The following is a 57671-nucleotide window of genomic DNA, read 5'->3' on the forward strand; positions in this document are numbered from 1 at the left end:
ACTAATCAGAGCTTATTCCAAAGAAGAGCGCACAGAATTGCTTGGCGGCAATAGCATTGTGGACCCACCTGACTCCATACCGAACTCAGAAGTGAAACGCAATAGCGCCGATGGTAGTGTGGGGTCTCCCCATGCGAGAGTAGGACACTGCCAGGCACCAAATAATGTTGTAAATATGCATATTTGCATAGCGCTGTAAAAGCACAATGTATCAAAATTGGAGCGGTAGTTCAGTTGGTTAGAATACCTGCCTGTCACGCAGGGGGTCGCGGGTTCGAGTCCCGTCCGTTCCGCCACTATTTTAGGGGCGTAGTTCAATTGGTAGAGCACCGGTCTCCAAAACCGGGAGTTGTGAGTTCGAGTCTCTCCGCCCCTGCCATAAAAAACAGACAACTGCTAGAGAAATCTAGCAGTTTTTTTTTGTCTGTTTATCTGAAAATGAATGAAACTTAATTATTTTCCCTCACTTTTTTGCGTAAGCCCACGGTTATTAAAGAATCTATTTGTAATTTTATATCCAATAAACTGAGTATAATTCCAACTCAACAATGATAGCGCGCTGATTGATGCGGCTGTTCTAAGAACACAAAATTAGCTGCTGGTGAAAACTGTATTGCAATACTTTTTGATTAAGTTCCTAATAGTCAACATCGAGAGCACGTGCAAAATAACGTTTAAATTAACTCTTTTAATTATACAATAAACATACAGTCATTAAATAAAAAACAATAATATTAATCGGTTGATTTGGCGTTGATTTAGAGTTTAATATCATGATATTTTTAGGTAGGTAGCTAACTAATGGCCTTCACTCATATTATTAATAAATTAGTCTCTTATTGTGAAAGTAATACAAAAAAATATGATGCCGTATTTCAAGAAAATAATAAACAAGGGGCGCAATTTTATACTCAACTAAAATCAGAATTAGAGTCGAAGGTTATCAATTGGAAATGGGCTAAAGGTAAGATGTTTAGTCCCGAACCTTTTTCATTTCAAGAAAAAGGGTACAAACAAGGTGAATGGTTAGATAATCAACCTGAAGATATTACAGGTTTTTATTGCTATGGGCTCGATATTAATAATCGAATTATAATTGAACGTAGTGGATTCTATTACATTGGTGATAAAACTAAAAAGCTTGTCTATTATGAAACTTTTTATCATTATAATCTGTTAAATCAAGTCATTCAAAGTCTCTGTTTTTCATTTGATGTTGAAAAATACCTGATTAATCAATATTTCTTTGAATATGAGAATGACAAATTAAGATATGTTTATAGGGTATATAATCAAAATCAACATGAAATTAGCACGTTAGATTATTATTCTGTTGAAAATAAACAATATCTAGCCAAATATAAATTTGATATAGCTAAAAAATCGTTGGTCAATTCAAATTACATTGCTTATCGATATACACAAAACAAACAACTAGATACTATCGAACGTGTTTATGACAATACGACAAAACTTCTTTATAAAAGACCTAGAAATGAAATTGATGTCAATGCAGTAAAGGCTTGGCTTATAAATTATATACAGACACTCGTAGAGAAAAATAAACCTACAGATAAGATCTATAGCTTTTTTCTAGAGTATGAGTATTGGGATAAACTCCCTCCTTATCTTTGTTATGGCTATCAATTTTATAGGGATGAAATGAGTAGTCAGGATGGTTTTGATTTTTATTGTCTGTGGAATCCTTCTGAATTTCCGGCTGGATGCGATTTACCTTATCCCTCTGATGTTAGTATTCCTTTAAATGTTTTTTTATTTCAACAGGAATTCCAATATGAAGATCAGAATAAACTACTTTGTGAAGTCGCTATAGAGATAAAAATCTGGCTAGAACAAAATTATGGGTATCTATTGACTGATGATTTTAGTGTAATGCTGTTGCATTTTAACTTAGATACATTCAATCAATTTTTTAAACTAATCAACCCAGAAATATACGAAAAACTCAAATTTAAATTTGAAAATTTCTAATAACTCAAATTTGACATGTGGATATATTGATATCTCATTTTGGGTGAGTTCATAACAACTTGTATGATCTTCATTTCAGGTGACGTTTATGAAGATGGCTATTCTTCAAGTGTGAGGCGCTTGAGATACGCTGCTCAATGCAGTACTAACCTAAGCATATCGATTAACCACTAAGTGATAAAATTAAAGAGACCTATTATAATTTAAGCTTGTAAGTGACTTAAGTCAGTCGATTTATAAAAGTAAACGCTGGGGCTCTTTTATTTTCCCTTAGTCAAAATTCTATGGCTAAATAATAATCAAGTGCAGTGAGTTCAGCTTGTCTTTTTAGCATTCATCCTTATTAGCGTAAATATCCCTCTATAGACGGCACACTAAATGTATTTATATGCTGATGAATTTTTGAAAATTATATGGGGTAATAAGCACTTTATTGACTACAGTTTTCCATGTGAATGCCCCTGGTTATTGTGTTAAGTATATTTCATAATAGTGTTTGTCATTTTACCAATAATCATTACTAACATGAATCAACTAATAATCATGTTATACTTTACTCACTAAAATGGATATTTAATTTAATACTTGCAAGGATTAAGCAATATAATTGTTTTAGGTGTATATTTTAATATACGCCTAGCAAATAGAGATACCACTTGATTATTAAGTGAATGCTTATTTTTTTGATAAAAAGGCTTGCAATATATGAATTTAAAAAAAGTAATGGCATTATATCGTCTAATTTTGATTGTCTTGGGATTATGCTTATTCTCAAGCAAATTAGTTGCCGATGTTCCAAAATCCTATAGTTATTTAAAATTAACAGTAAGCGATATCTATCATCCATTTTTATCAGAGATCAATCAAAAAGAGTGGCGTAGCGCATTACTCGATACACTCGTACTTAAAGATGTAGAATATACTGATCGTAGACAAAATCAATTAGAGACCGAGTCATTCCCTATTGTTTTTAGAGATGAAACGACCGTCATATTTCAAATCCCAGTCGATAAAACAGAAATTGATGGACCACCTCTTAGAGCAGCCATATTAAATTATTCAAAAGACAATTTTAAATCGTTTTACTCCTTACCTATGTTTACTGAGCATGTTGTATCTTGCAGTGATGTTTCGCGAACTGTTGTTCTATATATGGGGAGTTCATCTATGGGAATCCCAATAGTTGATGGGTGTACTGTGACTCCTGTCATGTATTTGTTTCAATATGAGATTAATGATGATATTAAACAATTAGTTAAAAAACAGGATATTCAGATTTTTTCTAATGAAAATAAATATAAAATGACATCCGATGCATACGAAAGGTTGTTTACTCTGTTTTACCCTGGTTATGGGTATCCTAAACGTATCACGATAGATGAAAACACTAAAGGTTGGTCTAAACTTATTTATATTCCAGACAGTTTTTATGCAAATTATCTTAAAGACGAAATTGAAAATTTAAGTAAAAATAATGTAATTTTATCTGAAAAGTTTAGCATTGCAGGATTTACATTGCACTCACTGAATGGATCAGCTACTGGTTCTGAAGCTCAAAGAGCACACATGGTTAGCTTATTGAATTCAAATAATAAATTTCAATCTATTGGTAATAATATTGAATTAGCATTCCAATACGGTGCCTTTATTACTTACCAAGAGAATGTTATTGGATTTGAGATTAGAACTGAATGCGGTAGGCGTTTACGTGGTGTTAAACTCGATATCACTGACACAAGTACCTGGAAAATTACTGATGATATTGAAAACGCTGGCGCTGCAAATATGAATAAAAATGCATGTAAACGTATTTTTGATAATATGGACTTTTATACTAAGTTAACGCCAAAAGTGCTTGATCAACATCTGAACGAGCTTGTTACATCAATTGAAATTATGCGCAGTGAAAGACCTATAATGCCTGAATATCAATGGGGAAATGATGTAGTTATAGGGGATTAAAGTTTAAATAATTATTCGAGTACTTAGAAAAAAATATAATGCAGAACTAAAAAAAACTCGGAGTGGTATTTTGTGGTCGCCTTCTTATCTTGTAGAAGGTTATGGTGGATTACCTACTGCTGTGGTAGGTCAGTATAATGAACAGCAACGTACGCCTCACTAATGACTAATGGGGCTGCGAGGCAGTCCGTTCTTACATCTCTGTCCTAAAGGGCAAATATGTAAGCATTTTTGATAAAATTGATGGACGCTATCATATTTGACAATCATTAACTCTCGAATGACTGCTTACTTCTGTTAAGGCTGAATGAATGCATTGAATTGTAATCGTTAATTAATTCACGAAATTGCTGCAATTTAATCCTATCGTGAATTGATTTGAGTACAAGATGGGTTCGCCTCACCAAGTAGTTGATTTTAATTAATGATTTTTAAGGTTTGATCTGTAGTGGTAAGACAGTTTTTTTCGAAGAGGTGTAGGTACAATGAAAGAAGCACCTTATTTATTTAAGTAAGGTGCTTCTTGTTATATTGTTTATGCCATTAGAAGAGTATTCATGCGTTTAATGAATTGATTTGGGTCTTCTAATGTCCCTTTTTCAGCAAATAGAGCCTGATCTAATAATAACTCAACCCATTGGCCGAATTGCTCTTCGTCTTGTTCGTTTCCAAGACGTTTAACAAGTGCATGTTCTGGGTTTAGTGAGAAAATATATTTTACTTCTGGTGCTGCTTGCCCTGCTGCTGCAAAAAGCTTAGCCATTTGTGTCGACATTTCATCTGAGTCAGTTGTGACAATCGCTGGAGTATCGGTTAAACGGTGTGTTAATTTCACTTCTTTAACACGATCGCCTAAGTATGTTTTGACTCTATCTACCACTGGCTCTAGTGCTTTTTCTGCTTCTTTTTGCTCTTCGGTTTGATCAGCTAGATTATCTAATGATTCATCAGCTTTACTGATTGATTGGAATGATTTTTCCTCAAATTCAGTTAAGTAACTCATCATCCATTCGTCAATTCTGTCAGAGAGTAATAATACTTCGATACCTTTTTTCTTGAATAATTCAAGATGCGGGCTGCTTTTAGCTGCTGCATAACTATCAGCTGTAATATAATAGATTTTATCTTGCCCCTCTTTCATACGGCTAATGTAATCTTCTAGACTAACAGTTTGCTCTGAAGAGTCAGTATGAGTTGAAGCAAATCTTAGTAGCTTACCAATTAGGGCTTGGTTTGCATTATCTTCTGCTGGCCCTTCTTTTAGTACTAAACCAAATTCTTTCCAGAATGATTGATATTTTTCAGCATCATCTTTAGCTAATTTTTCAAGCATTTGCAGTGAACGTTTTGTCAGTGCGCCACGTAAAGATTGAGTTACTTTATTATCTTGTAATATTTCACGCGATACATTAAGTGGTAAATCATTTGAATCAATCAAGCCTCTCATGAACCGTAAATAGTTAGGCATAAACTGTTCAGCATCATCCATAATAAAGACACGTTGTACATAAAGTTTTAAGCCACGTTTATGCTCACGGTTAAAGAGATCCCAAGGGGCTTTTGAAGGCACAAAAAGTAAGCTTGTGTATTCTTGCTTACCTTCTACACGGTTATGGCTCCAAGTAATAGGATCTGCGTAGTCATGAGAGATATGCTTATAAAATTCGGTATACTCTTCGTCTTTAATCTCACCTTTGTTACGAGTCCAAAGTGCTTGTGCTTTATTTATTTTTTCAAAGCTGATGGTTGTTGTTGGCTCTTCATTCTCATTTTCAGGCTCTTCAGTTTTCTCTACTTGTAACTCAACAGGTAGGGCAATATGGTCTGAATATTTACTGATAATAGAACGCAGACGCCATTCACTTAACAATTCATCTTCTTCAGGGCGTAAGTGCAAGGTAATTTCTGTTCCTCTAGACGCTTTTTCTAGATTCGCTATTGTGTACTCGCCTTCACCTTGAGATTCCCAAAATACCCCTTCGGTTGCAGGTAGCCCAGCTGCACGAGTTTTAACCGTCACTTTATCAGCAACGATGAATGCAGAGTAAAAGCCAACACCAAATTGACCAATAAGTTGGCTATCTTTAGCCTGATCAGATCCCATTGATTCTAAAAATGCTTTTGTACCTGATTTAGCGATAGTACCAAGATTTTCAATCACTTCATCTCGGCTCATCCCAATACCATTATCCTCTAATGTCAGTGTACGTGCTTCTTTGTTAAAAGAGATGCGCACTCGTAGCTCGCCATCCCCTTCATAAAGATCAGGTGTAGATAATGCTTTAAAACGGAGTTTGTCCGCAGCATCAGAGGCATTTGAAATTAATTCACGAAGAAATATTTCTTTATTTGAATAAAGAGAGTGAATCATTAAATGTAATAATTGTTTAACTTCAGATTGAAACCCACGGGTTTCTTGGCCTTGCATTGACATGAATTTCTCCTAAATAATTAAGATAGATAATTTATAACATTAAAAAGACGTAAATTAATTTACGCATAATATAAAACAGGTTGACTGAATCAATTTAAACTGTAAGGGCTGCTTGTGCAGCGTTGCATAAGTTTATTTTTTGTTTAAATAGCACTAAGTCCTAAAATACTCTTTATAAGTACTATTCATAAACACTATCGATTCTTAAGTTTATTAGACACAAGAGGTTATTAAACTTAATTCGATTAACAATCTTCTGTTAATCTTTTTGCATATCCTATTTGTGGGGGCAAATTAGTGAATTTCAAGTCATAGACTTGGGGCGATTACTCAAATTAGGCATATTTTGTCAAAGTATCTCAAACTTATTCTTTTGAAACATTACGCGGTTTCATCTTTAATATTCCTAGTTGAGGGTAAGCTGATTTTATTGGTAACTTGTGCATAAAAAAGGTATGATTTATTTATTATTGTGCTTAAGTGCACGCTTCATTATTTAGTCAATCCAATTGGAGTTAATATGTCGCTGTCTGAAACTACCCCCGTAAGTGAAAAAATTCTATTTATCGATCGTGATGGGACGCTCATCACTGAACCTCCTGTTGATTTTCAAGTTGATAGATTAGATAAACTTGCATTTGAAAAAAATGTTGTTCCTGCATTATTGAAACTACAAGCTGCTGGATTTAGATTAGTTATGGTCACGAACCAAGATGGATTAGGTACTGACAGTTTTCCTCAAAAGGATTTTGATGCGCCGCATCAATTAATGATGCAACTATTTACTTCCCAAGGTATTGAATTTGATTCTGTGTTAATTTGTCCTCATAAGCCAGAAGACAATTGTACGTGCCGCAAACCTAAAACTCTTTTAGTTGATGAATATATGGCAACCTTTATCGGTCATAATAAAGCTTGGGACAAACATAATTCGTATGTTATAGGTGATAGAGAAACAGATGTCCAACTGGCGAATAATCTCGGAATCACAGGGCTTAAATATGATCCTGTTAGTTTAAATTGGGATCATATCGAAGCGCAATTAACAGCTAAGAATAGATACGCACATGTTACAAGGGTCACCAAAGAAACATCGATTGATGTTAAAGTTTGGTTAGATAAAGAGGGTGAGAATCAGATTAAAACAGGAATCGGTTTTTTTGATCATATGCTTGATCAGATTTGTACGCATGGCGGATTTAGATTACACGTAAATGTGGCAGGTGATTTGCATATTGATGATCATCACACTGTTGAAGATACTGGGCTTGCACTTGGAGAAGCGCTATTAAAAGCACTTGGTGATAAGCGTGGTATTGCTCGTTTTGGTTTTGTCTTACCTATGGATGAATGTTTAGCCCGCTGCGCATTAGATATTTCAGGTAGACCACATTGTGAGTTTAAAGCTGAATTTAAGCACCAACGTGTAGGTGATTTAAGTACCGAAATGGTTGAACATTTTTTCCGTTCAATTTCTTATGCCATGATGAGTACCCTTCATTTAAAAACCAAAGGTAAAAATGATCATCATAGAGTGGAGAGCCTGTTCAAAGTATTTGGCCGGACACTACGTCAGGCAATTCGCGTGGAAGGAAATGTCTTACCGAGTTCAAAAGGGGTTTTATAATGCCAATTAAGCCTAATATTGTTATCTTAAATACAGGCTGTGCGAATTTAACTTCTGTTGAATTTGCGCTTAAGCGTTTAGGTTATACTCCCGTAATCAGTGACGAGCCGAGTGTTGTGAAGCGTGCTGATAAGGTCTTATTGCCTGGTGTGGGCACTGCAAAGGCAGCTATGGCTGAGTTAGCAGGCCGTAATTTAATAAGCTTAGTTCAATCATTAACCCAGCCTGTTTTAGGCATTTGTCTCGGTATGCAGCTTCTAACTTCATTTAGTGAAGAAACACAAGGTGTGGCATTATTAGATCTGATTCAGGCACAAACACAGTTGATGAAACCGAATGAATTACCGATACCACATTGTGGCTGGAATACACTTAGTGCGCATACCAATCATCCCTTGTTTGAGGGGATCTCAAAGGACGCTTATTTTTATTTTGTCCATAGTTATAGCGTGCCTGTTGGCGAATATACACTTGCGACTACAGAGTATGGTGGTGCTTTTAGTGCAGCTATTGCCCATGATAATTTTACCGGTGTCCAATTTCATCCTGAGCGTTCAGGGCAAGCTGGAGCAAAATTGCTGAAAAATTTTATTGAGATGTAGGATACTTGAATTAATTATGATAAAGCATCATGTAAAAAGCCTAATAGATGAGTCAAGTTTAAAAGAACGAGTGAATACATTAGGAAAATCGATTACGACACATTATGAATCTCTTATCCCAGCGGAAGCAGGCCAACAATTAGTGCTTGTAGGATTGCTTCGAGGTTCATTCGTATTTATGGCAGATCTTTCAAGAGTAATACAATGCCCTCACTCAATTGATTTTATGACCGCTTCAAGTTATGGCTCTGGAACAAAAAGTAGTGGTGATGTCAAAATTTTAAAAGATTTAGAAGATGACATTGAGGGTAAGCATGTTTTAGTCGTTGAGGATATCATTGATTCAGGTAATACACTCAGTACAGTTAAACAAATTTTAGCTTTGAGGAACCCTGCATCTTTAGCCATTTGTACTTTACTTGATAAACCTTCAAGGCGCGAGGTTCAAGTTGATGTGCAATGGGTAGGGTTTAGTATTGAAGATAGATTTGTAGTTGGATATGGTATTGACTATGCTGAACATTATCGGCATTTACCTTACATTGGTGAAGTCATTCCTGATTGATTTGCGCCGTGACCTTTCATACAAAAGGATTTGTTAGAATTTGCTGATATAGAAGGTACTGGTTCTATTTGATGATGTACATCACACAGATAATAATAGAGTTAAGGAGAGAATATGAATATTAATTTAAAATCAGCATGGATGGTGTTATTTGCCTGCGTAACCTTGTTTATTGTAGGTTGCCAAACACAGACGGTTGAACCTACGCCTGAAACACCTGTCACAGAAGCAGTTGTTCCTAAAGCGCCGATTGTTAATCCGTGTCCTGAATGTGGACAAAAGCAAGAGTTTAGAGGTGAGTTTGTCTATTTTGCTGACTCAGCGATACTTCAAGTTTGTGGTTCTGGTATGCCGCTTGCTGTGTTAGCTAATCCGAAGATGCAGCTTGCTTATGAGTTACACCGAAGTGCTCCTGAAGCACCACTCTATTTTGTTGCTACAGGCCAAGTTGAATTAAGACCTTCTATGGAAGAGGGATTAATGCAAAAAGTCTTAATTATTGATGGGGATAATTGGTACTTTGATGCGAGAGGGCGCTGCCAGTAATCTTAACGTTTTTGTCATCTTTTAGGATATATTATCCGTAATAACGAAAAAATGGCAGCGAGTATAATCATATGCTGCCATTTTTAATGTTAATTTTGCCCTGTATAACACTAATGATGCTTAAGCTCAATGTTTCGGTCTGATAGTTTGGAAGTTCGTAGAGTGTATGTGATTGATTGCAATCTTGATAAGTTAAGTTCGAGGGCTCTTACACTAATATGCTAACCATGTACGCATAACACTCTGAATTTCATCATTTACCGTTTCTATCGGCAAACTTGCGTCGATCGTTTTGATACTCTTATCGTTTTTAGCAAAACCTAAATATGCAGCTCTAACACGTTCAAAAAAAGACATTGCCTCTTGCTCAATTCTATCTAGTTGACCTCGGTTACGGGCTCGTGCTAAGCCAATTTCGGGGGGAATATCTAGATATAAGGTAAGATCAGGTTTAAAATCTTCTAAAACGAGTGTTTTTAACGTATTCATAAATGTTGTATCAAATCCTCTTCCCGCTCCTTGATAAGCTTGTGATGAAAGATCATGTCTATCTCCAATCACAAATGCGCCACGTGCTAAGGCAGGTTTGATAATGTTTTCTACTAACTGGATTCTGGCAGCATAAAGCACGAGTAATTCGGCTTTATGAGTTAACACTTCGCCGTTAAGCTCTGCTTTAAAAATAGCTCTCAGTTTTTCAGCAAGTGGGGTTCCGCCTGGTTCTCTCGTCTGTACAATCTCGATTTGTTGCCCTTTAATCAGGCTGAGTGCTTCTATAGCTTTGACGATTTGAGCTTGAGCGTTGCTTTTCCCTGCACCCTCTAACCCCTCTACTACGATAAATTTTCCTTGTGTCATAAGACCGCGCTTTCCTTTTTCTTTAGACTGTTAAAAGCCAAGATCTAGACTATACAAGATAATGGATTGTATTCTCTATAGTTTAGATCGTTAGATTGTTTAATCAATTTTATTTGTCTTTCAATCCTTTGATATATTTCTGTACGGCATTATTATGGCCTTTTAAATTTTCATTAAAAGTATGACCGCCTTTACCATCGGCAACAAAATATAAATAGTTAGTTTGAGCTGGATGGGCCGCTGCTTCAATGGAAGCTTTACCTACTAAGCTAATTGCTGAAGGCGGTAATCCGTCAATTGTATAGGTATTATATGCAGTTGGTGTTTGTAAGTCTTTTTTAGTGATATTACCATTATAAGCGCTTCCCATGCCGTAAATGACAGTTGGGTCAGTTTGTAGTCGCATATTTTTATTCAAGCGATTGACAAACACTGAAGAAACAGTTTCTCTTTCGCTGGCAATTGCTGTTTCTTTTTCAATAATAGAGGCCATAATCAGCATTTCTTCTTTTGATTTGTAGGGAAGATTTGGCGCTTTATTTGCCCAAGCACTATCAAGTGCAGCATTAAGGTTAGCATGTGACCGTTTTAAAATGTCAACATCCGAGGTATTAGCAGTATAGAGATAGGTATCTGGGTATATCCAACCTTCTGGAAAAGTAGATTCAGGTAGGTCTAGAACTTTGCGAATATTTTCATAAGAGTAGTCAGTCAATGTATGTTTAATATGAGGTGCTTTAGAAAGTGTTTCAAGCGCATCACTCAGACGAGTACCTTCTGTAAAACGGATTGAAAACTGAGCTTCTTTTCCTGCCACAAATTGTTCTAATAATGCTCTTGTTGTGAGATTAGGGGCAATACGATACGTCCCAGCTTTAGTTTTTGCTAGTTCTGGCTCTAATCTTAATAACCACTGAAACCATTTAGCTGATTCAGGTGCAATGATGTTTTGCTCGACGAGTAGAGATTCAAGCGCTTGACGACCTGTGCCAGGTTTGATTTCTAAAATTAGCTCTTCGGTAATTAAAATAGGTGCTTTGCCAAGGGCAATTACTTTTTGATAAGCCATATTTAGGCATGCAAGTAGCGCAAGTAGAGCAAAAAAACAAATAATCAGAAAACGTTTTACCATAGTTTTTGTTTGTTCCAAACTGAATGTCAATAATTAGCTCATCGCGTGGTGCAAATGAGCCATAGCAATACAAAGTCGAAATATACAGATATCACTATTTCCCAGCAAGCAATTGTGGGAAAAGGTAAGGCCAAGCTTCTCTTTTAAGGGGCGAATAAAACCATCTTTGCGTTGGTGAGACAACGACATGATTAATTGGAATTAATGGCATTAATGCATTGCTTAACATAACCTCATCAGCATTTTGTAATGTTTCAATAGGTTCCCGAACAATTTCTATCTGCGCAAAACCCGATTTATTGAGATGATCTATGACTCTTTGTCTCATCAAACCATTAATGCCGCATTGACTCACATCAGGAGTAAATATTTTATCCCCTTTGCGCCAGAAAATATTAGAAGCTGAGGCTTCAACGATACAACCCTCACTATCTAATACAATACAATCTTGAAATACTGATTTTTCTAATTCACGTTTAATCAAGACTTGATCTAGGCGATTTAAGTGTTTTATTCCTGCTGTATGGGGAGTATGTCCTAATCTAATCGGACTAATATTGACATCGATTCCCGTTTTTTGCCAACCTAAATAGTGTGAAGGAAAAGGTGTTAGAGAAACGATTCTATTGATATGATTACAGCCAAGTGGACTATAGCCTCGTTCGCCCTCTGCTCTTGTCAGTATGATTTTTAATACAGCTTCATTTGCAAGCGCAGTATTATTTTCAGCGCGCATTAAGGCAAATGCTTCCATCGCAATAAATTCGGCTAAGGTATCCCAATTTATGTCTGGAAAGTGAAGTCTTTCACAGTCATCATGCAAGCGTGCTATATGAAAATCAAAATAGAGCACATTTTGGTTAATAACATGTGCTGTTGTGAAACATCCATCACCGTACTGAAGCCCTCTATCTAATGCGCTGATATGTGTAGTTTGTATACCATTAATCATCATTGCCATAAAGAATTACTCTGTTTTATATTATTTGAATTATTATCTAAGTACTTATTTAACAAGAATTAATTGAGATGCTCAATGTATGTTCGATAATGTACTTGCTTATTTATTTGTTACTTACTATTTGTTTGATTATGTCATTTACTATGGAGTATTTAAAACCTTATATTTAAGGTTGAATCAAAATTAGTGCTTATCACAATTATAGCTAAGTAATGAAAGTGGGTATGTGATAAACTATTTAACAGCATAGTTAAAATAGTGTAGACAGATGAATATCTACTTAGGAGAACATGTTTAAACCCATGTAGTTGAATCTATCGATGCTTGCAAGATATTTATACAAGTTGATGCTAATCTAAAAGTTAAACATAAATAGGCGCTAGCTAATTTATGTGTTTTTTCAATAGTTATCACTTTGTGTATAAATGTATCTCTGTGACTATAATAACGTATTTTTAGGGTTATGATAACAAAAGATAGTTGTCTTACTTAAATAAAATTTAACTGAGTTTTATCTAACACCTGCAATGTGCATATTTATTCTTGATTTTCAGATGTATGTATTTAATGTAAAGAACAGGTTTTAATTTCAAATGAAATTAATTCAAGGATCTATAATCTTTTTTGGTGATTTTTTGCACTCTTATGCCAAATCATTTTTTAATAGGGGTTAAACATGCCACAGAAATTTGCACTAAAACAGTACTTACCAAATAGCAGCCGCTTAGTTTATGGGTGTATGGGATTAGGGGGGAATTGGCAACGATTACCGTTAACAGATGGGGATATTAAACAAGCACATGCTGTTGTTGAGACTGCATTAGAGGCAGGAATGACGTTATTTGACCATGCGGATATTTATACGCATGGTAATGCAGAAGAAACCTTCTCTCATCTATTTAAGCAAAATCCAGCTTTACGGTCAAAAATGGTTTTACAAACAAAATGCAGCATTCGATTTGCTGATGAACAACATGTAGGACGTTATGATCAATCTAAATCCTATATTTTAAAAGCGGTTGATGCTTCTTTAAAACGTTTAGGTACAGAGTATATTGATATTTTATTATTACATAGACCAGATGCATTAATGGAACCTGAGGAAGTGGCGCTAGCTTTTGAACAATTATTAAAAAGTGGGAAAGTTCGCCATTTTGGTGTTTCAAATATGCATTCTGGTCAAATTAAATTATTATCACGGGCGCTTGAGGTTCCATTAATTGTTAATCAGCTTGAGTTGAGTTTATTGAAACATGACTGGGTAGATGCAGGAACAACGTTTAATGATGATCAATCTAAAACTAACCGTGTATTAGGTGATACAATTGAACATTGCCGTTTAGAAAACATCCAACTTCAAGCTTGGGGCTCAATGGCAAATGGACTTTATACAGGTGCTAAGATTGATTCAAATCGATTCAATGACAAGCAAAATGCTGCGCTGTTAGCAACAAAAGAGCTCGTTACAAATTTAGCAAATTTGTATGGAGTTGGTAAAGAGGCGATTGTGCTGGCATGGCTACTTAGGCATCCTGCTAAAATACAACCTGTGATTGGAACAGTTAACCTTGATCGGATTAAAGCATGTGCACAAGCTTTAACGTTAGAGCTTACTCGTGAGCAATGGTACCAATTGTATGTGACAGCAAGAGGACAGGCACTTCCATAATGGTCGGTATATGTCATTATGTAATACTTTGGCGGTAAACTGTTTTACCGCTCTTTTATTTCTTTTTAAATTGATAGATGATTAAATGAATTCAACGCAAACCTCTTACAATATCCGCAGCATTGCTGCTAAAACGCTCACTGAAGTCCTTGAAAAAGGCGCCTCACTTTCTACAGTTCTTCCTCTTATGCAACAGCAAGTTGTGGGTAAAGATAAAGGGTTGTTACAAGAGATCTGTTTTGGGGTGTTAAGATCCCTGCCTGAACTAGATTGGTTTGCGTCTCAATTAATGGATAGACCACTTGATAAAAAACAAAAAAATATCCACTATTTAATTTTAGTCGGATTTTATCAGCTTCACTATATGAGAGTGCCGGCTCATGCTGCGATTTCAGAAACTGTTAATGCAGTTGTGGCACTTAAAAGACCACAGTTAAAAGGATTAATTAATGGTGTATTAAGGCAATTTCAACGCCAGCATCCTATATTACTTGAACGCTTGGCGAACTTAGATGTTCGGTTTTGGCACCCTACGTGGCTACTAACAAAACTGAAACAAGCCTATCCATCAGAATGGAAGGCAATAGTTGAGGCAAATAATCAAAAACCACCTATGTGGCTTAGGGTCAATCCCGCAGCTTATGAGACACAAGCGTATCAAGCAGTATTAGCGGAGCGAGAAATCGAATCGCACATGCAGACTAATTTACCACAAGCATTATTATTAAATGAACCGATTGCTGTAGATAGATTGCCAGAATTTAATGAAGGGGCGGTCACGGTCCAGGATCTTAATGCCCAATATGCGGTATCTCTTTTAGCACCACAAAATGATGAGCTTATTTTAGATTTATGTGCAGCGCCTGGTGGTAAGACAACCCATATTTTAGAGGTTGCCCCTAAAGCAAATGTCATTGCGGTTGAATTAGATGAGAAAAGGGCTCTAAGAATTAAAGAGAATCTAAAGCGTCTACATCGTCATGCTGAAGTGATTATTGCTGACGGTACAAAGCCTAGTACATGGGTTGCAGGTCGGCAATTTAATAAAATTTTACTGGATGCACCTTGCTCAGCAACAGGTGTCATTAGACGACACCCAGATATTAAATGGCTAAGGCGCTCAACTGATATTGCCGATTTGGTTACAACACAATATGAACTATTGAACGCAATTTGGCCATATTTAAAATCAGGCGGGACTTTAATTTATGTGACATGTTCAATCTTACCTGAAGAGAATGATCAGCAAATTAAATCCTTCTTAGCAAAGCATGCTGATGCAGAACATCATCCTCTTAATTTGCCTGTTGGCATGTTTGGTGCCGAACGCGCTTTAGGATTACAATTACTACCTAAAGCTAATATGGGAGATGGATTTTATTACGCAAAATTAGTAAAAAAATAAAAAACAGGTAAGGTTAAAAACGTGTGAATCTAACTCATCAGTTTTTTGAAGGGGAATTTTCCACGCTAAAACAATTTTCGAACAACCATTGTAATAAAAATAAAAAGTGGTAGTCTTACCGTATTGATATAAGGCTCTTAGTATTGTACCCGGTTTGATTTTTATTCTTTTAAACACAGATGAATCTGGAAGGTGAACAGTATGTATGAAAATTTAAAAAGTCTTGGAATTGAAGAACCCACTCAAATTGATAGATATAGTCTTCGACAAGAAGCGAGTAATGATATCTTAAAGATTTATTTTCATAAGCAAAAAGGCGAGTTATTTGCAAAAAGTGTTAAATTCAAGTACCCACGTATGAAACGCACTATTCGCATACATGAAGGCCAAAAAGAAGAGTTAAAAATAATTGATGAAATTCATCCAATTTTAAATCAAATTATTGAAGAATTAGATATTTTATGCATGCGTGAGCAGCAAGAAGTCGATCTTAAACGTAAAATTCTGCATGATTTAAGGCACTTGGAAAATGTTGTTGCGAGCAAAATAAACGAAATAGAAAGTGACTTAAATCGACTTTTAAATGATAAATAAACTAGTCTGGTTGTGTTTAGGTCATTTCTAAATGCAATTACTGATTAATATGCTCTATAAATAACACTAAAGAATTATTTATTAACAAAAACTCTCTTATAAATTGTTAATTAGGTATTTAGAATAAATTGTTTAGATTAAGAAATTGGTTGGGAATGTGTGCATATTTATTTTGAGCGATTAAAACAGCGAATTGATGCTGTCAATCAATTGCGAATTGAGCGTGCTCTTGAAGGCATGCCGGAGTCTTTTCGCCTCGTATATCAACTCATTCCTCTATTTATTCATTTTAATCATCCGGCAATGCCGGGTTATTTACAACATGGTGTACCCTCAGGCGTTGCTGGTTTTATGCCTAATGATGATGATATCACTAGGCTGTTAGAACATGTAGACTCCTTACTTAATGATCCTGAATTTTCACTTCAAACTTTTTGTGAATCTTCAGAGTACATTAATCTAGTTTCCTCTCGCGCAAGTGCTGATTTACAAGCCCCTATTATTGGTATCTATTCAATGGGGAGCACTTCATTTTTAGGTCAAAATAGTTTCTCTGATTTAGATATATGGATTTGTCATCAATCTTGGTTATCTGAACATGAAATTGAACAACTTGCACATAAATGTTCATTGCTTGAGTCATGGGCAAATACACTCAATATTAAACTAACACTTTTTTTGGTAGATGAAAATCGATTCAGACACAAACAAAGCGGCTCTCTTGATGAAGAGGATTGTGGTACCTCACAGCATTATTTATTGCTAGATGAGTTTTACCGCTCAGCAGTAAGACTCGCAGGTAAAAGGTTGCTTTGGTATTTGATTCCTACCGAAGAAGAAGAACACTATGATGAATATGTCACCTATCTTTATTCACAAGGAATATTAGCGCCTAATGAATGGCTTGATTTTGGGGGGATGGGAGCGCTCTCTGCTAAAGAATATTTTGGTGCCAGTTTATGGCAACTGTATAAAAGTATTGATTCACCTTATAAAGCTGTGATTAAAAGTTTATTATTAGAGGCTTATTTTGCTGATTATCCAAATACCACGTTGCTAGCCATGGAAATTAAAAGCCATCTTCATAAGGGGGAAATTATTTCTTCTGGATTAGATGCTTATGTGATTATGTTACGTAAAATTAGTCAGTATTTGGTCAGGCGAAACGATTATAAAAGGTTATCTTTAGTCAGGCGATGCTTCTATTTAAAAATTAATGAAATAGCTTCGTCAGAGGTGAGCTTAATAGAGCAAGGCAGCCCGAAAACAAGTTGGCGTAAACGACATATTATGCAACTAGTGCAAAGCTGGGGTTGGGGGGAAGAAGAGATTCTATTTTTAGATAACCGATCAAACTGGAAAATTGAACAAGTCAAAGAAGCGTACGATGAAATTTTGCATGCAGTAATGGAAAGCTTTAGGAACTTAATTCGTTTTGCAAGGCAACAAGATATTAGTGTCAGTGCCAGCCCTAAAGATATCAGTATATTAACTAGAAAGCTTTATGCAGCTTATGAACAATTACCTGGCAAAATAACGCTTATTAACCCTCAAATCTCTCCAAATTTAGCTGAAAGGCATTTAACGTTTATTCCAGTCTCAAAGGGTAAAGTTAACCGTACTGGTTGGTATCTTTTTAATAGAGCCCCTACACCTTTTCAAATGTTAGGAAGTCGAACGATTGAGTATAGCCTGTATATTAGTAAATTAGTGGTGTGGAGTTATTTTAATGGGCTTTGGGATGAGTCGACTCATATACATATTTTTAATGCTCCTAAAAGGCAGCGTCAAAAAATCACTCAATTTTATGAAGATATTAAGCGGACTTTATCAAAAAATATTGCACCCGCTTCTCCTTCTGCACTGTATGGGCCAGCGGAAATTAGAGAGATAATGATTTGTCTTAATCTTGAGGACGATCCTACACATTTGCTATCAGATGACCAGTTGTTAGAGTCTTACCCTAATAAGTCTCAACGCTCAATGCTTGCGTTTGATTATTACGGCAAACCTATTGCACTAGTTGGGAGTGTTGATGTTGTTTTTCGCAATAGTTGGGATGAAATTCGAACGCTAAATTTTACTGGAGAGAATTCTTTAATTGAGTCATTAGAATCAATCCTAGCAAAAATGCATCAATATGCGCTCACGCCTAGAGTATTAAAAGTATTTTGTTATAGTCAGCATTATGCGAGTGTAATTGCACAGGAAGTCGAGACGCTTTTTAATGAAGCAATTCATCTTCGATTAATCCATTCAATTAAAAAACACGCTACATCTATAAAAGCTTCTTCAATTGATACCACCCAAGGTTATGATAGTTTTAGTGGCCGGCCAATACTAAATTCACAGAGTGACATGAAAGCAGGGGTGAAATTAATTGTATGGGCAGAGCATACTTATGGGTTATTTTTTGAACGAAGAGGGGTTATGATTCGAAAATTAGAACGCAGCCAAGAATCATTTAAATATATTACTGAGCATAAGTTATCAATGTTGACTGGTAATAGACACAATAACGCACATTATTCAAAAATTAGCGATTTGGATGCTAAGGTAGTTGTACCTCCAATTATTGAAAGCTATGCATGCGAAGGGATTATTCAATTCTTTTTTGAGACAGAAGAAGGAAGTCAGCATTTTAATACTTATATACTAGATGAACGTAATGAGGTTGATATTTTTTTAAATTGTGAAGGCTCCCAAGAGGATTTAGTTAAAGATGTCAGCCGATTTTATTCTGCGTCTCATGAGCGCTTTACGTCATCTTCCCATATCATGAGCTTCAACTTACCCCAGTTTTATCGAGTTAAAGTACAAGGCAGTACCCAGACAATACTACCTTATGACTAGACTAATATTTGATTTGAGTTTGAGTCATATTATTATTCAAACCTAAGGGTATCGCCTGATTGCTTAGAGGCTGCTTCGGATAAAAGGTCTAAAAAAGGCTCTCCAGTCCTAACACAATACCAGCCCTGTTTATCTTCATTAAATCCAAAATGATGACCATTGAATTTTGTGGCCATCCAAATTTGATGTAAGGGTTCTTGTTTATTTAAAATAATCTTACTGCCCTCAGGAAAGCTGATTGTCAAGATTCCTGATTGGAACTCATAATCAATATCGGCATCCCCCGTATAGGAATCTAATTGATCTTCTATTTGATGCATTAAGCTATCAACTTTTTCATGGTATTCAAAATCTTGCATGTGTTCCCCATATAAATGAAATAAGTCAAAATAAACTGGAAGTATATAATGCGAGTATATCATATCAATCAGAAGAACATTCATTTTCCGATTTAATCTTAATTCAAATATTAGTCAATTATCATTAATTGAATGACGCATTATAAAATGCTTATTAAAAAGATGAGAAAATAAAATGTAGGTTAACTCACTGCTTTATTATTCAGAGTTTGGTCTAGATACAACAATATGCTTGCATGCATAAGCATGATTAATTATCATCACCGGAATATAAAAATTTAAAGGATATAGTATGACTCAATTGAAAACTTTCATCATGTGTAGTGTTATTTGTCTTAGTTTAACCCAACTTGCAGGTTGTGGACTAAAAGGTCCGTTATATGTACCAACCACTTCCTTAACGTCTGAGTGAAATTAGGTCACAAGATTATGCAATTTACAAAAATGCACGGATTAGGCAATGATTTCATGGTTGTTGATGCTGTAACCCAAAACGTATATCTTTCGGCTGAGCACATCAAAAGATTGTCTGATAGACATAAAGGAATAGGATTTGATCAACTGCTCATAGTTGAACCTCCTTATGATCCTGATGTCGATTTTAATTATCGGATTTTTAATGCAGATGGCTCAGAAGTTGCACAATGCGGTAATGGTGCTAGATGTTTTGCCAAATTTGTTCAGCTTAAAGGATTGATTAAGCGTAATCAGATAAGAGTATCAACGAAAACGAGAAAAATGACTTTGGTTGTCCTTGATAATCAAGATATTATGGTTGATATGGGAGAGCCTCAATTTGAGCCAGCTTTAATTCCATTTAAGGCATTAAAACATGAAAAAACTTATCTTTTAAGAGTAGGGGATAAAACTGTTTTTTGTGGTGCAGTCTCTATGGGCAATCCTCATTGCGTAATCGTTGTAAATGATATTAATACAGCTCCTGTAAAATCCTTAGGCACACAAATTGAAAAGCATGAACGCTTTGTTGAAAAAGTGAATGTCGGATTTATGCAAGTGCTCAATAAAAACGAAATAAACCTCAGGGTGTTTGAAAGAGGCGCTGGAGAAACGCAAGCATGCGGAAGCGGCGCCTGCGCCGCTGTTGCAGTGGGTATCAATCAAGGACTGTTAAATTCAAAGGTCAAAGTGAATCTATTAGGTGGCAGCCTAACAATTGAATGGCAAGGAGAAGGCCATTCATTGTATATGGTAGGTGGTGCAGAGCAAGTATATGATGGAACCATACATTTATGATAATGGATACGCTTGACATCAAGGATGATGAATATTGGATGAGGCGAGCATTCGCTTTAGCTGATAAAGCAAAAATGCAAAATGAAATTCCTGTTGGAGCAGTGCTTGTACAAGATAATCAATTGATTGCTGAAGGTTGGAATCAAATGATTGGTCAACATGATCCAACTGCACATGCTGAAATAGTTGCACTTAGGAAAGCAGGCTTAAGCATTGAAAATTATCGATTGCTTGATATGACACTTTATGTCACTTTAGAACCTTGTATCATGTGTGCGGGAGCTTTGATTCACGCCAGAATCAAACGAATCGTTTATGGAGCCAAGGATTTTAAGACTGGCGCAGCAGGTTCTTTTATTGATATATTCTCACAACAACATTTAAACCATTATATAGAAGTTCAGGGAGGAATTCTTGAACAGGCTTGCAGCGAACAGCTAAGTCTATTTTTTAAAGAAAGACGAGCTCAGAAAAAACGTCAAAAGCAAACCTTTGGTCAAACCAGTGCTTTCAATGAGTCTGCGAGCTAATAATTTTTTAATGTGATGCTTATCTTAGTATTTTTTACAAATGAATCTTGTAAAAACCAATGCTTTCGATTTAAAAAAGGCGAATTTATCAACAATTGAAACAACTTTCTGGGTTGAACTAACAAAATTGATTGCTCAATTTGATTTATTTGGTACAATGCTGCCCGCAACATTCATTCTATGTGCCTATAGCTCAGTTGGTTAGAGCACCACCTTGACATGGTGGGGGTCGGTGGTTCGAGTCCACTTAGGCACACCAATATTTCATATAATCGTTCTGAATATATTCCTCAAATTAACCCCTGAAAAATTTCAAAGTCAATCATTCAAAGTCTATTTCATCATATTATTAAATAAATTGCTCACTAATTACTTGCGGCTTTTATTGCATCATTAATACAAAATATAGTTAGTAAGGCGACATAGCAGAGCTAACTGTTTTTAGTTAAAGTCATGAATGCTGGCGTGTATTCATTTTCAATTTTGTTCTAAATTATGTGAATAAATTGAATTTTGTTTGCCTATTCCTTTGTTATGTATTTAAATCGATTAGCTAACTATATGAAAGTATTTTAGTAATCATTTTGGGATTTTGTGGGGCTTAACTTGCTTATTTCTAATTGAGACAGGCTCTTATTATTTCATACACAATAGTTAAGTATAAAATGTTAGGGCTTGTCTATTACGATCTGGAAATACTTGATTCACGAAATATGCGTTAGACAAAAAAACATATAAAACGGGTGGACTAAAAATGACTCTATATCGATTCGAAACAATTGATTCTGATTTAAGCATAGATGCTAAACATTCGTTAAGAGCGATTTCAAGTCGCGCTGAAATTACGCGAAATCTGTTTTCAGTTTGGTACGATTACAGTGATTTAAAAGCAAATCCTGCTAAAGTAATGTTGGATTTTTTTGATATTGGTTTTCGCTATTCTGAATGGGGGAGTCCTAGTATCTATGTGCGTGTACCGGTAGGCGTGATACCAGAAGTTTTCTTGTCCTCAGATATGAAATGGCTTGATAGTATGTCAAAAAATGATTCATATCAACTATTAGAGTTTTATTTGGACAGTGAAGAGTCGGGCGATTATTATAGCTATGACGATGATGAAATTGACGGGATTATGGCAAGCATAAAAGAACTACGAGATCAAATCTTAAAAGGTGATTATCGTTTATTTTACTTGCTCTGGTTAGATGAGTACCAAGAAGGAAATCTTGGTAAGCTTCCTTTAATTGCATATGACTTTGAGAAATTAAATGCACCTTTAGAAAGTATTATAGATGTTTTTAAACTATCATATATTCCAATAAAAGCGCTTCAACTATTGTTACAAAATGAGGAATCACATCCTAGTAGTATCACGCTAAAAACACAAAGTGACGTGAAAAGTTGGCTTAATTCTCTTTCAGAATTTGATAAGAATAAAATTTTGACTCAATTATTTGAGAAGGGAAGCCTGACAAAATATGAGGCGTTAAACCTTATTGAACCAATCGCAAAGCGTAAAGATACGCCAAAATTTGAGAAATGGTTAATGTTAGATATGTTAGAGCCTTATTTAAATGAAGCTGCCGAGAATATAGAAAAAGCTCATCAGGCAGAAGAATTAGCTCGTCAGATTGAAGAGATGAAAGCACATATAGAATATTTAAATCAATTATATGCAAATAGGGCAAAATTGTGGCTTGATATGGATTTTGAAGCATCGAAAGGATCGGGGGCTGGGTATAACAAGGCAGCTGAGATTTATAAAAAGTTAAAAGAAGCTTATAAGCATTGTGATAAACTTGAAGTATTTAAGCAAAAGCAAGATGATTTTATGGCTAAACATGGGGCACGTAAAATGCTAATCAAAAGGATTGAAGAGGTCTTCAGCCTTCTAGAATAAAAGAAGTAGTAAATTATATTTGATATTTTGATTATTAAATATAAGTCAAACTTTTGTTGCGATATGTATTATTTGAACGTGCGTTTTTAATCTCCCCCCTCCCTTAAAAATGGGGTTTTACGGCATGCAGGATAAAATATTATCATAGTGTGTACGAATAGAGCTCGTTGAATTGTGATTTATCACTTTTTAAATTGATATTCTGATAATGTTGCTTTATAAACTGGCTTGAGTTTCTTATAATAGGTTGAGTGATTGAATTAAACGTATTTTGTAAACCTTAAACTGAGAAGAGTAGAAAAAATGAAAAAAACCAAAATTGTTTGTACGATTGGACCGAAAACTGAATCTGAAGAAATGTTAGGTAAGTTAATCGATGCTGGCATGAATGTTATGCGTTTAAATTTTTCGCATGGTGATTATGAAGAACACGGTCAAAGAATTGTTAATTTTAGGTCAATTCTTGCTAAAAAAGGTGCGTTAGGTGCTATTTTACTTGATACTAAAGGACCAGAGATTCGTACCGTTAAATTAGAAGGTGGTAAAGATGTTACGTTAGTACCAGGTCAAACCTTTACTTTTACAACAGATAGTTCAGTTGTAGGTAATAACCAAAAAGTGGCTGTGACCTATCCTGGATTTGCAAAAGATTTGTCTGTTGGCAATACTGTTTTAGTGGATGATGGTTTGATTGGCATGAAAGTCACAGCTATTACAGCCACAGAAGTCATATGTGAAGTATTAAATGGTGGTGATTTAGGTGAAAATAAAGGCATTAATTTACCTAATGTGACAGTTAACTTACCTGCTTTATCAACTAAGGATAAAAACGATCTTGTATTTGGTTGTGAGCAAGGTGTTGACTATATTGCAGCTTCATTTATTCGTAAAAAATCAGATGTTATTGAAATGCGTGAGCATTTAGATGCAAATGGCGGTCAGCAAATTAAAATCATTTCAAAAATTGAAAACCAAGAAGGTTTAAATAACTTTGATGAAATTTTAGCTGTATCTGATGGTATTATGGTTGCCCGTGGTGATTTAGGGGTAGAGATCCCAGTAGAAGAAGTAATCTTTGCTCAAAAAATGATGATTGAAAAATGTAACGAAGCTCGTAAAATTGTCATTACTGCAACACAAATGCTTGACTCAATGATCAAAAATCCACGTCCTACACGTGCAGAAGCGGGAGATGTTGCTAACGCAGTGTTAGATGGTACAGATGCTGTTATGTTGTCAGGTGAGAGTGCTAAAGGTAAATATCCACTAGAAGCGGTTCAAACGATGGCAACAATTTGCCAGCGTACAGATAGAATTATGCCTGTACGTGCTGATATTCGTAAAGTAAGCCATAAGCTTCGTATTACCGAAGCAGTGTGCTTAGGGGCGGTCGAAACAGCTGAAACGTTGGATGCAAAATTAATTATTGTTGCAACTGAAGGTGGGAAATCTGCAAAATCAATTCGTAAGTATTTTCCTCATGCTTTAATTTTAGCTTTAACCACAAATCCAACCACAGCACGCCAATTAACGTTAGCTAAAGGTGTTATCCCATTGATCTCAGATAAAATAGCTTCAACAGATGATTTTTATCATATTGGTAAAAAAGCGGCGATCAGTTCTGGTTTAGCACAAAAAGGCGATGTAGTTGTGATGGTTTCGGGTGCTTTAGTACCTCAAGGAACGACAAATACTGCATCAGTACATGTTTTAGATTAAAATTTTACAGTAAGAGATTTGCTTTCTATATGCAACACAGTGTAGAATTAGCGCCGGTATCTATTAAGGCGTTTTAAATTATCTCAAATAGTGGTTTAGTTTTAGATTAATTAAAAAAGCGTAAAATAAAACAAAGAAAATTATTTCTTTTTTGCGTGATACCTGCGATAATCTTATCGCTACATGGAAATAATTTAAAATTAATTTTTTTTAGAGGATGTTTATAATGAATCGTAAAATCGTTTTAGGTGCTATCGTATTAGCTTCTACAGTTTTAGCTGGTTGTGCTTCAAATGCACGTGTTGACGCTGTTGAAGGTCAATTAAATTCTATCAATGCTAAACTTGATGGCTTAAGTGCACAAATCGAAACAGCTATCGGCGAAGCTAAACGTGCTAATGACCGTTTAGACAACATGCAAAAGAAATCTTACACTAAATAAGATTACTTAACATGTTTATGGCGCATTTAATGCGCCATTTTTTTTGCCTATAAGAAAGAGTTAAAACCTTTTATGGTAATTTTAAAATTAAAAGCGTTATTTATATTCTTTTGCTATGATGATTTTTTATTAAAATGATCAACTAATTGATCTGCTACTTAATAAAAGTTACATTTTAGGGTATGATATGTAAAATAGTTGAATTGATGTTTGCGAATCAATCGTAAATATGATTACAATGTACGCTAACGTGTTTTTTGAGTAAAAAGTAATTTAAGTTTTAAATTATTGGCATGATTTAATTAATAAATTTAGGTAATGGTGATGCATAAAGCAGCGGAGCTGTACACTTCAACAGGGTCTATTGATAAACGAGCACAATGGGAAAACTTTTCACCATTAGTCAGACAAGAAGCTTTAAGGCTGCAAGTCAGGCTGCCTGCTTCTGTCCAATTAGATGATCTTATTCAAGCAGGCGCAATTGGATTGCTTGATGCACTTGATAAATTTGATGCTTCTTTAGGTACAGCTTTTAGTACTTATGCAGTTCAGCGTATCAGAGGCTCTATGTTAGACGAGTTACGTAGTCGTGACTGGGCACCAAGAAGTGTTAGGCGAAATGCAAGGGATATTGCTAAAGCAATTAATGCACTTGAACAAACTTTATTACGCTCACCTACAGAAAGTGAAGTTGCTGAGTATCTTGGTATTGAAATTCAAGAGTATTGGCAAATGCTTCAAGATACGAATAACAGTCAAATAATTGATTATGAAGAATGGCAAGATGAGAATGAAGAAGACGGTGAACCTGTCGCTTCTCATATTGAGCATGAACAATCCTCGCATAACCCCTTAAAATCTCTAATGGGCGATGAATTAAAAACCCATGTGATGGAGGCAATAGAAGCATTGCCTGAAAAAGAGAAATTGGTATTACAGTTATATTATCAAGAAGACTTGAATCTAAAAGAGATCGGCGTGGTGCTAAATGTGGGAGAGTCAAGAGTATGCCAACTTCACAGCCAAGCAGTAAAACGTATTAGAGCAAAGCTCGAAACATATTAGTCGATATATGTTCCCCGATAAATATCTGAGATATTAATATCAGGGGCTAATCCAACCTACTTATCTAGTCAATTATCATTCAATTCGCTTTGTTTCATCAATTATGTTAATTAATTGCGTTGATAAGTATTAAATGCATTAATAACAGTATTTAGACCCTCATCAGTGATGTCTTTATGTAATACGATTCTAAGCGAATTACCCGCGCCGCCATAACTTAATAAAATCTTGTTTGATTTCATGGTTTCATTTAGCTTGATAAGAGTCTGTTCACTGTCATTAATAAAAATCATATTGGTTTGAGCTTGATTATCTTTTACTTGCCAGCCTAAGTTAATTAAACATTCAGCTAAGGTGCTTGCGCGATCATGATCTTCTTTTAGTCTATTAATATTATGTTCTAGGCAAAATAGTCCAGCTGCAGCTAACACACCACTTTGTCGCATGCCCCCACCAAGCATTTTTCGCCAAGCCTTAGCTCTGCTTATAAAGTCAGTATTGCCACATAAAACTGAACCTACAGGAGCACCAAGCCCCTTTGATAGGCATAATGACACTGAATCATATGGCGCTGTCAGTTTTTTTAACTCTGTATTTGTTGCAATAGAGGCATTAAATAGCCTAGCGCCATCTAAGTGAACTTTAAGGCCATGTTTTTTTCTAACCGTTTGGCAAACAGTTTCTTGATAGCCTAAATCAATGACTTTCCCATTGAATGTGTTTTCTAGGCAAAGTAAAGTGGTTGGTGCAAAATGAATATCTTTAGGTTTGATACTTGCTAATACTTTTTCAAGTGGCAAAGTGCCATCTTCATTCTCTATAATTGGTTTAGGGAGAGTCCCTCCTAAGACAGCGCTTCCGCCTGCTTCATATTGGTAAATATGTGCATGTTCACCAACAATAAATGAGTCGCCACGCTGGCAATGTGCTAGGATAGCAACAAGATTTGATTGGGTGCCAGTAGGCATAAAAAGAGCCGCTTCTTTACCTGATAAAGTAGCTGCTTTTTCCTGTAATAGGTTAACAGTTGGGTCATCTTCGTAGACATCATCCCCAACTTTAGCCATGCTCATAGCTTGACGCATTTTTTCACAAGGTTGGGTCACGGTATCACTTCTTAAATCAATTATCATATTAGCTCCAATTAAATATCATTATAGTAGTATAGAACTTTAAATTAATAGGTGAGTATATGCAAGATAAGATACCTTCTCGCACTCAAGAGAATGGTTTGAATGACACTATTTTAGATGCAGACATGCAGCGTTATAGGCGTAAACGCTATATTTTTTTATTAGGCTTCATTTCTATGCTGATGCCTCTTGCCGTTGATATGTATCTATCTGCTATGCCAGCTATGGCAAAATTCTTTGCAACGAATGAAGGGCAAATTCAACTGACATTGAGTAGCTATATATTAGGTTTTGCTCTGGGGCAACTTATTTATGGTCCTATTTCAGATAGTATTGGCCGAAAACCTGTTATTATTTATGGTATTTTGACCTTTGCATTGGTTTCGCTTGGCTGTGCGTTTGTTGAAAATATTGACCAGTTAATTGTGCTACGTTTTTTTCATGGCTTGACGGCTGCATCGGCTGCTGTTGTTATCAATGCGCTTTTAAGAGATACGTTTAAAAACCAAGAATTTTCCAAAATGCTTTCAATGGTGTTATTAGTTAGCAATATTGCGCCTCTAACAGCGCCGCTCATGGGAGGATGGATTCTTTATTGGCTAAATTGGCAGGCGATTTTTATTACACTTGGAATTTTAGGGCTATTCACCTTTGTCTTAGCGATGGTAAATATTAAAGAAACATTAATCATTCAAAAGCGACATCCCTTTAGTTTAATTCGCATTTTGAGAAATTTTGTCTCAATAGGAACCAACCCTGCAGTATTATGCTTTATGCTAACAACTTCGTTTTCTTTTTCAGGTATGTTTGCATTTATCACTGCGGGTTCTTCGGTCTATATTGGTCATTTTGGGGTAAGTGAAATTGATTTTGGTTATTACTTTGGCTTGAATATCGTTTTTATGATGATGCTTAATATTACTAACACTAAGCTTGTCAAGCGTTTAGGTGTATTAAGAATGTTAATTATTGGTATTAGCTTACAAACAACCATGAGTGTACTTTTAATCGTGGTTTCTTTATTGGAGTTGCCATTTATCTTTTTTGTACTGTGTGTTTCTGGTTATGTTGGATGTATTGCAATGGTTAGCTCAAATGCTATGGCTATGATTATGGACAAATTTCCTCATATAGCAGGCACGGCTTCATCACTAGCAGGTTTTACCCGATTTACAATTGCAGCGCTAGTTGGGATGGTTCTCGCTCAGATTCATACCGCAAGTGTTTGGCCAATGGTTTTAACAATGAGCGGGTGTATTATATTGGCGGCTTTATTTGCGGCTATTGCCGTTAAGATAACACAAAATAACAGCGCAATAAAATAAGGTCAAAATTAGGTGCATTTTGCAAAGTGCTCGGCATCAATAAAATATTTAATTGAACCGTATCTACAGCTAATTTCAATGATAAAATGACTCAAAATTAATGATCTGAAACCAGATCATTACATTGGTTATATTGTTTCAATATTTTTGAGTCTTATAAGCTATTACGTTATTTAGAATAACGGCATTTTTAACCTGTCATTGTAAAAGCAGAGGAAACTTGCCTAAATAGCGATCAAACTAAAATAGACCATTTCGAGTACCTCCTCGTAATGGTCACCATTTTAATTTACACTATATGAATGGGAATCAATGTGCAGGTTTGAGAATCTCTCAGTACCATTAGAATGGTAATTGGGACAAAATCGGGCTCAGCAACTTCAAATGATTTGGCTATATACTCTGAAATAATATGATTTATGAGACAATTTAAAAAATACAACCAACTATCAATTAATGCTTTAATGGTAATAATGTAATGAATGATATAGAAAATTTTTCTCAGCACACGCCAATGATGCAGCAATATTTAAAAATTAAAGCTGAACATCCAAATGAACTCCTCTTTTATCGAATGGGGGATTTTTATGAAATGTTTTTTGATGATGCGAAGCGGGGATCCCAACTGCTTGATCTCTCTTTAACAAAAAGAGGGGCAAGTAATGGTGAGCCAATTCCTATGGCTGGCATTCCATATCATGCGGCAGATAATTACCTAGCCAAACTTGTTGCTTTAGGTGAATCGGTGGCGATTTGTGAACAAATTGGAGATCCTGCAACAAGTAAAGGACCAGTTGAGAGAAAAGTGACAAGAATAGTCACACCCGGCACCATCACTGATGAAGCTTTGCTAGTTGAAAGGCAAGATAATTTATTGGTCGCGATATCTGTTGTAGAGAAGCATTTAGCTAAAGACCCTGCAGCATGTGAGTTTGGCGTAGCAAGTTTAGATGTGACTTCGGGGCGGTTTTTAGTGATTGAGCTTGTTGGGGTGGATGCACTTAGAGCTGAAATTCAGCGGACGTTACCAGCAGAGCTTTTGTATTCTGATAACATTAGTTTAGACGATATTGGTATCACGGTTAAAGCGCCTAGACGTAGACCAAACTGGGAATTTGAAGAGGTAACAGCAAGGCAGCAGCTTAATCAGCAATTTGGCACAAAAGATTTAGTAGGCTTTGGATTAGAAAACGCTAAAAATGCAATTTGTGCGGCAGGAGCATTACTGCAGTACGTTAAAGATACACAAAGAGCCTCCTTACCACATATTAATAGTATTGTTCTACAAAGAACCGATGATGGAATTATTCTTGATGCCGCTACTCGCCGTAATCTTGAAATCACGGTGAATTTATCGGGCGGCACAGATAATACATTGGCTAGTGTACTTGATAAATGCCAAACAGCGATGGGTAGTCGCATGCTAAAGCGCTGGTTACATGCACCAACACGTCAAAAAAGTGTGTTATTCGCTAGGCAAGATGCGATATCCGCTTTATTTGAGCATCATCAAGCCCTACAAGAACACCTTAGCAAAATAGGCGATTTGGAACGTATTTACGCCAGATTAGCCCTAAGAACGATAAGGCCAAGGGATTTAGTACGTATTAGAGAAGCGATAGGACTTTTTCCAGAGATTCAATCGATTTTAAAAATGACTGAACAACCTGGATTATCTCGTTTTGATACTGCCTTAACAGGGTTTGAAGCAATAGAGCAATTATTAACAGAAGCTGTTGTCGACACCCCGCCTGTTTTAATTCGAGATGGCGGTGTTATCGCCAGTGGCTATCATGCAGAGCTAGATGAGTGGCGTGCTCTAGCTGATGGTGCGACTGATTATCTAGACAGGTTAGAGATTCGTGAACGTGAGTCTTTAGGACTTGATACGTTAAAAGTTGGCTATAATGCAGTGCATGGCTATTTTATTCAGGTGAGCCGCGGTCAAAGTGAAAGAGTACCAATTCATTACGTCAGAAGGCAAACACTTAAAAATGCTGAGCGTTATATTATACCTGAGCTTAAAGAATATGAAGATAAGGTGTTGACATCGAAAGGAAAGTCTTTAGCGTTAGAACGTCAGCTCTATGAAATGTTAATTGACACCTTACTTCCCCATTTAAATGAATTACAAGCCAGTGCAGAAGCGATTGCTGAGTTAGATGTGCTCACCAATCTTGCAGAGCGTGCACTCACGCTTAATTACGTCAAGCCTATTTTGCACGATCAAGAGGGAATAGAAATTGAAGCTGGTAGACATCCTGTAGTCGAACACGTTATTCAAACCCCTTTTATACCCAATTCATTACATTTAACTCAAACAAAGCGTATGTTGATGATAACGGGGCCTAACATGGGGGGGAAGAGTACTTACATGCGTCAAGTTGCACTGATTGTATTATTAGCACATATTGGCAGTTTTGTTCCAGCAAACAGTGCAAAAATAGGGACTATTGATAGAATTTTTACTCGTGTCGGCGCCTCGGATGACTTAGCTTCAGGGCGTTCTACTTTTATGGTTGAAATGACGGAAACGGCTAATATACTGCATAATGCAACCGAAAAGAGCTTAGTTCTGATGGATGAAATCGGTAGAGGGACCTCGACTTATGATGGATTGTCATTAGCTTGGGCTTGTTCAGAGCAATTAGCATTGAAAATTCGCTCGATGACACTGTTTGCCACACATTATTTTGAATTAACCGAGTTGCCTTATCATATACAAACCGTTGCAAACTATCATTTATCAGCGAGAGAGCATAATGATACGATTGTATTTATGCATCAAGTTGAACCAGGGGCCGCGAATAAAAGTTATGGTCTAGCGGTTGCCTCCCTTGCTGGCGTACCTAAAGAAGTTGTGACGCGTGCCCGTAAGAAGCTTAAAGAGCTTGAGAAATTATCAAAGCAAACTCAAACTAGTCAAGTTGAAGGCTCTCAAATGACCTTGATTGAGTTAGATCCGTCTGTAGATGAAGAGGCAAAAGAGAGTGGCGAAATCAGCGAACAAGCGATAGCCGTATTAGAACGTTTAGAACAATTAGATGTGGATGAGTTGACACCAAAAATGGCTTTAGAAACACTTTATCAATTAAAGCAAGCTATTAAATCTTAACTCATCAACATTGATCTCGAAATAAGATCAGATTTTTAGGGCGTAGCTGAATATATAGTTCATATCAGCTATGCCTCTTCCCCTCGCATATAGCCATTTATCAGGTGATTAAAAATATATCTTGGCTAAATCCCTTACTCGATTTTCATGAGTCATGAGTTGATTTGTATTTGTTTTGATTAAAGTTAATTAATTGACGGATTTTTGATAATAGGTTACGTTATCAGAAGACAGAATAATTTATTATCTATACAATTATTATTACTCAATCGTATTGTTTAACGAGTATTAGGAGCTATCTGTTTTTGAACTGATAGTATTGCTATCTAACTTAGAAATAACTTTGTTTGGCGTAAATAAAACAAGGCTGTTTTAATTAATTACGATTCACTAAGTCAAATTATGTCTATTACGCTCTTATTGCCTTTTTTATATCTATTTTCAGGGATGCTTTTATCCCGTATAAGATTTGATTTTAAACGACCAGCCTCGACGTTGCTGACTCGCTTTGTGATTCCGATTGTGATTATTTATAATATATCAGCAAGTGATCCTGATTTTTTCTTAATCATCATTGCAAGTTTTGTCATTATGGCATTAATGCTTCAGTTAGCAAAACGACTTTCAAGTGATCCAGTTGAAGAGCTTTGTTTTTGTTATCTTAACATAGGCTGGTTAGCATTACCGTTATCGAGTGCTATTTTTGGCAATGAAGCTGCTTCTGTTATGCTCGCATTTTATGTAGGGAGTTCATTGCAAGCTAATCTTGCAAGTATAAATTTATTTAGCCCTAAAACTCAGCTCAAGACGCGGTTAATTCGTTTATTAAAAGCGCCTCATATCTGGGCACTTTTAATTGGAGTTGTGCTCATTCCTTTTAAGGGCTCTTTTTTAGAGTTAGTCACACCAATCTATATTATGATGAAATTCCTAATGAGCGCAATTGGAATGATGATTTTAGGTGCATGGTTGATTAAAACGCGTTTATCTATCAATGACTTTAAGCGGTCTGCTTATTTTATGTTAATTCGTATGGGTGTTTTAGCTGTTTTAATTACCTTTTTTGTGATGTTAGCCAATTATTTTTCGCTTACTTTGGTAACCAATAATTTGCCAGTGCTTTATTTATTATGTTTCTTACCACCAGCAGCTTACGTCGTTGTATTGGAAACTCAATTTTTGAAAACAGGTAAGAGTGCTAAAATTATCGCAAGCAGTACATTGTTGAGTTTTATTTTTATTATTGGTTATATCTTGATTTTAATTTCATGTGGCTGGTTATGATAGAGTTGAAACGCTATGAAAAAGAATAAGTACGCTTCGGTGTTAACGGCTTCGATAAATTCATTTTCTTAAAACAGCTTAAAAAGCCAAAATACTACGCTTTTAGACAACCATCTATAACAACCACCAACACACCCTATAAAATGCACACGATTGGGTTACAAAAGTGTGCATTGTGAGCGCCATAACAGAGCGTTGTTAATATTATTTGCAAAAAATCACTCGGCCCTTAATCTACATATTACTTAGGTATCTCTGGTTGTATTAATGGAAATGCAGGTAATGCTGCTAATAAACGCTTACCATAACCTTTTGTCAGCAGCCTATTATCATAGATGATGATTTCACCACGACAATCATGACTTCTGATAAGTCTACCAACTTGCTGGATTAAACTAAAAGAAGCTTGAGGGAGACTCAATAGGTCAAATGGTGAGCGGTTTTTACTGCGAAGCCATGCGTCTTCTGTTTTAACCACGGGATTTGTGATAGGTGGAAAACCAATTTTATGAATATGGACTTGAGTTAAATATTGCTCTCGTAAGTCAAGGCCTTCTGAGAATGAGTTTAGTCCAACTAGCACACTTTTTTCCCCGTCATCAATACGAGATTTATGTAGCTCAATCAATCTAGAGCGTGGTTTATCCCCTTGAACGAGTAAACTGAGCCGTAATGCTTGAGTGAGTTCAATGAATTTTGACATAGCACGATTACTATTAAATAAAACTAAAAATGCTTGGTGATCTGTCTGCTCAAATTGGTGGATAAAAAATCTTGCCATCTCATTTAAATGCGCTTCTTCATTTTCCATAGCTGGGCTATTTTTCATTTTAGGGATCAGAATTCTACCCTGCTCATGGTGAGTAAATGGGGACGCTAAAGCGATAAAGTTATCGTTTAAATCTGGTCTCAATCCAGTTAATTCTTCAAGGCGACTAAAGCTATTTAGCGATCTTAATGTTGCTGAGGTGATAACAACATGTGGCACTTGATTCCAAATAATACGAGTCAGCGCATCACTGACCCTTAGGGCTGCACAATGAAAATACGTATACATGACTGAGCCATTAAAGGATCTTGACAGCCATTTACTAATAGGAGCCTGTGAGGAGGCTTCTTTGCAGGCTAATTGCCATAATTTATTTAAGTTATCAAAATAACCAAAATACCGGCTGAACTGTAATTGAAATTTTTGTATTTTGCTAATGTCATGTTTTGCTGTTTGGTCATTAAAATATTCAAGAAAAAAATCAGCAATACCGGCGAACTTGCTGCATGATTGTTGTAGTGCATCACACAACAATGTAAATTCTTCTGTCAATTTGCCTAGCTCAAAAATGTGCGTCACTTCATTTCTATCTGAGTATCTATCTTGTCCTTTTGATTCATTTTCCGCTGGTAAAAATGAATCGGCTATGATGGTTAAGTGATCGCATAACTCCTTTGCGAGTTCAATTTGACTATCAAATTGCTCTAGATTTTTTAGTAAAGCAGGCTTATCAGGTGGATCAAAAAGAGCAGTTGCTTGTTTGATAAGTTTACTAAACCCATCAAATTGATTAAGCATTTGAAAAAGAGAGATTTCTGCATGAACTTCTTGTGAATCACGTGCAACATCAGGGATATGGTGACCTTCATCAAGCACTAAAAGCATTTTATCAGGAGCAGGTAAAAGCGATTCACTTTCTAGCGCCGCTAATACTAATGCATGATTGGTAACTATTACATCAGCGCTTTCAATGTCTCTTCTTGCCAGAAAAAAAGGGCACTCACGATAGTGAAAGCAATTTCTACCTAGGCAATTTTGCTTATCGGTACTCATTTTTTGCCATAAAGAATCACTTATAGTTTCACTATGATGATCTCTTACACCATCCCATTGATTTTTTGCAAGGTTATCATAAAGCTTAAAGCATTGTTCTGATTCAGTTTGATTGACACTAAATTCGTCATCATCATATAGGTCTAAAAAGCCAGTTTGAGAGTCATTTTTACTGGCCAGGTAAGATAAATTACGAGGACAGACATACCTTGCACGACCAAAGGCGATGACATATTTTAGTTCAGGTACGATTTTATGGATTAAAGGTAAATCTTTATTAAAAATTTGGTCTTGTAATGCAATGTTAGCAGTGCTAATGACAAGCACCTTTTGTTCATGCTGGCATACTGCGATACCAGGTAGAAGATATGACAAGGTTTTACCAACTCCCGTAGGCGCTTCTATGACAAGATGTCTACCATCTTTACCATAAAGGCATTTAGCGACTTGAGCTATCATTTCACGTTGAGGAGCCCTTGAAATAAAGTTAGGGATCAACTGTTGTAGTGATTTATACCAATCTGTAATCTTAGTGCGTACTTCATTCGGTAAAGACATTGATCATTCCAGTTAAGTGTTGCTGTATATATTTGTATGGTTTTTCAATCACTGAGCAATTTGAGGATTAATTTGCTAAAATAATCGAACAATTCTGTCTACTTTAACAAATTTAAGGTTCAAATATGAAAAAATTATTATTAATTATCATTTCAGTGGTTGCGATTGCACTTTTTTTCTTTATAAAGCCATTTAGCTATAGCTTGACGGAAGAGAGAGTTAATCGCTATTTTATCGAAAGAGCAGATAGCGAAAAATTTAACAAACAAATCGCCATTTCTGATCTCGCTGAAGCGTCCATCAAATTATCGGATATGACGGCTCAAATAGGCAGGCGTGAACCCAATAAAATTCAATTTGATGCCAAAGCCTCGATTGATGTTAAATCTTTATTAGGAAACCGTGATACCACTTTAACCTTTAGTCTCTCTGCAGCGCCGTATTATAACGCAGATGAGAGGGCAATATATGTGAAAGATGTCGAAATACTCAACGCGACGACTGAATCTTCTAGTGTAAACGCAATGATGCCTGTTATGAAACCAATTTTAGAAGATGCACTTTCTTCTTATTTCGAGACAAAACCTGTGTACCAGCTTAATCCCGAAAAAAGATGGAAAGAAAAATTAGCCTATCGTTTTGGTAAAGGGATTGAAGTGGTACCAGGCAATATCATTATCACCTTTAGAGACTAGGAGTGGTCGTGGACTATTCATTTGGTTTTATCGCTAAAAAATTGATTAGTGGAATGCTTCAACCGTTACCACTTCTATTATTGTTCATGGCAATTGGTTTATTGTTAGTTTGGCTAACTCGATTTCAAAAAACAGGAAAAAGCCTTTTAACATTTTCCTGGATAAGTCTATTCTTGATTAGTTTGCAACCAGTCGCAGATTCATTGCTTTTACCGATTGAAACTCAATATACAACCTTTGATGCTAATACGATTAAACTTAAGCATCCAGAGATAAAATATATTGTGGTATTGGGAGGAGGGCACGCGTATCACCCTAACTGGGCACCTAGTTCTAATATTCTCAATAACAGTTTACCGAGAATAATAGAGGGTATTCGGATTCATAAAGAAATCCCAGGGAGTAAATTAATTTTCACTGGTGGGCCTGCTTTAAATTCAAGAACAGCAGCACAAAGCGCAGAAGCTGTCGCACTATCCATAGGGGTTCAACCAGAGGAAATTATACGTAGTGATACGCCAAAAGATACAGCTCAAGAGGCAAGGGCAGTAAAAGATATAGTGGGTAAAGATTCTTTTATTTTAGTGACTTCTGCAAACCATTTACCAAGAGCAGTTAAAGCATTTGAACTAGAAGGATTATCACCTATTCCAGCACCAGCAAACCAATTAGCGATGACCAATAACATGCCATTTTGGGAAAAATGGTTCCCATCAGCGCTTTATTTATCTCATTTTGAGCGAGTTTGGAGCGAACTTATGGGGCAAGGTTGGCAAGCGCTCATGCATCAGAAAAATATTGAGCAATCACCCTAACAAATATACAAAGATTCCGCAGTCTAGCCACAATATCATGGATAATTAGTGCTTAGATGCGGAATAATAGTAACTAAATCATTCTCTTGCGTGATTAATGCTGTAGCGAGGGATTTCAACAACTAAATCTTCTTCACCAACAATAGCTTGGCAACTTAATCGACTTTCAGGTTCTAGTCCCCAAGCTTTATCAAGCATATCCTCTTCAGCATCACTTGCTTCATTTAATGTTTCATAACCTTCTCTGACAATGCAGTGGCATGTTGTACACGCACATACTTTTTCACACGCATGCTCCATATCCATACCATTTTTAAGTGCAACATCTAAAATAGACTCTCCTGGTAATGCTTCTACAACTGCACCTTCAGGGCAGTACTCTGCATGAGGTAAAAATATAATCTTTGGCATTGTTATTCTCTCTTTTAAGTCAGTTTGCTATGTCTATTTAAATTACAATTTATCGATTGATTGGCCTTTTAGTGCATTTTGGATGGAATGGTTCATGCGTAAGGCAGCAAATTCCTCAGTAGCATGACTCAAAACTTCAATTGCATTATCAAGGGTTTTAATATCCGATTGAGATTTATCCTCAATGAGTGTTTTTAGACTATTCATAGCTGATAATATGGTGTCTAATGAAGTTTTCTCTAACAAAGATTGATCAACTAATAAAGCAGCTTCAACACTTTCGATTAAGCGAGCGGCATCCACTCTTTTTTCAATGATAAATCTATTTTGAACATCTTCTTTAGCATGTTCGATTGACGCTTTAAGCATATCTGCAATTTCAGAGTCAGATAAACCATAAGACGGTTTAATAGTAATATTGGCTTGAACGCCTGTTGATTTTTCCATTGCACTTACACTCAGAAGTCCATCTGCATCTACTTGAAATGTAACCCTAATATGTGCGGCGCCTGCGGCCATCGGCGGTAAGCCTTTTAATGAAAATTTTGCAAGTGAACGACAATCTTTTACAAGCTCTCTTTCTCCTTGTAAAACATGAATAAGCATACCTGTTTGCCCATCTTTATAGGTCGTAAATTCTTGAGCTCTTGCTATTGGAATGGTTGTATTTCTTGGTATAATTTTTTCAACTAACCCACCCATCGTCTCAATTCCAAGGGAGAGCGGAATCACGTCTAATAAAAGCATTTCGCTATCAGGCTTATTCCCTACTAGTATATCCGCTTGGATTGCAGCGCCAATCGCCACAACTTGGTCTGGATCGATTGAAGTTAAGGGTGCTTTACCAAAGAAATCGCCTACTTGTTCTCGAATAAATGGAATGCGAGTTGAACCTCCAACCATCACAATATTATCAACTTCATCAATGGTAATACCCGCATCTTTCAGATTGCGTTTACATACAATCAGTGTCTTATGGACAAGTGGGCTAATCAAACGCTCAAATTTATCTCGCGTAATAAGATAGTTTTGTTGATTAATATTTAAGTTAAACTCGGTCAACTCACTTAAGGCTTTTTTAGCAATGATAGCTTGTTCAAGTAATTGTCTGTGTAACGTAGGGTCTTTTTCAATTGCGCTTTGAAGATTGAGCTCTTCAGATATGGCCTGGACAAGTAGCATATCAAAATCATCACCACCTAATGCAGCGTCACCACCTGTCGATAATACTTCAAATACGCCTCTACTCAGTTTAAGTAAGGATACATCGAAGGTGCCGCCTCCTAAATCATAAATTGCAATGATACCTTCTTCTGCGCTATCAAGCCCATATGCTACAGCTGCCGCAGTCGGTTCATTAAGAAGGCGAAGTACATTAAGGCCTGCGAGTTTAGCTGCATCCTTTGTTGCTTGCCTTTGTGCATCATCAAAATAGGCCGGTACAGTAATGACCACACCCTCTAATTTATCACCTAATGAAAGTTCAGCACGTGTGGCTAAGGCTTTTAATATATCAGCTGATACTTCAATTGCGTGTTTTTGCCCATGATCAGTGATAAATAAGGGCATGCCGTGTTCAGTTTCAGTTAATTCATAAGGTAGGTGTGGATATCGAGTATTGATATCATTTAGGTTTTTTCCTATTAATCGTTTAACTGAAATAATTGTATTTTTAGGATCGATGCTAGCATCTTTCAATGCATCATAACCAACTGTGATGGTGTCTTTAGTGTATTGAACGACTGATGGTAGCAGAATTCTATTTTCTTCATCTGCTAAGGGTTGGGCAAGCCCGCTTCTAACTGTTGCTACTAATGAATGGGTGGTGCCTAAATCTATGCCAACCGCTAGTTTGCGTTGATGAGGGGCGGGCATCATACCCGGTTCACTAATTTGTAGCAGAGCCATGTGAGTTCCTAATGCTAAATGTTTATGAATGATTAAGGTGTCTAGAAATTGAGTTATTATACCACTAAAAAAAATAAGCGGAGCATAGCTCCGCGACCTAGTATCTTTTTTTAGATACTGTTTTAAGCGTATTACTCTAAGTTTTGTTGATTAATGGACACTATCCTCTTCTAATTCATCAACTTGAGTTAAAAGACGCTCGTAGTATTTAAGTTTTCTCAAACAAGTGGCCGCTTCATCCCATGTATCATTTTCAATTGCAATGAACAGATCATTTTTCAATACGCGTTCTTCCATATTGATTTCTTGGATCAAGATAGCTAGATTAATTAATAACTCTTCAGAATTACCTTTGGTATTCGCTTTTAGAGCATCAATGCGCTCTCTTAATTCAAATTGATGTTGTAAAAATGCATTGTCATTTAATGTGACCATTTCATTTTGAATATCAATCCCTTGTAAAAGCAATAAGTAGCCAGCACGTTTTATTGGATCTTTCAATGTTTGATAGGCTGAGTTTATCTCAGTTGCCATCTGCAAAGCTTTCAGTTTTTCAGCATCACTTGCCGAAGCAAAACGATCTGGATGAAACTGACGTTGTTTGGTTTGGTAAACATCACTTAAATCGGTTACATCAATAAAATAATCTTCAGAAAGATTAAATAGTTTAAAATAGTTCATGGATATCATCTAATAAAACAAAACTTACAAGTTTTTAATATAACAACAGAGCAAAATTGACACTTAAATTGTGAAACTTTCACCACAGCCGCATTCATTTTTAACATTAGGGTTATTAAACCTAAAGCCTTCATTTAAGCCTTCTTTGACAAAATCTAATTCTGTACCATCTATGTAGAGAAGACTTTTTGCATCGACAATGACATTCACTCCTTTATCAGTGAATACTTCATCATCGGCATTGGGCTCATCAACAAACTCTAATACATAAGCCATACCAGAACAGCCTGACGTTCTGACGCCTAAGCGTAAACCAAACCCTTTACCTCGATTGGTTAGAAACGCTTGTACGCGAGTTGCGGCAGCTTCTGTTAAATATATGGCCATCTTAAGATCCTTACTATTGACTTAAATTAAAAATACTAACTGGGAAAAACTCACTCAAACTAGCAGTTCCTTCTGCAAATCAGATATCTGATTGTGCATTTGCAATAGGCAAATAGCTAATCCTTATTTTGGTGCTTACTTTTATAATCTGTTATCGCCGCTTTTATGGCATCTTCTGCCAATATGGAACAGTGAATTTTCACTGGCGGAAGCTCTAATTCATCCGCAATTTCCGTATTTTTTATGGCTGCTGCTTCTTCTAATGATTTGCCTTTCATCCACTCAGTTACCAGTGAACTTGAAGCAATAGCAGAACCGCAACCATAGGTTTTGAACTTAGCATCTTCTATAATGCCTTGCTCGTTTACTTTAATCTGTAGCTTCATTACATCACCACAGGCTGGCGCACCAACCATGCCACTACCAACAGATGGGTCTTCACTATCAAATGAACCTACATTGCGAGGGTTTTCGTAGTGATCGATCACTTTTTGACTGTAAGCCATGATATCGCTCCTTTTATGAATTTTCATTCAGATTGTAGTATAAAGTAAAAAATAATAAATACTTTATGTAAGTGTAATATTGTATGTTAGCTGTTAATATTTTAATTGATTGGTGCTAACTTGTATTATTTAGTAATATTTTTGTGGGTTAGTGTTCAACCCACTCAACTTTTGATAAATCAATTCCCGCTTTATACATATCCCATAAAGGTGAAAGATCCCTTAATCTACCGATTGAGTTATGGACTAATTCAATCGCATAATCAATATCTGCTTCAGTTGTAAATCGACCAAAAGAGAATCGAATTGAGCTATGTGCTAATTCATCATTTAACCCTAATGCACGCAGTACATAAGAAGGCTCTAAACTTGCCGAAGTACAAGCTGAACCAGACGAAACAGCAATATTTTTTAGAGCCATGATCAAGGACTCACCTTCTACGTAATTAAAGCTTACATTTAGGATATGAGGGGCTGAGTTTTCAATTGAGCCATTTAAGTAGACTTCTTCAATATCTTTAATGCCAGCCCAAAGTCGAAGGCGTAATTGATTTAATCTTTGGCTTTCATCTTCCATTTCAAGCTTAGCAATGCGATAGGCTTCACCCATGCCAACAATTTGGTGTACAGGAAGCGTACCTGAACGTAACCCACCTTCATGTCCTCCACCGTGTTGTTGTGCTTCTAATCTAATGCGTGGTTTACGTTTACGGTTAACATAAAGTGCGCCAATTCCTTTAGGACCATATACTTTATGACCAGTAAAAGACATTAAATCGACAGGTATCTCTGATATATTCACTTTGATACGACCAATTGCTTGTGTTGCATCTACATGAAATATCGTACCATTATCACGACATATTTGACTAAATGTTGCGATATCTTGTATAACACCTATTTCATTATTCACAAACATAATAGAAACCAGCACTGTATCTTTTCTTAATGCTGATTTGAGCGTTTCTAACTCAATAAAACCCTGTGCATTTGGCGAGAGATAAGTAATTTCAAATCCTTCACGCTCTAGTTGCCTGCAAGTATCAAGCACGGCTTTATGCTCTGTCTTGCTTGTGATGATATGTTTGCCTTTTGATTTTTGATAAAACTGAGCAGCACCTTTTATTGCAAGATTGATTGATTCAGTTGCGCCAGAGGTAAATACTATCTCTTTTGCACTTGCACCAATAAGATCGGCTACTTGCTCACGAGCAGTTTCTACTGCATCTTGTGCATCCCAGCCAAAACTATGAGAGCGAGAAGCAGGGTTCCCAAATGTGCCTTCAGGTGTTAGATATTGCATCATTTTTTCAGCAACACGTCTATCAGTTGGTGTTGTCGCTGCATAATCTAAGTATATTGGTTTTTGCATAATTTCCTCTATCAATACGACTGCGTAGCTAGGGTTATCTTTCTCAGCTACCTGAAAGCTTTACATCAAGTTTCAGGTATATTTAATTTATCTATCATCAGGTCACGGTTAAGGCTAATTTTGTCCTGAAGATAAAGATAATACCGATATGACCTGATGTTCTTTTGTTGCTTTTGTCATCTGTTTTTCAGATTGTCTTTTTAGTACATCTAATACATCTTGATTTTCTACAATTGCACCGAGCGTGATGCCATTTAAGAAATCATTAATTCTTTGATTAAGTTCATTCCAGATTGTGTGAGTTAAGCATCTTTCACCATCTTGACAGCCGGAATCGTCATTTCGGCATTTAGTTGTATCAATATTCTCATCTACAGCAGAGATAATTTCTCCAATTGTAATGGCATCTTCTGATTTATCCAAAAGATAACCTCCACCAGGTCCCCTGACACTTTTTACTAGTCCCGCTTTACGTAAACGGTTGAATAGTTGTTCTAAATAAGATAATGAAATATCTTGCCGTTCTGAAATTGCTGTAAGTGAAACGGGTCCTGCATGAGCATGTAACGTTACATCAAACATAGCGGTAACAGCATATCGACCTTTAGCTGAAATTTTCATTATTTCGACTCACGAGTAAGTTATTTCATTTATTTTAGGAAAATATTGTTATCAGAGTAAAGCATTTCAATCAAAATTTAGATAAAAGACAATACCTGACTAAACTACTCGGGTATTGTCTTTTATCTGACTAATTTAGTCAACTATTAAAGTGATTGGAAGTGTAATTCTTTTAGTTACAAAATGTAAATTAAAGAATGCGGTTAATATTATGAATTTAAATTGTTGAAATAATTTAATTAAAATCCCAGTGGCAAAAACAGTTTTATCATTGAATTAGGTGAAGAATAATCAAATGATTCTTCATTCCTTTTGATCAGGAATGAATTTCTCTACTGAGGCTAAAATCCCTCTTAAAATATTCAATTCTTGAGCATTTGGCCTTGCCCTAGTGTATAAGCGTCGTAATCGAGCCATAATTTGTCCTGGATGGGATTTTCGAATAAATTGACTTTTTTGTAGTACGGTTTCTAGATGATCATAAAAACGCTCAAGATCTTCTACTGGTGGATAAGAATCGACCTCTTTTTTAGGCTTTTTTAAGCTTGACTGTAGTTGTTCATCCTCTATCTCAATAGATGCAGTAGTTGCTAGCTCAGCTGTTATATTCGTATTCGTTTGAACATTTAAAGACGATAGCTGCCAAGCAGTTCTGATCTCATAACATACGATTTGTACAGCCATGGCAAGATTAAGTGAGCTATATTCAGGGTTAGCATCGACTGCAAGATGATAATGGCATTGTTGAAGCTCTTCATTGGTCAATCCACTTCGTTCTCGGCCAAACACCATCGCAACTTGGCTATTTTGGGACTCAATCGTGACTTTTTCTCCTGCTTCTCTCGCCGTTAAAATTGGCCAGTCAAGAGAACGTGAACGCGCACTGGTAGCAATAACAAGACCGCATCCGGTAATCGCTTCTTCAAGTGAAGATACTATCTTGGCATGTCCAATAATATCACTTGCGCCAGCGGCTAAAGCAACAGCGTGTGAGTCAATGTTTGCTTTTGGATTAACTAAATATAAATCATGGATTCCCATCGTTTTCATCGCTCGTGCGACAGAACCAATATTACCATTGTGGGAGGTTTCAACTAATACAATTCTAATGTTTTCAAGCATAAAATATAGGGTCTAATTTATTGGAAACATCTGATACTGTTCAAATGCTTTTAGGTGAGTTCAATACTAAGTAAAGCAATAAGATAGATTACATTAAGTTATTAAGTCATTTATTTTTAACTTCGTATTACCAGGCAAAAATAATATTTAGGGCAATATATTAATATAATTAATCAATTTGCTTAGTCTTTTTACTATTTAATAGTTAAAGATTATAACATATAAATTGATATGCCATAAAATAAAGGTGCATTTGATGGCAATTTTAATAGTTTTGGACTAAGGCCTATCTTCTTCATCAGTTTTCGTATTGCTAATATTTTCATAAATTGATAGGTTGTTGACTCGCTCATGTATCGAGTTAATTAAAATATTCGGAGTCATTGCAGTTTGATAAATGCTTTGCTGTTTTGAGAGATAAATATCAGAGTGTATATGTTCGGCAACAATTTTGAGCATAAGCTCATTATTGGTAAATACGCCTTGAGAATGATTTTGGCTGTTAGAAAAAATTAACGCCTTTTTCATATCAATGACCATCATAAAACGTGTTGAGGGATAAAGCGTTTCTTCTTCATTAAGCCGGCAATATAATTCAATAGCAGGGTGAGTTTTTTCGATTTTTTTGAAAGAAAAAGCAATGACTCTTACCCCTCTTGAAATCACTTCATTGAGTTCTTCTTTGAAGAGTGAAAGATTAAAATCAGTGTTCAAATAAATTTCTTTTTCAGCTGAATGAAATGTCTCTCTTACTTTCTTCAACCAAGCATCATAGCCAGTTAAATTAAAAATAAATTCCTGATTCTCTTCTTCTGAAAATATTTTATTAAGCTCATTTTTAAGAAAAGAACAACTATCAATTGTTCTTTTCTCTAGCTCATCTAAAAGAATATTAGGTGCTTTAGCTGAATATTCCTTTGTAGTGCTATCAGTTAAGTAGATGTACTGTTGGTTATATAAGTTATCAATGGAGGAGTAAACACTAGAACGAGATAATCCGATTTCTTTAGCGACCTTATAACCGCTAGATTTTCCGAATTTCAACAGTGCAATATAGACGATAGCATCGGTTTTGCTAAATCCGAATTCAACTAATTTAGTGATTAGATGATCATAGGTCGCAGTATTTTCCATTACTTTCCTCCATTATTTTGTTATGCATAAGTACTTAATTAAACGTCATTATTATCGGCATGTATTGATAAAATTTTTTATATTTAATTTTAAATAATTAAGCTTATACACCCGCATAAGCAATTTGAGATAATAACATTAGTTTGATTAAAATTTGATTAAATTCTAGTTAAATTTTGAATATACATCCACACAAGCCTGGAATTGTGGTGGTTGATTCTAATTGGTAAGGCTTATTAGTAATCAGTTCTTGGTGTTGACCTGTCAGGTGATTGCTTAAGTGAAATATTTTATCTGTAAGTGAGTTGTTGATTAAAATGAGTGTGCTGCCTTTTTGTAACCCAATACAGTTATCATCATTGCCAATATCTAACCAAGTTAACTCATGCAAATGTAAATCGGGTTCTATTTTACGTAATTCGATTAGTCGTTTGATATAGTTTTTCAGGTCAATGCCTTGTTTTTGGATGTCCCATTGCATACATTTTCTAGCGCCTTCAATCGAACCTTGTTTTTTACCATCCAAGCCAATTTCGCCACCGTAATAAATACACGGTGAGCCAGGTTGTAAAAAGAGCAATAAATAAGCTAATTTAGCGCTATGTTTATTGCCATTGCATAGGCTTAACAGTCTGTCTGTATCATGGCTATCGAGTAAATTGAACATGACTTCATTTGCTTGACGAGGATAGTTAATTCTGGCTTGATCTAGGTCTTGCATAAATTGTTTTGCAGTGATGGTTCTATGAGATATAAAGGCATTAATAGCGGTAGCAAGAGGATAATTCATTAATGCATCATATTGATCTCCTCTAACCCATGGATTGCCATCATGCCAAATTTCTCCAAGGATATAACAGTCAGGTTTAATTGCTTTAACGCACTTTCTAAAGTCTCGCCAAAATTGATGATCTATCTCATTAGCAACATCTAAACGCCAACCATCTATATCGAATTCTTTTATCCAGTAGGTCGCAACATCGAGTAAAAATGCCTTGCATTCTGGATTTTCAGTGTTTAATTTTGGCATATTGGCAACATTAGAAAAAGTTTCGTAAGGCAAATTCCAGTAATCTATTTCTTCTTCAAGATCGTTTAAATGAACAGGGAAGCGATTGATCCAAAACCAATCTTTGTAAATTGATTGCTCACCATTTTTAACAACATCAAGCCATTTAGGGAAATTTGCACCAGAGTGATTAAAAACTGCATCAAGCATGATTTTAATGCCATGTTTATGGGCTTTTTCCACTAATAGTTTTAAAGCCTCGTTTCCACCAAAATGCGGATCAATATTATAGTAATCAATCGTATCGTATTTATGATTAGCACTAGCAGTAAAAATAGGGCATAAGTAAATCCCTGTAATCCCCAGGTCAATTAAATAATCTAAATTATCAATAATCCCAAATATATCCCCTCCCATAAAATTTGAGCCTGTAGGTGTGCTACCCCATGGTTCTACATTTTTTGGAGAAATATTAGGCCGACCATTTGCAAAGCGCTCTGGGAATATTTGATACCAAACGGTTGTTTTCACCCAGTTAGGTACAGTTAGGACATCAATTTGATTTAGAAAAGGAAAACAAAACAAATTACCAAGATTCATTAGCACTTTCGTTTCGTCAGTGCTATTTTTTATTACTTCAATATGTTTTTCACCAAAAAAGAGCCGTTCATTACCTGTCATGTCTTCTAATATAAACCCATAACGGGCTCTTTTGTGTGGTGGAGTAAATTCACAAAACCAACAATCAAATAATTCAATTTGTCCCTCTAAAATCATTTCGTGGCGTTCTCCACCAGTCCAAATTGAGTTTACATTCCCGCCTTCTAGATTGCCACCAAGCCCGCCATCTTCCCATTTATACGGATCTCCAATCCATAGCGTGACTTTTTTGACCTCACCTATTGCACTTCTCATTCTAATATGAAGAGTGTCTTTATCATAGGCGTATGCCATTTGGCTTTTGGGTATGTGATGAAGAGCGCTTTTAGTTATCATTTTTATCCTTAGCTTTGAAAATCCAACGGTAAAGTGGTTTTTTTATAGGGTTAAATCAATTCAGATTAATTGTCTTATTTTTTATTTATTGATAGTAGCACAATTTATCCGACTTATTTAGACAGATAGCATGTTATTTGGTTTGATACTATTTTATATCATTCAACAGCTGATTGGCTGCCATTAAAGTATAAAGTGATTAACAAGTTTAATTAACAAAGCTAAATTGTCATGATTATCAGCGTACATCTGGTAAGTCTTGTGAATTAGGTATATATGCGGCGTCTTTAGTATGTGATAGGGATCACAATATTACGAATATAATTGAACTTTTACCTTACAATTAAACGTCATTGAGGAATTTGGTGATTTTGATCACAAACATAATTTCTAAATCTGTCATTATTAACGCATGCAATTTAGTAGTACTTTTAGTGAGACTACTTTTGCGTGTAAGAAGGTATTAACTCTGCTAGGTTCAAGTAGCTTCTTAATCATCTAAATAAAACTCGGAGATGTCTATATGACTATTAATCGTAAAATTCCTTTAGCTTTAGCAATTACATCTGCAATTACATTTGCAAGTTCAGCATTCGCAGTAGATTTCCATGGTTATGCACGTTCAGGAATTGGCTGGACAGGTAGTGGTGGCGATCAAATGTGTTTTCAAGCAGCAGGTGCGCAAACTAAGTATCGTTTAGGAAATGAGTGTGAAACTTATGCTGAAATTAAGTTAGGTCAGGAACTGTGGTCGCAGGATGAAATGAGTTTTTATCTTGATACTAATGTAGCCTATTCCGTTCAGCAACAAAATGATTGGGAATCAACTAATCCAGCATTCCGTGAAATGAATGTTCAAGCTAAAAACGTTATCAAATCTTTACCTGGTGCAACTTTATGGGCAGGTAAACGTTTTTATCAACGTCATGACGTCCATATGATGGACTTTTACTATTGGGATATCTCGGGTCCTGGTGCTGGATTGGAAAATATTGACTTAGGATTTGGTAAATTATCAGTAGCTGCAACTCGTAATACTGAAGCTGGTGGTTCGGGGACTTTTATTAATGGCTCGTTTGATTCTTCTTATTCTTTTGAACTCAATCCAGATAACGGTGAAATTGAAAGAGTAGGCAAAGGCGGGAAAACTAGTAATGATATATTTGATGTTAGGTTGGCTGGTTTAGCTATAAACCAAGGTGGATCATTAGAGTTAGGTGTTACTTATGGTAGAGCAAATACAAAAGAAGGGTTTACATTAGATGATAAAGCTTCTAAAGATGGATTTTTATTAACTGCTGAACATACCCAAAGTTTAATGGATGGATTTAACAAATTTGTTGTTCAGTATGCCAATGACTCTATGACTTCTTGGAATGGTGGTCATTCTGAAGGTTCAAAAACTTCAAATAATGGTGATATGATTCGTGTATTAAATCATGGTGCAGTGAAATTACACCGTGACTGGGAAATGATGTATTCAGCAATGTATCAAGATATTAGTTTGGATAATGATGGTGGTAATAAGTGGATGACTGCAGGTGTCAGACCAATGTACAAATGGACACCTATTATGAGCACATTATTAGAGGTTGGCTATGATCATGTTAATCAAGAATCTAATGATGAAAATAGTGATTTATTTAAAGTTACTTTAGCTCAGCAATGGCAGGCTGGAGACAGTATTTGGTCAAGACCAGCAGTAAGATTATTCACAACATATGGTAGCAGTTCATCTTGGACAGACGGTGCTACTCAGCGTGTTCGTTTTAACCAAGATGATATTACATTTGGCGCACAAGTTGAAGCTTGGTGGTAATCGTATTTTGATTTAATAAGTTAGAATGGCACGATAGTAGGTTAATTTTCTATTATCGTGCTATTGTTTTTTGTGAACCGGTTAATTAGAGCGCATTTATTTTAAATCATATTGTAAGCGTGGTTTAAAATAAGTTACACTCATTAATAAATCACGATAATTTAAATTTGCGTCATAGAACATGGATTTCCGAAAAATGAAAAAACAAACTTCAAAACTCACCAATCAAATTCTAAAAGTACTGACTATTTCAACAATGAGTGTCTTTTTTGCGTATCCTTCATTTGCTGATAGTGAACCCAAAATACCCGCTATTTATGCTCAAGATGTACAAGGCATCCAATGGGAAACCTTTATTCCAAATATTAAAAAAGAAGTTGTGATTGGTAGTGGCTCGCCCTCCATTAATTCTGCTGGAATTAATGGGCGAATCGCTGCGATTACTATGCCTGCTGATAGAGGCACTCTTGATATTAATATCACAAGTGTTATTGAAAATAGTCAGGTTTTTATTCCGAATGTGTTAGTTCTTGACGAAAGTTTTCAACCTGCTGCATTTTTTGCCAGTAAGCATTTTAAGTATGAGCAAGCAGGGATTATGAGTAATGATCGTGTTGAGGGTAAAATTAAACTTACACCTGCGATTGGTCAAAAACAAATTTATCTTGTTATTTTCACAAGCCCAGAAGATCTAAAAGGTCAAACTACTATGGTAGCAGCTGCAAAAGCCTATGCAGCAGGAACGGGGCATGCTATTCCTGATATTCCAGACCCAATCGCAAGACATGCATCTGAAGGTAGATTAATTGTAGAAGTTAAAGCCCAAAATAATAGTAACGATAATGTAATTGTTGGCTTACCGCTATTTAATAGTAGCGATAAAGATGTGGTTAAAGCTGAGCTGCTTTCTAGTAATGTAAACACTGCTACAACAGTTAATCAGGCACCTAAACCAATCCTTTCTGAAACTGCAAATTATTTTGATGAAAATATTAAAAATGCTGTTGCAGCAGGGGATATTAATAAAGCGTTGCAATTACTTGAAGAAGCAGAAAGATTAGGTTCAAAAACTGCTCGGAATACTTTTGTTAAAAGTATAGAACAAAAATAAGTTATGTTTGATATTTTACCAATTGCGTCGTAGCCCCTAAGTAAATTAGGCTATGGCTCAAAGATTGGTAAAATCTAACTTTCATTTATACATAGTCGACTTAAATAAAAGGGATGATAGTTTTAGCTAACGATCATTCCTTTTTAACTTTTTTACTCAGACCTGATTATTTAAGGGGTTGGTAAGTATTCTTGTTAAGAATTTAAAGGTTGTAAAATATTTATTTTAATCATATTGTTGCTGGCAAGGTAGGGTTAATGTAATAACAAAACAAAGGTTTTCTGAAGTAATACGAATACTCCCTTGATGTGCTTTAATAATTGCCTGCGTAATTGAAAGTCCAATCCCAAACCCTTCTTTATCTTGATGTTTTCCTCTAGCAGGGTCTAATCGGTAAAATCTATCAAATAATTTATCAAGTTGACTATTATCTATGGGGGAGTCAATTTTATTTTGTATTGAAAAAGTTATAGTTTCATCAGAATAAGTAAGAGTGATATTGATTTTTGAATTAGGTGATGAATATAAGATGGCATTTAAAATTATATTAGATAGAGCTCTTTGCATCATCGATTCATTCCCTACCACATTAAATTGTGATATTTCATCTGTTGCAGAAAGTGCGGAATCTACTGACAATGCAAAGCTAACTTGATTGTCTTCTGTTAGCGCATCGAAGTAATCTAGTATATTGTTAATTAAGTTTAAAAAATTAAACTGGCCAAGGTCGGGAAGTATTGCTTGGTTATCTGCTTGCGCTAAAAATAGCATATCATTAATCATTTTAGATAACCGTTCGAATTCTTCTAAATTGGCGTACAGGACTTCTTCGTACGCATGATTATCACGGGGACGTTGTAAAATAATTTGAGTTTGGGTGATGAGATTAGTCATGGGAGTTCTAAGTTCATGAGCTATATCAGCACTGAAACTCCCTTGTTTTTCAAATAAGCTATCTATTTTATCCATCATCTGGTTGAATGATTGGATAAGCGTTTTTAATTCTATTGGGTATTTTTCTTGCGTAATTCTAGTTTTTAACTTACCAGTTGCAATATGATCTAAGGTTAGACTGATCTTATGGATGGGTTTATGTCCTCGTTTTACCAAAATATAGGCAAAAAACATCACAAGTAGAGCCATAAAAATAGATAAGGCTAATAATTGCAGACGGAGTTCTTTAAGGTAGTGTTCATGAAATTGCGTATCTAATCCAACAATCACAGCTTTGATTGTTAAAGTTGAGTTATCATTAGGTTGTTTGGTTGATGATTGTAATTGATGAGTGTGTTGCCCTTCAGGTAACAGTAAAATGATTACCCGATAATGGGTAAGATCGCTCTGCCAACTTTTAAAAAGGTATGCATCTTGAACCTCATCCGAATGTGAGATATGACGGTGTGTATTTTTTTCGTATTGATGTGAAAGGTGTTGTTTGATTTCAGTTGGTGTTAATGTTTCTAAAAACTGACCTACCTTTTTGTCAATTAAAAGTTTGTCTTTTTCATTTATCTCGTTGATAAAATTCATTATGCTAATGCTGCTAATAAAAGAGGAATGATTATCTAGCATGGCATTGAAACTAAAACTCGCTGTGTATGCAAATATAGGTTGGTGCATATTAAGCGATTGATTAAGGCCGTGAAAACTCATAGTCTGTTGCATGCGGTGTTGATTATTGGCAATTGTATTTGCAAATGAGGTTAACTGCGCATTATCTTGCATCTCAAAATGATGGGTAATACTGCGTTCTACTAACAAAGTTACGCTAATAAGTGTTAATAGTAGAAGAGCGCCGACTGTGAGTGTCAGCGATCGAGTCATTGAGTAAGATGCGTGTTTTATCTTCATGTCTAAAAATTTGATTAGTAGAAACTGTAGTTTGAATGATTATTTTATCAACCAATACGCTGATGCTTTATTTTAACTTGGGGGTACTACATCTAAAAAATAACCCATCCCACGTTTTGTATGGATAAGTTTTACCTCATAACCATGGTCGATTTTATGACGTAATCTTTTTATAGCAACATCTATGACGTTGGTATCGCTGTCAAAATTGATATCCCAAACACGAGAGGCAATCACCGCCCTTGTTAACACTTCACCTTGATGCAGAGCAAGTAATTCAAGTAGCAGATATTCTTTAGGGGTGAGATGAATGATTCTACCATCACGATAAACCAAATGTTTTAATCTGTCTATTTTTAAGTCTGCAATCGTAAAATCACTATAGTGATGATATTTATCTACATTCTCTTGCAAGCTAACGTTTGCTGTATATGGTGTCATGTTGGTTAGTTGACTTCTACGAATTAAACTTTTAATCCTTGCTAGAAGTTCAGCAAAAGCAAAGGGTTTAGCAAGATAGTCATCAGCACTAATTTCAAAACTTTTTACCTTGTCTTCTAAGGAGTCTCTCGCAGTTAGAATTAGGATAGGGACTAGAAATCCATTTTTCCTCAAAGCATGAGTAATCGCCCAGCCATTGAGTTTAGGTAACATAATATCAATAACCAATATATCATAATGCTCTGACTGCGCTAGATGAAGTCCAGCCTCTCCATCAGTTGCTAAATCAACGACAAACCCTGATTCTTCTAATCCCTGCTTCAAATATTGCCCTGTTTTAATTTCATCTTCAATGATTAACAGTTTCATTTGTTACTCCATGTAGTTTGTATCGATGCATTGATTTAGCTGAGAATACTTGGATGAATGCTGCTGATTTATTTTCAATAAATCATTCTCATAGGCGGTGATTCTAATGTATCAGATATAGCCAGTCCATGCCTTTAGTGCGATAAAGTAATCGAAGGGTTTGATTGCATAATGGAATCAATCTATTCTGACAATATTGTCATTTTATTGTCAGCAAAATGTCAGAAATCAAGTGTTAAACTCAATCCTTGTCATGACTTAATTATATTTAAGATGACGTTTAGTTTTTATATTAGGTAATTTAAAAACGATAAAAGAGATAAGTCTAATAATGCTGGCGATGATGAAATCAACTTATTAATTAAAAAGGATATGATTATGAAACGAGCAAACCTTGCAATACTTCTAAGTATGAGCATGATATTACCTAGCCTGGCTGCTCCTAATAATGCAGGGCATGGAATGGATCATAGCAATATGGGTCACAGTAATATGGACCATGCTCAGATGGGGCATGGTAAAATGAATCATGCGAATACACATTCAACTGCTACTCAAGATCACTCAATGCATAACATGACTGACATGCAAAGTATGATGCAAAACAAAATGCAGCCAGCTGAGTTTTTTAATTTGCCTAAGAATCAACCTTTACAGGCATTGCCTTTAGTCAAAAACTTAAGTCAGGAAAGTGGCGAGTTTAAAGCTGAGTTAAATCCTATGCTGACAGAGGTAGCCTTGACGGAGCAAGTTAAGCCGACGTTTTGGCTATATAATGGTATGATGTTACCTGTTATTGATGTGAATCTAGGCGATAAAATTGATATTACGGTCAATAACCAGTTAACAGAACCAACGACCATTCATTGGCATGGTTTATCTGTTCCCCCATCACAAGATGGTAATCCACACGATCCAATATTATCTCAGCAAACTGGGCGCTATCAATTTGACATCACGTCTGATATGAGTGGTAGCCATTGGTTTCATCCTCACACTCACTTATTAACTGGTAAGCAAGTAGCACAAGGACTTGCTGGTCTATTTATTGTTCGCGATCCAAACGATCCACTACAACACTTACCAGAACAAAATCTTTTTTTCTCTGATCTGAAACTAGATGAGACAGGGCAAATTGCTCCTAATGATATGCTGGATTTAATGAATGGTCGAGAAGGTCAATTTGCATTAATTAATGGACAATGGCAACCTGAAGTGACTTTATCTGGGACTGAGCGCTGGCGTTTATGGAATGGTAATTCCGCTAGATATCTTAATTTTGATTTTCCAGAAGATTCTGTTGAGGTATTTCTGGTTGCTACAGATGGCGGATTGATAGAAAAGCCGATTAAACTGAGTTCATTATTATTGACACCAGGTGAGCGGGCTGAAATTGTTATATCATCTAAAGATTTGAAGCCTTTTAATTTGATATCTAAAGCATATGATCGTGATAAAATGGGGCCAGTTGCCAAAGAAGAAGATATCATCTTGGCTAGTGTTCGGGTTGTAGACGGAAAAAAAATTGATTTACCTAGTAACCTCGCAAAATTAACCGCTTTAGGTGAACCTGTTGTCACTCGTCAATTAATTTATACTGAAGAAATGATGCCCATGCGATTTTTAATAAATGGCAAGTCTCATGATATGAATCGCATCGACTTTACAGCAAAAAAAGGGGATGTAGAGTTGTGGGAAGTCACTAATAATAGTCACATGGATCACAATTTTCATTTGCACGGACCTCAATTTCAGGTGGTGGAGTTTGAACGTAATGGTGTGATTACTAAACCTGATTATCTCTTATATAAAGATACGATTAACATTAGGCCAGGTGAGACACTTCGCATTTTGACGCAGCAAAACCACTTAGGTATTAGGATGTATCATTGCCATGTTTTAGAACATGAAGATGCAGGGATGATGGGGCAATTAGAAGTGCTCTAGCTAGATTGCATTCATGTTATCCATTCTCTACTCATGTGTTTGCCGCTACATGAGTGGAGGAAAATTTAAAGCCCCTCTGATTTTTCTCTAACTGATTTATTTCTATATCATGGATTACATTTAGTAAATGATTTTATTCTGTTATATCAATTAAGATATTTTATTCATAATCTAGGTATCGAGTAAGTTATGATCTAACACGTTTTCAATTTACTGGCGGTGTAGCACGTTATGTTATTGAAGGTGCTGAGTATAAAATATGTTAAGAAATGATTAATATTTGTTGCCATACTCTAATTATGTTACCATTACACGTTATTTATGCTTTTATCTGGTTTTTTAAAGGACTGCATGGGAGCAGATTGATTGAATTTCTATTAACTAATTAACTTAATAATTTATTTGAGGTTTGAAATGGCGTATTCACCAAAATGGCAAAAAAGATTTGATTTTTATGAAAAACATGGGTTACCAAACACGCCTGGTTTTAAAGCGGAATTTAAAAATTTAGGCTTTATGGACAGGTTAACAGTTTCAATTAACTTTATCGGTTTTTTCTTTAGCTGGATCTATATGCTAGTTCTAGGCCGTCCTAAGCAAGCTGTGACAATTTTAGTAGTGAGCATTTTATTCCAAGTTGTAGTCTATGCAGCTGCATATATTCTCGTTTCATTAGGGATTAGTCCAAAGGTATTTAGTTTTGTATCGACAGCTGGTGGGTTCTTACTTCAATACGCACATGGCCAAATTGCAAATGTGTCTTACTATTATAAAGAAATCAAAGGCGAGCCAGATTGTTTTAATCCATATAAATACGTTAAACTCTGGTAAAACTATGCTAGTTTAATCATTTTTCATTGCTATTTTTTGCTGAAATAGCAATGATTTAATCAGGTTTATCCTCTACATTTTTTTATGCCAGTTGCAATTTATTTAATGTTTGCTACTGTTTTATTCATTACCTGACTCTTTGCCTAACTGGCCTACAATCAGCTTGCCGTGAAATTCATTCGTGCTCAATTGATTAGATACATCTTTTAAATTCTTATCACTCACGCCGCCACAAGCAACAAAAGTAATTTTATTCTTTGCATATTGGATTAATGACTCAAAGTGCTCAATATGATCATAAATAGAGATGCCTGATGCTGAAGACAAAATGCGATCACACCCTAATTGAGTTATTTTATCGATTGCTGCGAGTTTATCATCTATTTCATCAAAGGCTTTATGAAACGTGATAGCCATTGGTTTTGCACAATCAATCAGCGTGTTAATACGAGAATCAATTTGATTATTTTTATCTAATGCACCAATTACGACTCCTGCTACGCCAAGAGTCTTACATAGAGTGATATCTTGTAGCATGATTTTAAATTCGGCTTCTGAAAAATGAAAATTGCCACCTCTAGGACGAATCAGAACAAAAATAGGTAAAGGAACATCTTTTATTGTCTGTGCAATCGTGCCCATAGATGGGGTAACTCCGCCAACGGTTAAGTCAGCGCATAACTCAATCCTATCTGCCCCTTTTTTCCAAGCTTGTATTGCTTGTGTATATCCATCAACACAGGCTTCTTTTATGACCGATCTTGTATCTGCATCCATAGTAATCACCTCTAAATAATTGCTAAATTGCCAGTATCAGTCACATTATACCCTGTTATGGAATATTTTAACAAAATAGCTCAAAATCTGATTATGCTCTTTAGTATTTTAACAATCAATGTGCTTGTATTTATTTAATATTTCATCAGGTCTCGTTAACTATAAAAGTTGGATGTAATTACAAAAAAATACAAATATTGTATATATTTCATTGCTAAATGTAATCAATGATAATAAAATACTTAAAATGATAATGAAAGTTACAATATAATAAGTTTTGAAAGTTTGTTTTTAATTTAGCCAGATTACGGAAGCGGAAAATAAAATGAAGAGTCATTCATGGACGAGAACCAACATTAAGTGGGTTGTAGGTGCTGTGGTGCAAAGTGCTAGAAACTCTTTGTGCCTGGCTATTACTATGGCAGCTTATCTCCCTTTTTCGGTTCACGCAAACCTTAGCGAAAGCCTGGTTAACGCTGAGCAAAATCAAACCGTGTCTTATCGACTTGTTGAAGAAACAAGTCTCTATCAACTTGCTTTACAAAGCCAAATAACGATAGATGACTTACGTGCTTTAAACCATGGTAATTTAGATAACAGAACACATCTAAAAGCAGGCGAGCAACTTCTCTTACCTGCTAATTCATCTTTAGTGGCTAATATTAAGCTAAATACACCTGAGGCAATTAACTTACCTGATTTAGGTGGGGCTTCTGGTAAGCAAGTAAAACAAAAAAATGGCTCTGAGGTTATTTTACAAGCGCAAGAATTGGGTGAGAGCTTAGTTGAGCAAACTCCTTTAACGCCATTATTAGCAGAGACAGCAGAAGAACGCTTAGCGAAAAGTGCTGTATATGTTATCGATAAGGGCTGGGAAAATTTTAGTATTGATAAGCTTGAGCAAAGTGCTGAATCATGGGCGACTAGCCGCGCGAAATCCGCTGTAATGCAACCGATTCAGCAAGGTGCGAATGAGTTATTAGGTAAATTTGGTAAAGCGCAATCAACTATTTCAATTGATGAAAAAGGAAGTTTAAAAGGTAGTAGTTTTTCTCTTTTGAGTCCTATTTTTGATAATAATGAATCATTAATATTTGCTCAAACAGGGGTTCATCAACAAGGGAGTGGTGATGAAGACCGTTTGATTGGTAATTTTGGTTTG

General features: G+C 35.8%; 47 protein-coding genes, 3 tRNA genes and 1 rRNA gene (1 of these 51 running past the window's edge). 31 read left to right on the forward strand and 20 right to left on the reverse strand.

Annotation, left to right across the window (positions count from 1 at the left end; genetic code table 11):
• Window positions 1-40 precede the first annotated feature (40 nt).
• From rrf to BMW37_RS05480, 5 genes are all read left to right on the forward strand, one after another.
• Window positions 41-156, forward strand: a 5S ribosomal RNA gene (gene rrf, locus BMW37_RS05460).
• A gap of 63 nt (window positions 157-219) precedes the next feature.
• Window positions 220-296: transfer RNA gene (locus BMW37_RS05465), tRNA-Asp, on the forward strand.
• Window positions 297-303: 7 nt separating this feature from the next.
• Window positions 304-379 (forward strand) — tRNA-Trp (locus BMW37_RS05470).
• Window positions 380-801: 422 nt separating this feature from the next.
• On the forward strand, window positions 802-1992 hold the full coding sequence (locus BMW37_RS05475) for a hypothetical protein (RefSeq protein ID WP_093318430.1): 1191 nt from the start codon (window positions 802-804) through the stop codon (window positions 1990-1992).
• Window positions 1993-2697: 705 nt separating this feature from the next.
• Window positions 2698-3954: a hypothetical protein gene (locus tag BMW37_RS05480; RefSeq protein ID WP_093318436.1), complete on the forward strand. Its 1257-nt coding sequence runs from the start codon at window positions 2698-2700 to the stop codon at window positions 3952-3954.
• Between the two features lie 535 nt (window positions 3955-4489).
• Here BMW37_RS05480 and htpG read toward each other — a convergent pair.
• Window positions 4490-6382, reverse strand: coding sequence for a molecular chaperone HtpG (htpG, locus tag BMW37_RS05485; protein WP_093318669.1), 1893 nt, complete (start codon window positions 6380-6382; stop codon window positions 4490-4492).
• Between the two features lie 526 nt (window positions 6383-6908).
• Between htpG and hisB the strand changes: the two genes are divergently transcribed.
• From hisB to BMW37_RS05505, 4 genes are all read left to right on the forward strand, one after another.
• Complete coding sequence (gene hisB / locus BMW37_RS05490) at window positions 6909-8015, forward strand: bifunctional histidinol-phosphatase/imidazoleglycerol-phosphate dehydratase HisB (RefSeq protein ID WP_093318437.1); 1107 nt, start codon at window positions 6909-6911, stop codon at window positions 8013-8015.
• Window positions 8015-8617, forward strand: coding sequence for an imidazole glycerol phosphate synthase subunit HisH (gene hisH, locus BMW37_RS05495; protein ID WP_093318438.1), 603 nt, complete (start codon window positions 8015-8017; stop codon window positions 8615-8617). Before hisB ends, hisH begins: the two co-directional genes overlap by 1 nt.
• A gap of 16 nt (window positions 8618-8633) precedes the next feature.
• The gene (gene hpt / locus BMW37_RS05500) at window positions 8634-9182 is read left to right on the forward strand and encodes a hypoxanthine phosphoribosyltransferase (protein WP_093318439.1); all 549 of its coding nucleotides are present in this window, start codon (window positions 8634-8636) and stop codon (window positions 9180-9182) included.
• Window positions 9183-9296: 114 nt separating this feature from the next.
• The gene (locus tag BMW37_RS05505; protein WP_093318441.1) at window positions 9297-9728 is read left to right on the forward strand and encodes a hypothetical protein; all 432 of its coding nucleotides are present in this window, start codon (window positions 9297-9299) and stop codon (window positions 9726-9728) included.
• A 213-nt stretch (window positions 9729-9941) separates the two neighbouring features.
• On the opposite strand, the gene tmk is transcribed toward BMW37_RS05505, so the two are convergent.
• The 3 genes from tmk to pabC all read right to left on the reverse strand — a co-directional run bounded on the left by tmk (window position 9942) and on the right by pabC (window position 12679).
• On the reverse strand, window positions 9942-10586 hold the full coding sequence (gene tmk / locus BMW37_RS05510) for a dTMP kinase (protein ID WP_093318446.1): 645 nt from the start codon (window positions 10584-10586) through the stop codon (window positions 9942-9944).
• A gap of 109 nt (window positions 10587-10695) precedes the next feature.
• Window positions 10696-11718, reverse strand: a complete 1023-nt coding sequence (gene mltG, locus BMW37_RS05515) for an endolytic transglycosylase MltG (RefSeq protein WP_093318447.1) — start codon at window positions 11716-11718, stop codon at window positions 10696-10698.
• Between the two features lie 94 nt (window positions 11719-11812).
• Window positions 11813-12679 carry an aminodeoxychorismate lyase gene (pabC, locus tag BMW37_RS05520; RefSeq protein ID WP_093318448.1) on the reverse strand — a complete coding sequence of 289 codons (867 nt, stop codon included), beginning with the start codon at window positions 12677-12679 and terminating at the stop codon, window positions 11813-11815.
• Window positions 12680-13355: 676 nt separating this feature from the next.
• Between pabC and BMW37_RS05525 the strand changes: the two genes are divergently transcribed.
• The 4 genes from BMW37_RS05525 to BMW37_RS05540 all read left to right on the forward strand — a co-directional run bounded on the left by BMW37_RS05525 (window position 13356) and on the right by BMW37_RS05540 (window position 19200).
• Window positions 13356-14348 (forward strand): aldo/keto reductase, encoded by a 993-nt coding sequence (locus tag BMW37_RS05525; RefSeq protein WP_093318449.1) that lies wholly within the window; start codon window positions 13356-13358, stop codon window positions 14346-14348.
• 85 nt (window positions 14349-14433) lie between these two features.
• Window positions 14434-15753, forward strand: coding sequence for a 16S rRNA (cytosine(967)-C(5))-methyltransferase RsmB (gene rsmB / locus BMW37_RS05530; protein ID WP_093318450.1), 1320 nt, complete (start codon window positions 14434-14436; stop codon window positions 15751-15753).
• A gap of 201 nt (window positions 15754-15954) precedes the next feature.
• Complete coding sequence (locus tag BMW37_RS05535) at window positions 15955-16347, forward strand: DUF3461 family protein (RefSeq protein ID WP_093318451.1); 393 nt, start codon at window positions 15955-15957, stop codon at window positions 16345-16347.
• A 159-nt stretch (window positions 16348-16506) separates the two neighbouring features.
• Window positions 16507-19200: a class I adenylate cyclase gene (locus BMW37_RS05540; protein ID WP_093318452.1), complete on the forward strand. Its 2694-nt coding sequence runs from the start codon at window positions 16507-16509 to the stop codon at window positions 19198-19200.
• A 32-nt stretch (window positions 19201-19232) separates the two neighbouring features.
• Here BMW37_RS05540 and cyaY read toward each other — a convergent pair whose 3' ends face one another.
• Window positions 19233-19559, reverse strand: a complete 327-nt coding sequence (cyaY, locus tag BMW37_RS05545; protein ID WP_093318453.1) for an iron donor protein CyaY — start codon at window positions 19557-19559, stop codon at window positions 19233-19235.
• Window positions 19560-19851: 292 nt separating this feature from the next.
• Here cyaY and lptM point away from each other — a divergent pair, with 292 nt between their 5' ends.
• The 8 genes from lptM (at window position 19852) to BMW37_RS05580 (ending at window position 26469) form a co-directional block, all read left to right on the forward strand.
• On the forward strand, window positions 19852-19971 hold the full coding sequence (gene lptM / locus BMW37_RS15490) for an LPS translocon maturation chaperone LptM (protein WP_245711031.1): 120 nt from the start codon (window positions 19852-19854) through the stop codon (window positions 19969-19971).
• Window positions 19972-19988: 17 nt separating this feature from the next.
• Entirely contained in the window at window positions 19989-20813 is an 825-nt protein-coding gene (gene dapF / locus BMW37_RS05550) for a diaminopimelate epimerase (protein ID WP_093318454.1), read from the forward strand.
• Window positions 20810-21343, forward strand: coding sequence for a tRNA adenosine(34) deaminase TadA (gene tadA, locus BMW37_RS05555; RefSeq protein WP_425441760.1), 534 nt, complete (start codon window positions 20810-20812; stop codon window positions 21341-21343). The genes dapF and tadA overlap by 4 nt, the downstream gene beginning before the upstream one ends.
• Window positions 21344-21525: 182 nt before the next feature.
• Window positions 21526-21602: transfer RNA gene (locus BMW37_RS05560), tRNA-Val, on the forward strand.
• Window positions 21603-22097: 495 nt separating this feature from the next.
• A complete protein-coding gene (locus BMW37_RS05565) occupies window positions 22098-23243 on the forward strand; it encodes a hypothetical protein (protein WP_093318455.1) in 1146 nt (381 codons plus the stop codon).
• A 303-nt stretch (window positions 23244-23546) separates the two neighbouring features.
• Window positions 23547-24962, forward strand: a complete 1416-nt coding sequence (gene pykF / locus BMW37_RS05570) for a pyruvate kinase PykF (RefSeq protein ID WP_093318456.1) — start codon at window positions 23547-23549, stop codon at window positions 24960-24962.
• Window positions 24963-25188: 226 nt separating this feature from the next.
• The gene (locus BMW37_RS05575) at window positions 25189-25404 is read left to right on the forward strand and encodes an LPP leucine zipper domain-containing protein (protein WP_093318457.1); all 216 of its coding nucleotides are present in this window, start codon (window positions 25189-25191) and stop codon (window positions 25402-25404) included.
• Between the two features lie 324 nt (window positions 25405-25728).
• Window positions 25729-26469 (forward strand): RNA polymerase sigma factor FliA, encoded by a 741-nt coding sequence (locus tag BMW37_RS05580; protein WP_093318458.1) that lies wholly within the window; start codon window positions 25729-25731, stop codon window positions 26467-26469.
• Between the two features lie 110 nt (window positions 26470-26579).
• Here the strand turns inward: BMW37_RS05580 and ltaE are convergent, their stop codons facing one another.
• Window positions 26580-27602: a low-specificity L-threonine aldolase gene (gene ltaE / locus BMW37_RS05585; protein WP_093318459.1), complete on the reverse strand. Its 1023-nt coding sequence runs from the start codon at window positions 27600-27602 to the stop codon at window positions 26580-26582.
• Window positions 27603-27727: 125 nt separating this feature from the next.
• On the opposite strand from ltaE, the gene BMW37_RS05590 reads away from it, so the two are divergent.
• The 3 genes from BMW37_RS05590 to BMW37_RS05600 all read left to right on the forward strand — a co-directional run bounded on the left by BMW37_RS05590 (window position 27728) and on the right by BMW37_RS05600 (window position 33326).
• On the forward strand, window positions 27728-28927 hold the full coding sequence (locus BMW37_RS05590; protein ID WP_093318674.1) for a Bcr/CflA family multidrug efflux MFS transporter: 1200 nt from the start codon (window positions 27728-27730) through the stop codon (window positions 28925-28927).
• A 478-nt stretch (window positions 28928-29405) separates the two neighbouring features.
• A complete protein-coding gene (gene mutS, locus BMW37_RS05595; protein WP_093318460.1) occupies window positions 29406-32042 on the forward strand; it encodes a DNA mismatch repair protein MutS in 2637 nt (878 codons plus the stop codon).
• 402 nt (window positions 32043-32444) lie between these two features.
• A complete protein-coding gene (locus tag BMW37_RS05600; protein ID WP_093318461.1) occupies window positions 32445-33326 on the forward strand; it encodes an AEC family transporter in 882 nt (293 codons plus the stop codon).
• A 241-nt stretch (window positions 33327-33567) separates the two neighbouring features.
• Here BMW37_RS05600 and dinG read toward each other — a convergent pair whose 3' ends face one another.
• The gene (gene dinG, locus BMW37_RS05605; protein ID WP_093318467.1) at window positions 33568-35706 is read right to left on the reverse strand and encodes an ATP-dependent DNA helicase DinG; all 2139 of its coding nucleotides are present in this window, start codon (window positions 35704-35706) and stop codon (window positions 33568-33570) included.
• Between the two features lie 125 nt (window positions 35707-35831).
• Between dinG and BMW37_RS05610 the strand changes: the two genes are divergently transcribed.
• Together BMW37_RS05610 and elyC are read left to right on the forward strand one after the other, a co-directional pair.
• Window positions 35832-36401 carry a DUF1439 domain-containing protein gene (locus BMW37_RS05610; RefSeq protein ID WP_093318469.1) on the forward strand — a complete coding sequence of 190 codons (570 nt, stop codon included), beginning with the start codon at window positions 35832-35834 and terminating at the stop codon, window positions 36399-36401.
• An 8-nt stretch (window positions 36402-36409) separates the two neighbouring features.
• A complete protein-coding gene (gene elyC, locus BMW37_RS05615) occupies window positions 36410-37216 on the forward strand; it encodes an envelope biogenesis factor ElyC (RefSeq protein ID WP_281241260.1) in 807 nt (268 codons plus the stop codon).
• A 78-nt stretch (window positions 37217-37294) separates the two neighbouring features.
• Here elyC and fdx read toward each other — a convergent pair whose 3' ends face one another.
• From fdx to BMW37_RS05665, 10 genes are all read right to left on the reverse strand, one after another.
• Entirely contained in the window at window positions 37295-37627 is a 333-nt protein-coding gene (gene fdx, locus BMW37_RS05620; RefSeq protein ID WP_093318471.1) for an ISC system 2Fe-2S type ferredoxin, read from the reverse strand.
• Window positions 37628-37669: 42 nt separating this feature from the next.
• Window positions 37670-39535 (reverse strand): Fe-S protein assembly chaperone HscA, encoded by a 1866-nt coding sequence (gene hscA / locus BMW37_RS05625; protein WP_093318473.1) that lies wholly within the window; start codon window positions 39533-39535, stop codon window positions 37670-37672.
• A 150-nt stretch (window positions 39536-39685) separates the two neighbouring features.
• Entirely contained in the window at window positions 39686-40216 is a 531-nt protein-coding gene (gene hscB, locus BMW37_RS05630) for a Fe-S protein assembly co-chaperone HscB (protein ID WP_177168590.1), read from the reverse strand.
• Between the two features lie 63 nt (window positions 40217-40279).
• Window positions 40280-40603 (reverse strand): iron-sulfur cluster assembly protein IscA, encoded by a 324-nt coding sequence (gene iscA, locus BMW37_RS05635; protein WP_093318478.1) that lies wholly within the window; start codon window positions 40601-40603, stop codon window positions 40280-40282.
• A 116-nt stretch (window positions 40604-40719) separates the two neighbouring features.
• On the reverse strand, window positions 40720-41109 hold the full coding sequence (gene iscU, locus BMW37_RS05640) for a Fe-S cluster assembly scaffold IscU (protein ID WP_093318480.1): 390 nt from the start codon (window positions 41107-41109) through the stop codon (window positions 40720-40722).
• Window positions 41110-41257: 148 nt separating this feature from the next.
• The gene (locus BMW37_RS05645; protein ID WP_093318482.1) at window positions 41258-42481 is read right to left on the reverse strand and encodes an IscS subfamily cysteine desulfurase; all 1224 of its coding nucleotides are present in this window, start codon (window positions 42479-42481) and stop codon (window positions 41258-41260) included.
• 114 nt (window positions 42482-42595) lie between these two features.
• A complete protein-coding gene (locus BMW37_RS05650) occupies window positions 42596-43102 on the reverse strand; it encodes an Rrf2 family transcriptional regulator (RefSeq protein WP_093318483.1) in 507 nt (168 codons plus the stop codon).
• A gap of 303 nt (window positions 43103-43405) precedes the next feature.
• Window positions 43406-44224, reverse strand: coding sequence for a tRNA (cytosine(32)/uridine(32)-2'-O)-methyltransferase TrmJ (trmJ, locus tag BMW37_RS05655; protein WP_093318484.1), 819 nt, complete (start codon window positions 44222-44224; stop codon window positions 43406-43408).
• A 279-nt stretch (window positions 44225-44503) separates the two neighbouring features.
• A complete protein-coding gene (locus BMW37_RS05660) occupies window positions 44504-45358 on the reverse strand; it encodes a TrmB family transcriptional regulator (RefSeq protein WP_093318485.1) in 855 nt (284 codons plus the stop codon).
• A gap of 169 nt (window positions 45359-45527) precedes the next feature.
• Window positions 45528-47363, reverse strand: a complete 1836-nt coding sequence (locus tag BMW37_RS05665; protein ID WP_093318486.1) for a glycoside hydrolase family 13 protein — start codon at window positions 47361-47363, stop codon at window positions 45528-45530.
• Window positions 47364-47886: 523 nt separating this feature from the next.
• Here BMW37_RS05665 and BMW37_RS05670 point away from each other — a divergent pair.
• Window positions 47887-49182 carry a maltoporin gene (locus BMW37_RS05670; RefSeq protein WP_093318487.1) on the forward strand — a complete coding sequence of 432 codons (1296 nt, stop codon included), beginning with the start codon at window positions 47887-47889 and terminating at the stop codon, window positions 49180-49182.
• Window positions 49183-49378: 196 nt separating this feature from the next.
• The gene (gene malM / locus BMW37_RS05675; protein WP_177168591.1) at window positions 49379-50293 is read left to right on the forward strand and encodes a maltose operon protein MalM; all 915 of its coding nucleotides are present in this window, start codon (window positions 49379-49381) and stop codon (window positions 50291-50293) included.
• A 225-nt stretch (window positions 50294-50518) separates the two neighbouring features.
• On the opposite strand, the gene BMW37_RS05680 is transcribed toward malM, so the two are convergent.
• Both BMW37_RS05680 and BMW37_RS05685 read right to left on the reverse strand, forming a co-directional pair.
• Window positions 50519-52117 carry a heavy metal sensor histidine kinase gene (locus BMW37_RS05680; protein WP_177168592.1) on the reverse strand — a complete coding sequence of 533 codons (1599 nt, stop codon included), beginning with the start codon at window positions 52115-52117 and terminating at the stop codon, window positions 50519-50521.
• Window positions 52118-52216: 99 nt separating this feature from the next.
• A complete protein-coding gene (locus BMW37_RS05685) occupies window positions 52217-52954 on the reverse strand; it encodes a heavy metal response regulator transcription factor (RefSeq protein ID WP_093318490.1) in 738 nt (245 codons plus the stop codon).
• A gap of 378 nt (window positions 52955-53332) precedes the next feature.
• Here BMW37_RS05685 and BMW37_RS05690 point away from each other — a divergent pair, with 378 nt between their 5' ends.
• Both BMW37_RS05690 and BMW37_RS05695 read left to right on the forward strand, forming a co-directional pair.
• Entirely contained in the window at window positions 53333-54901 is a 1569-nt protein-coding gene (locus tag BMW37_RS05690; protein WP_177168593.1) for a multicopper oxidase family protein, read from the forward strand.
• 414 nt (window positions 54902-55315) lie between these two features.
• Entirely contained in the window at window positions 55316-55732 is a 417-nt protein-coding gene (locus BMW37_RS05695; protein WP_093318493.1) for a DUF2628 domain-containing protein, read from the forward strand.
• A gap of 120 nt (window positions 55733-55852) precedes the next feature.
• Here BMW37_RS05695 and BMW37_RS05700 read toward each other — a convergent pair whose 3' ends face one another.
• Window positions 55853-56509: a copper homeostasis protein CutC gene (locus BMW37_RS05700; protein WP_093318495.1), complete on the reverse strand. Its 657-nt coding sequence runs from the start codon at window positions 56507-56509 to the stop codon at window positions 55853-55855.
• A 325-nt stretch (window positions 56510-56834) separates the two neighbouring features.
• Here BMW37_RS05700 and BMW37_RS05705 point away from each other — a divergent pair, with 325 nt between their 5' ends.
• Window positions 56835-57671, forward strand: partial view of an inverse autotransporter beta domain-containing protein gene (locus BMW37_RS05705; RefSeq protein WP_093318497.1) — the beginning only. 1728 nt of this gene lie beyond the right edge of the window; only the first 837 of its 2565 coding nucleotides appear in the window; its start codon is at window positions 56835-56837; the stop codon falls past the right edge of the window.

It is taken from the genome of Thorsellia anophelis DSM 18579 (assembly GCF_900111395.1).
Lineage (GTDB): Bacteria > Pseudomonadota > Gammaproteobacteria > Enterobacterales > Thorselliaceae > Thorsellia > Thorsellia anophelis.

Coding starts and splice junctions, on each gene's coding strand:
- BMW37_RS05680 (WP_177168592.1), bottom strand. CDS start 52,117: ATGACTCGATCGCTGACACTCACAGTCGGCGCTCTTCTACTATTAACA.
- mltG (WP_093318447.1), bottom strand. CDS start 11,718: ATGGTAAAACGTTTTCTGATTATTTGTTTTTTTGCTCTACTTGCGCTA.
- cyaY (WP_093318453.1), bottom strand. CDS start 19,559: ATGCAAGATTTTGAATACCATGAAAAAGTTGATAGCTTAATGCATCAA.
- BMW37_RS05650 (WP_093318483.1), bottom strand. CDS start 43,102: ATGAAAATTTCAGCTAAAGGTCGATATGCTGTTACCGCTATGTTTGAT.
- tadA (WP_425441760.1), top strand. CDS start 20,810: ATGATAATGGATACGCTTGACATCAAGGATGATGAATATTGGATGAGG.
- BMW37_RS05580 (WP_093318458.1), top strand. CDS start 25,729: ATGCATAAAGCAGCGGAGCTGTACACTTCAACAGGGTCTATTGATAAA.
- BMW37_RS05590 (WP_093318674.1), top strand. CDS start 27,728: ATGCAGCGTTATAGGCGTAAACGCTATATTTTTTTATTAGGCTTCATT.
- hisB (WP_093318437.1), top strand. CDS start 6,909: ATGTCGCTGTCTGAAACTACCCCCGTAAGTGAAAAAATTCTATTTATC.
- pykF (WP_093318456.1), top strand. CDS start 23,547: ATGAAAAAAACCAAAATTGTTTGTACGATTGGACCGAAAACTGAATCT.
- BMW37_RS05600 (WP_093318461.1), top strand. CDS start 32,445: ATGTCTATTACGCTCTTATTGCCTTTTTTATATCTATTTTCAGGGATG.
- BMW37_RS05645 (WP_093318482.1), bottom strand. CDS start 42,481: ATGCAAAAACCAATATACTTAGATTATGCAGCGACAACACCAACTGAT.
- pabC (WP_093318448.1), bottom strand. CDS start 12,679: ATGGCAATGATGATTAATGGTATACAAACTACACATATCAGCGCATTA.
- rsmB (WP_093318450.1), top strand. CDS start 14,434: ATGAATTCAACGCAAACCTCTTACAATATCCGCAGCATTGCTGCTAAA.
- BMW37_RS05475 (WP_093318430.1), top strand. CDS start 802: ATGGCCTTCACTCATATTATTAATAAATTAGTCTCTTATTGTGAAAGT.
- BMW37_RS05575 (WP_093318457.1), top strand. CDS start 25,189: ATGAATCGTAAAATCGTTTTAGGTGCTATCGTATTAGCTTCTACAGTT.
- htpG (WP_093318669.1), bottom strand. CDS start 6,382: ATGCAAGGCCAAGAAACCCGTGGGTTTCAATCTGAAGTTAAACAATTA.
- BMW37_RS05480 (WP_093318436.1), top strand. CDS start 2,698: ATGAATTTAAAAAAAGTAATGGCATTATATCGTCTAATTTTGATTGTC.
- BMW37_RS05525 (WP_093318449.1), top strand. CDS start 13,356: ATGCCACAGAAATTTGCACTAAAACAGTACTTACCAAATAGCAGCCGC.
- BMW37_RS05565 (WP_093318455.1), top strand. CDS start 22,098: ATGACTCTATATCGATTCGAAACAATTGATTCTGATTTAAGCATAGAT.
- BMW37_RS05535 (WP_093318451.1), top strand. CDS start 15,955: ATGTATGAAAATTTAAAAAGTCTTGGAATTGAAGAACCCACTCAAATT.
- BMW37_RS05505 (WP_093318441.1), top strand. CDS start 9,297: ATGAATATTAATTTAAAATCAGCATGGATGGTGTTATTTGCCTGCGTA.
- BMW37_RS05610 (WP_093318469.1), top strand. CDS start 35,832: ATGAAAAAATTATTATTAATTATCATTTCAGTGGTTGCGATTGCACTT.
- hisH (WP_093318438.1), top strand. CDS start 8,015: ATGCCAATTAAGCCTAATATTGTTATCTTAAATACAGGCTGTGCGAAT.
- BMW37_RS05665 (WP_093318486.1), bottom strand. CDS start 47,363: ATGATAACTAAAAGCGCTCTTCATCACATACCCAAAAGCCAAATGGCA.
- BMW37_RS05685 (WP_093318490.1), bottom strand. CDS start 52,954: ATGAAACTGTTAATCATTGAAGATGAAATTAAAACAGGGCAATATTTG.
- iscA (WP_093318478.1), bottom strand. CDS start 40,603: ATGGCCATATATTTAACAGAAGCTGCCGCAACTCGCGTACAAGCGTTT.
- BMW37_RS05660 (WP_093318485.1), bottom strand. CDS start 45,358: ATGGAAAATACTGCGACCTATGATCATCTAATCACTAAATTAGTTGAA.
- dinG (WP_093318467.1), bottom strand. CDS start 35,706: ATGTCTTTACCGAATGAAGTACGCACTAAGATTACAGATTGGTATAAA.
- hscB (WP_177168590.1), bottom strand. CDS start 40,216: ATGAACTATTTTAAACTATTTAATCTTTCTGAAGATTATTTTATTGAT.
- fdx (WP_093318471.1), bottom strand. CDS start 37,627: ATGCCAAAGATTATATTTTTACCTCATGCAGAGTACTGCCCTGAAGGT.
- BMW37_RS05690 (WP_177168593.1), top strand. CDS start 53,333: ATGAAACGAGCAAACCTTGCAATACTTCTAAGTATGAGCATGATATTA.
- tmk (WP_093318446.1), bottom strand. CDS start 10,586: ATGACACAAGGAAAATTTATCGTAGTAGAGGGGTTAGAGGGTGCAGGG.
- iscU (WP_093318480.1), bottom strand. CDS start 41,109: ATGGCTTACAGTCAAAAAGTGATCGATCACTACGAAAACCCTCGCAAT.
- ltaE (WP_093318459.1), bottom strand. CDS start 27,602: ATGATAATTGATTTAAGAAGTGATACCGTGACCCAACCTTGTGAAAAA.
- hscA (WP_093318473.1), bottom strand. CDS start 39,535: ATGGCTCTGCTACAAATTAGTGAACCGGGTATGATGCCCGCCCCTCAT.
- BMW37_RS05695 (WP_093318493.1), top strand. CDS start 55,316: ATGGCGTATTCACCAAAATGGCAAAAAAGATTTGATTTTTATGAAAAA.
- lptM (WP_245711031.1), top strand. CDS start 19,852: ATGACTCAATTGAAAACTTTCATCATGTGTAGTGTTATTTGTCTTAGT.
- dapF (WP_093318454.1), top strand. CDS start 19,989: ATGCAATTTACAAAAATGCACGGATTAGGCAATGATTTCATGGTTGTT.
- BMW37_RS05670 (WP_093318487.1), top strand. CDS start 47,887: ATGACTATTAATCGTAAAATTCCTTTAGCTTTAGCAATTACATCTGCA.
- trmJ (WP_093318484.1), bottom strand. CDS start 44,224: ATGCTTGAAAACATTAGAATTGTATTAGTTGAAACCTCCCACAATGGT.
- BMW37_RS05700 (WP_093318495.1), bottom strand. CDS start 56,509: ATGGATGCAGATACAAGATCGGTCATAAAAGAAGCCTGTGTTGATGGA.
- malM (WP_177168591.1), top strand. CDS start 49,379: ATGAAAAAACAAACTTCAAAACTCACCAATCAAATTCTAAAAGTACTG.
- hpt (WP_093318439.1), top strand. CDS start 8,634: ATGATAAAGCATCATGTAAAAAGCCTAATAGATGAGTCAAGTTTAAAA.
- mutS (WP_093318460.1), top strand. CDS start 29,406: ATGAATGATATAGAAAATTTTTCTCAGCACACGCCAATGATGCAGCAA.